The following is a 56,806-nucleotide window of genomic DNA, read 5'->3' on the forward strand; positions in this document are numbered from 1 at the left end:
AAGCGGTAAATGATTTTTTTGAGAGCCAATTAAAATGCGGTGAGCGTCTGTGCTATGCCGAGGAGCTGGCAGCATGAAAAAAGAAAGTAATTCAATGCTGGTTGAAAATGACGTTGCACAATATGTGCGCAAGGCGGTAGAGGATTATTTTAATGACCTTGATGGGGAAGATCCTTCGTGTGCGGTTTATGACATGGTGATGAATTGTGTTGAAAAACCTTTGATCGAGGCTGTCCTGAAACATGCATGCGGCAATCAGACGCGTGCAGCGGAACTATTGGGGCTGAACCGTAATACATTACGTAAAAAAATTCAGCAGCATCGTTTTCCGGGTACGGATTTAAAAATGCGGGTTCCTGCCAGAAGCGAGCGAAAAGTCTCGCAGAAGGTTAAATTTGTTAACACCAACGACGAAAAGAACATTTAATTATGGTAGTAGTGAAACAGGTTCTGATCAGTGTATCAGACAAATCCGGCATTCTGGAGTTTGCGACTGGGCTGCACCAGCTTGGGGTGAGTATCTTGTCCACCGGGGGCACGGCAAAAATGCTGACCGAACATGGTGTTCCGGTTACCGAAGTGTCTGAGTACACCGGTTTTCCTGAGATGCTGGATGGGCGCGTAAAGACATTGCAACCCAAAATCCATGCCGGCATCCTGGCGAGAAGGGATTTGCCGGAACATGTGGCTACGCTGGAAAAATACCATATTCCAACAATCGATCTGGTAGTGGTGAACCTGTACCCATTTGGCGCTACAGTTGCCAATCCTGATTGTACGATTGAAAACGCGATCGAGAATATTGATATAGGCGGCCCTACTATGGTGCGCGCTGCGGCAAAAAATTATCGGCATGTGGCGATCGTCACCGATGCGAATGATTATGGCAGCATCTTGACCGAGATGCGCGATAATGGCTGCACGATTTCTGGCGATACCTGCTTCGACCTGGCAAAAAAAGCTTTTTCACATACTGCAGCTTATGACAGCGCGATCAGTAATTATCTGACATCTATGAATACGGATGGGACGCGCAGCCAATATCCGGCACAGATTAATTTCAATTTCATTAAGGTGCAGGACATGCGCTACGGGGAGAATCCGCATCAAAATGCAGCTTTTTTCCGCGATTTGAATGCCGTTCCTGGCGGTATTGCCAGCTATACTCAGCTGCAAGGTAAGGAGTTGTCCTACAACAATATCGGGGATGCAGATACAGCCTGGGAATGCGTGAAGACGTTCGATCGTCCGGCCTGTGTGATCGTCAAGCATGCGAATCCTTGCGGGGTTGCGATTGCCGAGGAACCGCTCAGTGCCTACAAGCTGGCCTATGCAACCGACCCCACCTCAGCGTTTGGTGGAATCATTGCCTTTAATTGCGAGCTGGATGCCAATACGGCAGCTGCCATTACTTCCAATCAGTTTGTTGAGGTGATTGTTGCCCCTTCCGTGTCTGAAGATGCACGGCAAATTGTGGCTGCTAAACAGAATGTGCGGTTGCTTACCGTGCCATTGTTCAAATCCCATAATCAATATGATTTGAAACGGGTGAATGGTGGTTTGCTGGTGCAGTCGCCGGATATTCTGGATATACAGGCCGAGCAGTTGCGTGTGGTTACCAAGGCACAGCCAAGCGCCGGGCAATTGCAAGACCTGCTGTTCGCTTGGCGTGTGGCAAAGTATGTAAAATCAAATGCAATCGTGTTTTGTAAAGATGGGCGTACCTTGGGCGTGGGTGCAGGGCAGATGAGCAGGGTGGATAGCACTCGTATTGCCACAATCAAGGCACATAATGCGGCTTGTAACCTAGCTGACTCAGTTGTTGCATCCGATGCTTTTTTTCCGTTTCGTGACGGTTTAGATGTATTGAACGAAGCCGGTGCGAGAGCGGTAATTCAGCCGGGTGGCAGCGTTCGAGATGATGAGGTAATTGCGGCTGCGGATGAACACGGGCTGGTGATGGTATTTACGGGCTGCCGTCATTTCAGGCATTAAAATCTATGCAACAGTAACTTAAACCTCTTCTGTCCGTTTTGGGGGTTTTGTATCTGTCGCCTCCGATTAGGGATTGGGTATGAAAATTCTGGTTGTTGGGAGTGGCGGTCGGGAACATGCACTTGCATGGCGTCTTGCACAAACTGCTAATGTGCAGAAGGTTTACGTTGCTCCGGGGAATGCGGGTACGGCTCTTGAAAATAAAGTTGAAAATATTGCCCTCTCAGCCATTCCGGATCTCATTGCATTTGTTCAACATGAAAAAATTCGTCTGACTGTAGTGGGTCCGGAAGCGCCATTGGCGGATGGAATAGTGGATGCGTTCCGTGAAGCCGGACTGAAAATTTTTGGCCCTAGTAAAGCAGCGGCACAATTGGAAAGCTCCAAGGATTTCGCCAAGTGCTTCATGACACGCCATCAAATTCCCACTGCAGGTTACGAAACTTTCAGTAGCGTGGCAGATGCATGCGCTTACGTGAAAAAAACCGGGGCACCCATTGTAATCAAGGCGGATGGCCTGGCTGCGGGGAAGGGCGTGGTAGTGGCAAAAACCGTGCAGGAGGCATATCAAGCCATTACCATGATGTTGTCCGGGAATAAACTGGGGGATGTCGGTGCACGGGTAGTAATCGAAGAGTTCCTGGAAGGAGAAGAAGCAAGTTTTATTGTGATGGTCGATGGCAGGCATGTGTTGCCATTGGCAACCAGCCAAGATCACAAGCGCCTGCTGGACGGAGATCAAGGTCCTAATACCGGCGGCATGGGTGCGTATTCTCCTGCGCCGGCAGTAACCCCAGAGTTGCATGCACGCGTGCTGCGCGAAATCATCGCGCCTGTAGTGCAGGGTATGGAAAAGGAGGGAACCTCTTATACAGGCTTCCTGTACGCCGGATTGATGATAGACGCGCAGGGAAATGTCAGGGTGCTAGAATTTAATTGCCGCATGGGAGATCCCGAAACCCAGCCGATTATGATGCGGTTGAAGAGTGACTTGTTTGTCCTTCTGGAGCATGCGATCAATGGAACCCTGGACAGGGTGGAAGCCGAATGGGATAGCCGTGCAGCACTAGGGGTGGTAATGGCTGCAGCCAATTATCCGGATGCTCCTCGAAAAGGCGATGTGATTGCCGGCTTGCCAAACGCGATGGATGATGTGCATGTTTTTCATGCCGGCACAAGTATGCAGGATGGAAAGATCGTCACGAATGGTGGGCGTGTGCTGTGCGTTACTGCACTGGGCGACGATGTGAATACTGCGCAGCGTCGTGCCTATGAGGTTGCACGGGGGATCCGTTTCGAGGGCTGCCAGATGCGATCGGATATAGGAATCCGCGCCATCTTGCGTAACGGGTAATGGTGCTGCTAAATTTTCATTTTTAGAATCAGGTTAGTAAGGACAGATGCATGAATGCCGTCATGGGCCATGCATAAATTAATACGGAACCAATCGGAGGAAGCATGGATAGTGCCGCAGTCAAAAAATACTTGTTTGAATTACAGGATATGATTGTGACCCGTTTGGAAGAAGTTGACGGCAAGAAATTTCGGCGTGACAGCTGGGATCGCCCGGAAGGCGGGGGGGGGCGAAGCTGTATTCTGGAAGATGGAAATGTGTTGGAACGGGGTGGAGTTGCTTTTTCCCATGTCACGGGAGACAGAATGCCTCCGTCTGCTACCGCTCATCGTCCGGAACTTGCGGGGAGAAAATGGGAAGCTCTCGGAGTCTCATTGGTGTTGCACCCGCGCAACCCGTATGCACCTACTGTGCATATGAATGTGCGCATGTTCATGGCGAAAAATGATCAGGGTGAAATTGCATTTTGGTTTGGTGGCGGGATGGATTTGACCCCGTATTATGGGTTTGAGGAAGATGCAGTACACTTTCATCAGACTTGCCGGAATGCCTTGGCGCCTTTCGGTGATTCTTTTTTCCCGAAATACAAAAAATGGTGTGACGAATATTTTTTTCTAAAACATCGTAACGAACCACGTGGTATAGGCGGTATTTTTTTTGATGATTTGAATCAGCCGGATTTCCCTACTGCATTTGCACTTCAACAGAGCGTGGGCAATCATTTTCTGTCCGCTTATGTGCCGATCCTCGAACGGCGGAAAGATACGTCATATGGTGAACGAGAGCGTGATTTTCAACTTTATCGAAGAGGACGATACGTAGAATTCAATCTGGTGATTGACCGGGGCACAATTTTTGGCTTGCAAAGCAACGGGCGTATCGAATCCATCCTGCTATCCATGCCGCCGCTAGTAAAGTGGCGTTATGATTGGCATCCTGAAAAAGGTTCGCCCGAGGCGGAGCTGTATGAAAAATTCCTGGTGCCAAGGGATTGGATCTAGTAATGTGAATTGTTGGGTTGCAATTGGTTAATTTTGCACCGTCAGGAATTGTATAGTGGAAATTCCGTGATGGAATGGTATGACTAAAGGAAACATCCGCCACTGACACGCTCTATTCCTGCTAGGTCAACAGCTGAAAATACGTGGCTGAAACCGGTTTTCTGGAGCAGCTCGCGAACCTGCGCTGACTGGTTGTAGCCATGTTCAAGCAGTAACCACCCCTCTGATTCAAGATGACACGGCGCTTGGGCTGTAATATGGCGGATGTCACGAAGACCATCGCTCCCGGAAACCAGTGCAGAAATGGGTTCAAAGGAAATATCGCCCTGCAAAAGGTGCGGGTCGCCTGCCGCAATGTAGGGAGGATTGGAGACAATAACGCTGAATTTTTGCCTCCTGATTTCGCTAAACCAGTCACTGGGTATGAATGCAGCATTTGCGATGGATAGCCGTTTTTTATTTGTCTCGGCAACTGAGAGTGCGGCAGTGGAAATGTCGCAGCCTAATATTTGTGCATCCGGGCATGAATTAGCGATCGCGAGAGCAATTGCGCCACTGCCTGTCCCCAGATCCAGTATTCGGTGTGTCTCTTGGCGCGGAGAGATACGCTGCAAGGCCGTTTCGACCAGTAATTCCGTTTCGGGGCGTGGGATCAGGGTGGCATGATTTACTTCAAATATCAAACCAAAAAATTCGCGTTCACCTAGCAGGTATGCAACCGGCTCTCCATGAATGCGCCTAAGCAACAAATCACGATAACGGCTCTGTTCATATTCATTCGGGCTGTATTCGGGGTGAGCCAGCAACCAGGCACGTGTAACGCTCAGTACATGCTGCAGTAAACACTGTATCTCAATTCGTGCGCTGCCCGGAATTAATCCCTGCGCCTTGCGTAGAAGCGCTGCATCCTGAAGCAGGATTTCCTGAATAGTGTTCTGCAAGGTTCAGCTACTGCTTTCGTTCGCCAGCGCTGCCAGCTGTTCTGCCTGATATTCTGCCATTAATGCGTTGCACATTTCACTGATATCGCCATCCATGATTTGGTCCATTTTGTACAGGGTAAGGTTGATTCGATGGTCAGTGACACGACCTTGTGGAAAATTGTAGGTACGGATGCGCTCCGACCGGTCTCCGCTGCCTACCAGAGATTTGCGTTCGGCAGCCTGTTTGGCGTGAGCACTACGTTCTTCCTGGTCCTTAATACGAGCGGCAAGGACGGCGAGCGCCTGAGCTTTGTTTTTATGTTGCGAGCGCCCATCCTGGCATTCCACTACGGTGCCGGTAGGCAGGTGCGTTATGCGCACGGCCGAATCCGTTTTATTGATGTGCTGGCCGCCTGCGCCGGAAGCCCGGAAGGTGTCAATGCGTAAATCAGCAGGGTTCAATACAATGTCGCTGACTTCATCAGCTTCCGGCAGGACTGCCACGGTACAAGCCGAAGTGTGAATTCTACCTTGCGTTTCGGTGGTCGGCACGCGCTGTACCCTGTGCGCGCCAGACTCAAACTTGAGTATTGAATAGGCACCCTGGCCGACAATGCGTGCAATGATTTCTTTGTAGCCACCTTTTTCGCCGCAGCTTTCAGAAATGATTTCAACCTGCCAGTGATTGCGCTCGGCGAACCGGGCATACATGCGGAACAGGTCTCCGGAAAATAATGCCGCCTCATCTCCCCCGGTACCTGCGCGGATTTCCAGGAAGACATTGCGATCGTCATTCGGGTCTTTGGGCAACAGTTTTTTCTGCAAATCTGTTTCAATCTGTTCAAGCCGTTCACGACCCTGTTTGACTTCACCGATGGCGAATTCTCGCATTTCCGGGTCATTGGCCATTTCCAGTGCTGTCGCGATATCTTCAGTGCAGGCTTGATGGGCATGGTATAGATCCACCACCGGTTCAAGTTCAGCCCGCTCACGATTGAGTTTACGGTAGTTCTCCAGATCGCTAGTAACATTTTCACTGCTGAGGAGATGACTTACTTCATCCAGTCGTTCGCTCAACTGGTTAAGTTTGGTAACTATACTTGGTTTCATTCAGGGGGATGCATGTGAAAAATACGGTGTACCATTTCAAGAAGTGCTCCACGCTCCTCGGCTTGTGCCTGATTCAATGTATGGGTTGGCGCGTGTAAAAATTTGTTGGTGAGGGAGCTGCTCATAAATTCAAGCACCTTTTCTGGTTTTTCCCCCCTCGCCAAAAGCCGTAAGGCTTTTTCCATTTCGTGCCGGCGCTGGCGTTCGGTATGATCGCGCAATGCACGGATCGTAGGTACTACTTCCCGCGATTCCATCCAGTGGATGAAGTCAACGACACCGGAGTTGATAATCACTTCAGCTTCCTTGACTGCGCCTTGGCGCATGTCCATGCCATCTCGCACAACTTCGGACAGATCATCGACAGTGTACAGGAAGACGTCATCCAGTTCCGAGACTTCTGCCTCGACATCGCGTGGAACCGCGAGATCGACAATAAACAGAGGACGGTGTTTGCGCACCTTGAGTGTGCGTTCGACCATGCCTTTTCCAAGAATGGGTAAAGGGCTGGCGGTGCTGGTTACAATAATGTCGTGCTGCGCCAGTTGTTCGGGCAATTCACCTAGGGTGATGGCATGTCCGTTGACACGCCGTGCCAAAATCTGGGCGCGTTCCAGGGTGCGATTCGCTACGGTGATGCTGGCTGGTGATTTGGCTGCGAAATGGACTGCATTGAGTTCGATCATTTCGCCTGCGCCGATGAACAACACGTTCTGGCTGGCAATACTGGGAAAAATCCGTTCTGCCAATTTTACTGCTGCTGCTGCCATGGAAATTAAATTTGAGCCAATTTCGGTTTGGGTTCTTACGTCCTTGGCTACTGAAAAGGTGCGCTGGAACAGTTTGTGCAGCAGAAATCCCAGCGTACCAGCCTGCTCGGCATAACGTACAGCCTGTTTCATTTGGCCCAGTATTTGTGGCTCGCCCAGTACCATTGAGTCTAGTCCGCTGGCAACCCGAAACGCATGTTTTACCGCTTGTTCTTGCGGCAGGGTATAAACATAGGGTTCAATTTCATGCGGCTGCAATTCGTGATAATTGGCCAGCCAGTTAACGATCTGTGCAGGTTTGTGCGTGCTGCAGTACACTTCTGTCCGGTTGCAGGTTGAAAGGATGGTTGCTTCTTTGGCGGCGCCATGCCCGACAAGGTCACGTAGCGCGGGTTCCATAGCATCAACATTGAACGCAATCTGCTCACGCACGGAAAGCGGTGCGGTCTGATGGTTAATGCCGAGGGCGAATAATTGCATAGTCCAAGAAAGACCAAAATTAATCAGGAGTGTAATTATAGTTGCTAGGCATCATCAATGCCAGTTAGCTAAAATGTAAGTAAAATATTGAGCGGATGAAGCAATCATAATAGGGATAATCCTAATTAGAGTTGCATTTTTCATATTGATTCCATCCTACCTTCAGACTGGAAGGAAATTGCCTGCAAGTTGAGCGTCCCGTTATCCAAATTCTGGAAAATTCTCTTGAATCTGCTCTGAAATGATGGCCGAACACAGGCATCGTTGTCCTGCAACCGGCTTGCGTATTCGTTAGTATTTGTCTTAGTAGCTTCAGTTTTTTGCATATGCTCCCACCAGCGTGCAGCGGGTTCGCTTGGGCCATTCATGTCCTTGCATCTGTTTCATGCAAAATGAATGCAGAACTGCATGAAATCCTGGCTGCCCGGCTGATTTACATTGAGGCTTGAGCCCTGCGCCAGCGAGATATTGGATATAAAAAGCTGGAGTGACCATTCATATTGTTTTTGAAATTTGATTTTATTCAGCCTTGTCATGCTGAATAAAATGATGTGTAATACCATGATGGAAAAGAATGAACATTACCCAATCAAAATTGCCGTTGAGGTAAATTATTTACCCGAGCAATCTGACGAATCTGACAATCGATTCGTTTTCGCCTATACCATAACCATAACGAATGAAAGCAATGTTACTGTCAAGCTGGTCAGTCGCCATTGGATCATTACCGATGCCAACCAGTATGTGCAGGAAGTTCGTGGGCAGGGAGTGGTAGGAGAACAGCCTGTTCTTCATCCAGGCCAGAGTTTCGAATATACCAGTGGGACTGTCCTTGCGACACAGGTAGGTACGATGTCTGGAAGCTATCAGATGGTAGCAGAGGATGGCACCAAATTTGACGCTCCCATTCCTCAGTTTGTGCTCAGTGTCCCACGTGTGCTGCATTGAAGCAACTTTGATCAAGTTCGCCTGTTCGTTTGATTTCCTTTCTTAAGATTTTTTCCTTGAACAGAGTGCCCTTTCTTGTCGGGATTATCCAGAAGCATGTGCCATGGATCGCTTTCCCATGTGATGACTGATTGCGCGTGAGCGTGCAGCTTCTGTATTGATTGCAAGTACGAATGACAGAACTGAAAAAATATTACCTGTGAATTGTCAAAATGCCTGTCAGTCTTCATGGTGGCAGGGACCGGACTGTTATGATCGGTAAATAGACAGGTTTCTCGAAAAACTGAGTAAAATAACTGGGTAAATATGATGCGGCGATGAAAGAAATCATGCTTGCTTCTTCTCGCATACATTTGCGAACTTATCTTGCGGCAGGTTATGCGGCGTTTATAATTTATGCCAGTCTTTCGCCTTTTTCAGGCTGGCAGGAGCAGGGGCTGGAGTTTTTATCCGTGTTGTCCTTGCCATTATGGTCGCAATATACCTGGTTTGATGCGGTTGCCAATCTGCTCGTCTATTTTCCTTTTGGATTTTTTCTGGGGCTGACATTACGGATACGCTGTGGCATGGGTTGGAGCATATTGCTTGCAACTATGGGGGGCGCGATACTGTCATTCATGATGGAATACGCGCAAATGTATCTGCCAGCGCGGATCAGTTCCAATCTTGATCTGCTCACCAATATTTGCGGTACACTGGCAGGTGCGCTGCTTGCGGCCAGCATTGCGCCACGCATGTGGTTTGTCGTGTATCTGGCGTATTGGCGTACACGCTTGTTCCATAATGGAAAAGGGGTAGATTTTGGCGTGGCGCTGGTGGCGCTGTGGATGTTTGCCCAAATCAACCCCTCGCTGCCCATCCTGGGCAATGTATTTATAAGCGAAGTGGTGCGTGCCCCATTTGTCGTGGTTCAGCCTGAACCCTTCAACTGGATGGAAAGTCTGGCTGTATTGCTTAACATGCTGATGCTGGGGATGTTGTTGCTGACGTTGCTGCGAATTCGCCGCCACGCTGCAGGCATGCTGCTATTGGTAATGTTTCTGGTGATTGTGGCTAAATTTACTGCTGCAGCCATTCTGCTTAAGTCATGGGCATTGCTTCTATGGTTGAATGGTGAGGCAATGTTGGGCATTCTTTCCGGGTTATTGTTGCTGGTCGTAGCAAGCCGGTGTTCCCGGATGCAGCTCCTGAAGTGTGCGGCAGCGGTTACTTTTGGATACTGGGTGCTGGCTCACTGGATTCTGGATAGCGGAGAGCCAGCTGCTGCGATGCGTTTGTATCAATGGAAGTACGGTCACCTGCTTAATTACAATGGCCTGTCGCATACTGTCATTTTAATATTTCCGTTTCTCATGCTTTGCTATTTATGGCGTGCCAAGAGCATTTAGGGATGGGATGGATTGTAGATTCTGTTTAATTTCTGTGAGGTTTGGAATGGGTTATTATCAAAAGCATGTTTTTTTCTGCACGAACCAGCGCGAAGAAGGCGCGGACTGCTGTAATAATTTTCATGCTCGATGGATGCGTGATTATGTCAAGGATAAGGTTGCCATGCTTGGGTTGTCCAATGATGCCAATCGCATTCGCATCAACTCGGCCGGTTGCATGAATCGTTGTGATGATGGGCCGGTACTGGTGGTTTACCCGGAGGGAGTGTGGTACACGTATACCGATGAGAAGGATCTGGACGAAATCATCGTGGAACATCTGCAGCATGGGCGTGTGGTAGAACGCTTGAAGATTTAATGTCACAAATAGAAAAGAAAAGGATATCCGGCCCGGTCGGCGAACTTGAAATTGCAATGCACTTGCTGGACGCTTCTCCCCGTGCCATTGCAGTGATCGCCCATCCTTTGCCCACCATGGGCGGGACGATGGAAAACAAGATAGTAACCATGCTTGCCAAGTGTTTTATTGGGCTGGGATTTGCGGCATTGCGTTTTAATTTTCGTGGGGTAGGCGCCAGTAGTGGAGAGTTTGATCATGGCAATGGAGAAGTAGAAGATGCGATTGCCGTAACGCGATATGCATTGAGGGAATATGGTGAACTGCCGTTGATTCTGTCGGGTTTTTCCTTTGGGGGTCATATACAGGCGCGAGTGGCACAGCAGTTGCCACCACGCCAGCTGGTGCTGATAGCCCCAGCAGTCACACGATATGCAACGCCGCCCGTTCCATCCAATTCGTTGCTAGTGCATGGCGAACTGGATGAGATCATTCCCCTGCAGGATGTATTACGGTGGGCCCGTCCTCAACGTCTGCCGATGGTGGTAATACCCGGAGCGGAACATTTTTTTCACGGCCGGCTGCATCAGTTAAGGGAGGTTGTGCGCCACAACTTTTTAGGGCAGGTTCTGTAACCGGAATGGATGATGGATCGCATCTGCAAGAGATACTTGTGGCTAAGCCGTATTGGCTCCATGGAACAAGGCGATGGACAGTATCCAGCTTCCGGGAGGCCGGTGGAAAAATTTTGTTCCCTCTCCAACTGGAGAAATAAATGATGTTATGGATCAAATCACTGCATGTGATTTTCATGGTTACCTGGTTTGCGGGTTTGTTTTATTTGCCGCGTTTATTTGTCTATCATGCCATGAGCCAGGACAATATCAGTATTGAACGGTTTAAAATAATGGAACGTAAATTGTTCTATGGCATTATGACGCCGGGAGGGGTGCTGACGGTCATCTTCGGATTATGGATGTGGCTTGGTTATGGCATCACCGGCGGGTGGATGCATATCAAATTTGCTCTGGTCGTGGCTTTGATCGCCTATCACATTTATTGCGGTAAGCTGTTGAATAATTTCAAAAATGACAGGAATACGCGGAGCCATGTATTCTACCGCTGGTTTAATGAGTTTCCGGTGCTGCTCATGATAGCCATTATCATGCTTGTTATTGTCAAACCGGTATAAATAAATGTCGGAAAAATTTTTTTCGCCCTGTCCGCGCGGTCTGGAAACTTTACTCGCCAGCGAACTCGATTCCCTTGGCGCAGAAAATGTGCGCGCCATTGATGGAGGGGTACATTTCACGGGGTCTTTTTTGCTCAGCTATCGCATCAATTTGCACAGCCGGATTGCCAGTAGAGTGCTGTGGCAAGTGGCAATGGCAAATTATCGCAACGAGCAGAACATCTTTGATCTGGTGTATTCCTTGCCGTGGAACGACTGGTTTGATGTGTCCTGCACGATTCGTGTGAAAACAACAGCAATTAAAAGTCCTTTGAAAAGTCTGGATTTTGTTACCCTGAGAATTAAGGATGCGGTATGCGATAAATTCCGGGCGCTGGTCGGGAAACGACCCAGCGTGGATACCCGTTCTCCGGATATCCGTATTCATGCCTTCCTGGAATCTGGCTGCATAACGCTGTATATCGATACCTCTGGAGAGGCTCTGTTTAAGCGGGGAGTACGCCAGTATACCAATGTGGCGCCCCTGCGCGAAAATCTGGCGGCAGGCATTTTGCTGCTGGCGGGGTGGCGGCCCGGCATCCCCTTGCTTGATCCCATGTGCGGCAGTGGGACTTTTTTGATAGAGGCTGTGCTGATGTCATTGAATATTGCCCCCGGCATGAATCGCAGTTTTGCATTCGAAAAACTCAGGGGTTTTGATGGAGAGGCATGGGGTGACTTGCGCAGTAGTGCGCATATGGAACAAAAACCGGTTGGCCCGTTGCCAATTTTTGGCAGTGATTTATATGGCGATGAACTGAAAACTGCGCAACACAATCTTGAAAACCTGGGGTTGCTGACAGCGGTATCGCTTAAGCAGGCCAATGTGCTTGAGATTTCCGCTCCCGCTTCCAATGGCGTGCTGATCGCAAATTTGCCGTATGGCGAACGGATGGGAGATTTGACAGAACTACAAGAATTCTATCCGAAGCTGGGTGATGTGCTGAAGAAAAAATTTGGAGGTTGGACTGCCTATCTGTTTACTTCCGATTTACGCATGCCGAAGTTTATCCGTCTGTCTGTCACGCGCAGAATAGTGCTGTTTAACGGTGCGATAGAATGCCGTTTATTTGAATATAAGCTGGTGACGGGGAGCAATCGTTCCTGAAGAAACCGGCCGGTTTCCGGATCGCCGATGGCGTGGCTGTGGCGTGAAAGCCATAGCGTACAAGTATATTCCAGGCTGCTGCTGATGGGTAGCATCGAACCCAGCTATTCCTGTTGCGGAAGGACATGCTATGCAATAATTTTGCATACGGTTTGTATTGATTAGCCGCTGTTATAGCGGCCGGGAGAGGGTTTCCTTCCAGCTGGCCGAGAGAGCAGGGCATTGGGCCAAAGCATGTCTGGTATCCTGATTTTTTTTATCGCTGAACATGATATGGTTCGCGATTGCAATGGTCCATTCAGGATAAGGGCGTTCTATCAAAATGAATTCTGCCCCGGCTTGAACGTTTCCTTCCCGTAAAACCCGGAAATACCAGCCTGTCTTGCCGGTGTTCACGACCCGAAGAGCTAAATCCCGGATTCCCCAGCGGTGGGACAGCTTCCAGCAAGGTCGGCGAGGTTGAGAAATTTGGAGTAAAGCATCGCCGATCGCGAAAATATCGCCGATACAGGCATGGGTTTCAGTGATTCCGGATACTGTAAAGTTTTCGCCAAATGCCCCATTGGGCAATTCATCCAGGTTCAGGTCCGTGAGCCAAAATGCGTAATGCTCAAAAGGATAAGCATTAATTGCCTTGTCTCGCCCGCCGTGAACCCGAAGGTCGGCCTGGCCATCTCCGGTCAGGTTGGTTGTACCGGCCCAGACCGGGCCGGACACATTTTTCTTGAAAAATCCGGTTGTCCATTCATGATTCACTGGATCCGCGATATCAGGAGTAACCCGTGTTTCGGGCAGGCCGGTTTGTATTGAAAGAATCTGGATCCTTGTATGGTTCATGATAATTTTTTTGCAAGAAATGAATTTTGTCGTCCTAAATGTGGCACAGGATGTTTGGTGAATCCGGCTTGCCGAAACAGGAATGCAATGTGTTTGCGGGACGAAAGCGGGTATGGGCAAGGAGCAGGCACACTAAATAATGATTGGATATTCTTTGCCATATGTCAATGCTTGCGGCCCTGGTTTGGTCCTGGTTTAAAGATAAATGAACCTGGGTGGGCAGATCCGCACTGGAAATTGAACCGAGGAAATCTTCCTTAATTCGAAAAGGTAAACGGTGTGTGACAGGCTAACTAATTCAATAACCATTCTATTTGCCATTCAGCGGGTTGAGTCAATTTGACCGGGGTGGTAAATTCTGTTAAATTGAGCCTATGAAAAATGATGAATTTAAGCAATGGCTTGACCAGCAGGGCGCAACGTTCCAGCCAGGTCAGGGAACCCATTTGAAAGTATATTGCAATGGCCGGCAGTCAGTATTGCCGATGAATGGCGGCGGCCTGAAAGATCAGGCTGTGGAATGTATAAAAAAGCAGCTTGGGTTGAATCTGGAGGCTGGCGATGTTTGAATATCCGGTAGAACTGATCCCTGCCAGGGAAGGTGGTTTTGTCGTGACTTTTCCGGATGTTCCGGAGGTGATTACCCAAGGGGATGACCGGGATGAAGCATTGCAGAATGCCGCTGATGCCCTGGAAACCGGGCTGGAGTTTTATGTCGAGGAGGGGCGGCAGTTGCCATTGCCATCCGCGGCTTCTGGACGGCCTACGGTTTCGCCGGATGCCATTGTAATGGCAAAAATGATTTCAAGATGGCTGGCAAAGAAGAAATAATCAGAATATGATTGATACAATCAAAATCGATATTTTCTTCGGGTTTTTGGAAACAAAATCAAGCATTCCTCTATGATCTCCGATAGGGCGGCATTTTCAGCCCCCCTTATCCTGCCACCGTTTTTCTTTCTGTTTCATGCCGGTGTTTTCCGGTAGTCCCTGCATGACGACCATTCTGCTGGATCAGGAAATATTTTCGATTTTCTTCTTGGCGCGCGGATGGGCCTGGTCGTAAATTTTGCTGAGGTACTGGAAATCAAGGTGGGTGTATATCTGGGTTGTAGAAATGCTGGCATGCCCCAGCATTTCTTGTACTGCCCGTAGATCTCCGCTGGATTGGAGTACATGTGAGGCAAATGAATGCCTCAGCCGGTGAGGATGAACATTGCTGGTGATGCCTTGTTTGATTCCCCATGCCTTCATGCGCAGCTGAACTGCACGCGGACTTAAACGTCCCCCATTGCGGTTGATAAATAATGCAGCCTCATTGGGTTTTGCCAGTTGTTCCCGTGCTGCAAGCCAGGTTTGCAGTGCGCATATTGCATAACTGCCGAGCGGAACGATACGTGTTTTGGAGCCTTTTCCGGTAACGCGTACGGTTGAATCAGAAAAATCGAGTGACCCTGGATCCAGACTCGTCAATTCCGCTAGGCGTAGGCCTGAAGAATAACAAAGTTCATACATCGCCTTGTCGCGCACTGCCAGCAGGTCGCCGGCAGTGGGCAATTCCATCATGCGCACAGCTTCATCCGGGGATAGCGCATGAGGTAAGTTTCGAGGGGATTTGGGTGGACGGATATCGATGCACGGATTGTCCTTGAATTGAAAATTGCGCATCAGATAAGAATAGAAGCTGCGCCAGGCCGACAACATGCGCGCCAGGCTTTTTCCCCCGATCCCTTTGCTGTGCAATTGTGCGACGAAGCGACGAAGCTGAAGCGTGTTGAGTTCATCAAGGGGAGTAATATCAGCCAGTGTGAACAGTCGGCTGATATCCCGGGAATAATTTTCCGCTGTGAGGGTGGAGCAGCCTCTCTCGTTGCGAAGATAACCGAGATATCCGAGTAGTGCATTCCGGTTGAATGGTGTGGTTTGGGCAGGTTTTTTTGACATGATTTCAAAGAGAAGGGCGCAGTGCGTAGCTTGCTATCTCGGCAATCCGCTGTAAAAACAGCATGCCCATGTCCGGATGGAAGCGTTGTTTGTCTTCGCTGGCCAGTATCAGCAGGCCGATGGGTTGTTCGCCGGCATGCAGGGGTAAATATGCAAATGAATGCAGGTGAGAGGCACTTTCGCCAAACCACGAAGCAGTGTCCAGTTTTGCCTGATGAACACAGAAAGGTTGTAGATGCAGCTTGATGAAATCCTGTACTTCCGGGTTGGACGGTATTTCTTTCCATATTCTCATTGAGACATGGGGTACTGAAAAAATTTCACGTACATTCTGTGTGATGACATTTTTCAAATCTGCAAGGTGGATTACACCAAATAAAGACAGGGTGAATTGATGCAGTTTTTGTTGCAGGGCATCGTTTTCATGCGCGAATTGGATTATTTCCTGAATTTTTTTCTCCAAATGCTTGTTTTGTTCGCGCAGGGTCAGTAACTGCCGCTCATTCAACGAAATGGTACGGCCGCTGTATGGATGAGGGATGGTGATTTTCGCTAGCACAGCGGCGTAATCTTCAAAAAACTGAGGATTGTTTTGTAAATATTGTGCGACGTCTTCGGCGTTCATAATATCCTCTTGTATTTATAGATTGATTTCGCCTTCAAACACAGTAATTGCCGGCCCTGTCATCCATACCGGTTCGCTCGGCCCCTCCCAGATTATGCTCAGTACTCCGCCATGCGTGGCGACATTTACCCGGGTATCCAATAAACCCCGCCGGATGCCGGTTACCACTGCGGCGCAGGCACCTGTCCCGCAGGATAATGTTTCGCCGGCGCCTCGTTCATATACGCGTAATTTGATGTGTGTCCGGTCCATAATCTGCATGAAGCCTGCGTTTACCCGTTTGGGGAAGCGAGGGTGCTGTTCTATGAGTTTCCCCTCGATGGCAACCGGGGCATGCTCAATGTCTGTCACAATTTGAACCGCATGGGGATTTCCCATAGATAGTGCCGTGATCTGTATTTCTTTGCCATTCACTTCCAGCGTCTGAATGATTTCATCATCATTGCCAATGAATGGAATGCGTTCGGTGTCGAAAATCGGAGCCCCCATCATTACGGTAACCTGACCATTCTCCTCCAGGCGGGGGGTGATCAGACCGCTTTTCGTTTCCACAACGATTTCACGTTTGTTTGTCAGACCGTGGTTGTGTACAAATCGCACGAAACACCGCGCACCATTGCCGCATTGTTCCACCTCACCTCCATCCGCGTTATAGATACGGTATCGGAAATCTGCATCGGGATGTTGTGCGTCTTCCACGATCAGAATCTGATCGCATCCTACGCCAAAGTGACGGTCGGCCAGCAGGCGTAATTGTTCTGGTTCCAGCTGAAATTGCTGGCGCACGCCGTCGAGGACGATAAAATCATTTCCTGTTCCGTGCATTTTGGTGAATTTTAATATCATTTTTGTTATGGATTACAATAAAAAATGCTTTTTCGCAGGATGTACCGTGCCGGATAATAATCTTGTACCTGTCCTGGATGTGGCTATATTCATGACCTTTTTATCCTGGGGGCAGACCGGGAGTTTATGGGAGCCTGCCCGGATAGATGAATTATAGTAACAGATGGGCGGCCAGGACCAGCATGATTATTGCAAATAGCTTGCGTAGCAGGTTGACCTGGATGTGATGGGCAACTTTGGCGCCGAACGGTGCGCACAGAACACTGGCCAGAGCGATCCAGAATAATGAGGGAAGATGCACGAAGCCCAGGTTGGGAAACGGCAGCCCGGGGGTGTCAAGGCCGGTGGCAATGTAACCCATCGTTCCGCCAGCAGCGACCGGAAAACCGATTGCAGCCGAGGTGCCGATTGCGTTGCGAATTGGCACGTTACACCAGACCAGGAACGGAACCATGATTGCGCCGCCACCGATGGATACTAGACTGCTGATCCAGCCTGTCAATGTTCCGGTAATGGTCATGCCGGTCACACCGGGCAGCTGACGTGAAGCTTGCGGACGCAAATCAAGCAGGATTTGCATGGCAATGCAGCAGAGAAACAGGGCAAAAAAAACCTTTAGCCCATTCGTTGGCACAAATGTTGCGCATAGTGCGCCCAGACCCGTTCCCAGCAATATGCCAGGAGTAACGGTACGCACCACGGCCCAGTTCACTGCGCCATGCTGGTGGTGTTTGCGCATGCTGGCAAGAGAAGTAAACACAATGGTCGCCATGGATGTACCCAGCGCCAGGTGCATGATATGGGTGGCAGGAAACTGCTGTACTTCGAACAGAACCAGTAAGACGGGAACCAGAACGGTTCCTCCGCCAATGCCGAACATTCCGCTTAACAACCCGACCAGGCCACCCAGCGCGAGATAGGCAGACGCCCATTCCATACTAACTGCGTACCAGGTGATCCAGAATAAACTTCCACTCGACAGGATCAACCGGCGTGATGGATAAGCGGTTGCCACGCTGCAAAATCCGCATTCCCGCTAATTGTGGATGGCGGCGAAGTTCCGCCAGTGAAATGAGCTCAATCTTCTGTACCAGTTGAACATCCACATGGAACCAGCGCGGATTTTCCTGTGTGGCTTTGGGATCAAAATATTTACTTTTGCTGTCGAACTGGGTCGCGTCAGGATAGGCAGTGCTGCAAACACGTGCGATACCTGCGATACCCGGCACGGCACAACTGGAATGATAGAAAAATACACTGTCGTTGATCTGCATCTGGTCGCGCATGAAATTGCGCGCCTGATAGTTACGGACACCATACCATGCCACTGCCTGGTTGGGCAGGCTGGCGAGATCATCTATGCTGATGTCGCCTGGTTCCGATTTCATGAGCCAGTATCTCAAGTTTTACTCCAGATTTAATGCCGAATGGGTATTGTTTTATAAAAAATCAGGATGGGGTCTATGTTTGAATGTTCCTGATTTAAATCGTCCTCTAATTCCATAGTCATATCTGGTATAACCAAAAATCGGGACGTCATGTACAGTAATTAGGAATATATTTGTGGATTGCATCAAAGTTGGAGTGCAATTAGAACACTCAATACAGTTCCATAGCAGTACCCAGAAATTTAATGGGTTGATTCATGGTGTTAAGAAATAATTCTCTATGGGTGTTTCCGGGTCGCGGATTGATTTAACATCGTAACATACAATACTATTTTGATATTTGCCATGGATCATGATCAAACTAAAATTCCAGCACGTAGAATGATTGTAACGATTGGCTCTCTATATATGTTCTAGCGGCAGTTTATCTTAGTCCAGATCTTTTTTCTAAAAAACCTCTCCCAATTTATGTTCGTTTTCTTGCCGTACTTGTTGGTACTGCCTATTATTGGACTATTCATAGTAGCTATAGCACGATCACCTAAGAGCCCGCTATCTTTTTCTATCAGGCTTTTAAAATTCCGAGGGACTGGCAAATTATATGGGGCCGGATTATGGCGTTCACAGTCCGCTTAGGCTGGTATATTGATGGTAGCCTTGCTGGAGAAATGGTCTGTGTCGGTGACGTTTGAAAAACCATGCGGCGGCTGCCGCATGGTCTGAAAGGCCCCCCGCCTGTGCCGTTGACTCAATATCTTGAACCTAGGTTCAAGAGGGCCGGTTCCCGGTTACATCAGGTACATCCGCAGGGGATGCGCACAACAGTAACGTTAAGGGGCGCGACCTAAGCTGTGCTTATTGGTTCAAAGAATGATGAGCCTGACGAACACCGCAGGGGAAACTCAAAACAGCTTGTCCTGATCCATCAGTGAACTGTCGATGATCTTTTCCATGGAAAGGATTCTACGCTGATATTCATTTCTGTCAAAACCTTCGCCCGGAGGCACGGTGAGCAGTTCGTGAGCAATATTCAAGGCAGCCATGATTGCAATGCGCTCGGTTGTCACGACCTTTCCGATTTCGCGGATTTCGTGCATTTTTCTGTTAAGGTATGCAACTGCATCCAGTAGTACCGGACGTTCTTCTTCCGGGCAGGTGATCCGGAATTCCCGGTCAAAGATGGTGACATCAAGCGTTCCTGTACTCTCGCTTTTCATGTTTATTTTGGTTCTTCAGGTAATTTTTCCAGCAGTTGCTCCAAACGTAATTTGACACGGTCAATTTTTTCGCTGCACTGTTGACCTTGATCAAGTGCTTGAGCTAATTCCTGGCGGAGGTGATGATTTTCTTCGCGCAGACGCGTATTCAATTGAACCAATTGCGTGATCTTGTTTTCCAGCCTGTCCAATTCTGCTTGCATGGGGGAACTATAGTTTTAAAAAATCGACCCGTCAAATGACTCTGTCTTGTCTTCCCAATTCTAAACCATATTTTCGGAGGCTTTGAAAAAGTTTTCCGGTTTTATGGGTAATTGCGTCGGTTTGTAGTAATCAAAAAATTTTAATTGCAGGGATTACGGAAATAATGAAGCCGGCTATGGCTCGATATCTCAATTTCATATGTTTGATGTGCTTGCCCGGAACAATCGGTATTTACAGGGAAAAGCAGGAATCATTCAGGTGGACAGGCAGGCAAGCCAACGTGTCGTCCCGTGATCTAAAACATGGCCGGTTATTTTCCCCCCCATCTGGCAACCAGCGTGTGCGCCACACCTAGGTGATCCAGTATCTTTGCCACCACAAAGTCAACGATGTCCTGTATGCTTTCCGGATGATGATAAAAGCCAGGATTGGGCGGCAGTATGACGGCGCCAGCATGGCTCAGCTTCAGCATGTTTTCCAGATGAATGGCAGAAAATGGAGTTTCCCGGGGTACAAGGATTAAAGGGCGTTTTTCCTTGAGCATGACGTCCGCCGCACGGGTGATGAGATCTTCGCTTGTTCCCGCTGCCACTGCCGCCAGCGTACCCATTGTGCAAGGACAAATCACCATTGCGTCCCCCGGATTGGAGCCGGAGGCCATGGGTGCAAACCAGTCGTTGCGCCAGAAAACACGCAGCTCTCCATGGGCAGTGCCCAGTTTTTCCAACAGGATTTTTTCCGCATCTTGTGTGTGATTGGGCAAAACGAGATCCAATTCCTGCCGGACGACGATTTGTGCCGCTTGTGAGTAAATCAGGTGTACGCGTTGGCCGTTTTGCAGCAGCGATTCAAGAAGCCGCAGGGAGTAGGCCAGGCCAGATGCACCTGTCAGGGCGAGTACAATGGTTTTTTTCATTTGTTTTTTATCCGGCTGGCTTTGGCAGGTTCTTTCAGGTATGCGGTGCATGTAGGTAAGACGCCGCGCCTTGTTCTTTTTGATGGCGGGTGATCTGGTGATCCATTGTAGCGAGGGGAGGCCGCCGCATGATCGGTGATTTTCGGGTAGCGTGAATCGCTACGGTGGTTGCGATATTTCTTCTCATTTGAGTATACAGCCGCTTTTTTGTCAGAGTTGTCGTGGATTGCCAGGTTTGTCTGTTGTGCCGCGTGTAACGATTGCCTGATAAATCAGCCGGTGTTGTCTAGTTCGCGGTGGCGTACCAGCACTTGCTGCTGTAATTTGAAATGGCGCGCGATTTTTTCCACCAGATATACCGAACGATGTTGACCGCCTGTGCAGCCGAGGGCGACGGTAAGATAGCTACGGTTATCTGCAATGTAGGAAGGTAGCCATTTCTCCAGGAAAGAGCGAATGTCTCCGCATAGATCCTGGACGTTTTGATTGTGCTCAAGAAACTCGATGACGGCTGCATCGAGGCCGGTCAAGGGGCGCAATAACGGGTCGTAATGCGGATTAGGCAAACAGCGCACATCAAATACCAGATCAGCGTCTAATGGGATGCCATTCTTGAAGCCAAAAGACTGGAACAGCAGGGTAATGCGCGCACGATCTACCCCCTTGAAATCTTTGATCCAGGCGCGGAGTACATTTGCGGAAAGTTCGCTTGTGTCGATGCGGTGGCCGATGGTACCAATCTCCGCAAGGATTTCACGCTCGAGCGTTACGCATTCAGGAAGGGTAAGGCCTTCAGCGGGATCAGCCGGGGGCAATGTGTCACGTAGTGGATGACGGCGGCGTGTTTCGGAAAACCGTTTTACCAGCGTGTCCGTTTGCGCATCAAGAAACAGGAGGTGGGCATCGATTCCCTGCTGTTTGAGCTGTTCGATATATTGCGGGAGTTGTTTGACACTGTCTCCGCTCCGCACGTCTATGCTGACAGCGATGCGTGAATTTCCCGTCTGATGCAGGCTTTCCATGAGGACGGGGAGCAAAGCTACGGGTAAATTGTCCACGCAATAGTAGCCACTGTCCTCAAGAGCCTTGAGAGCCACACTTTTTCCTGAACCGGACAGGCCACTGATCAGAAACAGTTGCTGCATGATCTACGGGTCTTGCATTTGCAGTTCGTGACGGCTGATAAATTCCTGCATGCTGTCGATTCCGCGCTGCTGCAGCACAAAGTTGCGTGCTGCCGCCTCTACAAGTACGGCCAGGTTGCGTCCTGCCATGACCGGGATGCTCACCGTACTGATTTTTACCCCAAGAATTTCCTGATGGCCTGCCGTTAATGGTAGGCGTTCCAGATGGGAAAGGTCGCCGCGGAGAGGGCGGTGCAGGTGTACAACGAGTTTCAGGCTTTTTTTGCGCCGAACTGCAGTCTCGCCAAACATGGTGCGAATGTTCAGCACACCCAGTCCACGTACTTCAAGGAAATCGCGTAAAAGTTCCGGGCATCTTCCTTCCAGGGTTTCCGGGGAGATGCGGTATAACTCGGTAATATCGTCCGCTACCAGACCGTTTCCGCGAGTGATCAGTTCAAGCCCCAGTTCGCTTTTGCCAACACCACTGTCGCCAGTGATCAAAACTCCCACTCCCAGAACGTCCAGAAAAACCCCGTGGCGAGTGGTTGATTCGGCCAAGGCTTTGACAATGTAATGCCGTACCAGCCACATCAGGTGGACGCTGGGCAAAGGGGAGCGGAAAAGCGGCGTATGTGTAGTATTGGCGTAAGCAACAAGCTCTTGCGGGATATTTTCTGTTCCGGCCACTATCAGGCATAGCACCCCGCTGTTTTCAAGTTGCGTGAGTGTTTCGGTGAAGGATGCGGCGGGAAGTGACTGGAGGTGTCTGATTTCAGTTTCGCTTAAGACCTGTACCCAATTGGGGTGGATCAGATTGAGATGGCCGATCAGGCCTTTGTTGGACGAATTGACAATACTGCTGTCTAGGATTTTGGCTGCACCGTTTGCTCCTGCCACCCAGCTTAATGCCAGCTGTTCCCGTTTGTCTTCGAATAGCTGTTGGATGTTGACTTGTGCCATTACGTTTGTATCGTCCAGTTGGTAAATAGCTGATGGATTTTCTCAGCGTCATTGCAATTCTGCACCTGTTCGCGGAAAGCCTTGTCACTGAACATCTGGGCAAGTTCCCCAAGTAGTTGCAGGTGTATGTCAGTTGCCCGTTCCGGTACCAATAATACAAAAATCAGGTTCACCGGCTGGCCATCCGGTGAGTCGAACGGTATAAATGCCTTTGTTTTTACAAAAGCGCCTACGGCATCCCGAAGACTTTTGATGCGGCCATGAGGAATGGCTACGTGATGTCCCAAACCGGTCGAACCGAGCTTTTCGCGTGCAAACAGGCTGTCGAAAATTTGGCTGCGGGCGATACTATGGGTATTTTCAAATAATATCCCTACCCTTTCGAAAACCCTTTTTTTGCTTGTGGAGTCGGGATCCAAGATTACATTTTCAACCGGAAGGATTTTACTGATCAGGTTCATAAAATTAAGCATATCAAAAAATGAAAGGAACAGCCAAAAAACCGGTCCGTTGTCATTCTCCCATACTTGCAGGGCAAGTGTCCGGTTCAGAATTTAAATTTGCCGGAAAGGCGCATGCGAAACTGGATGAGAATTTCAAATGGATATCTGCAGATACAGGGGGGCATAATCTGCATTTATCGTCAGACCGATTTTCGGAGATTGGATGGGGGGATCTTCAGGAACTCCCGGTATTTTGCCACGGTTCTCCGGGCAACCGGGGTTCCCTGTTGTGTGAGAAGCTCGGCTATGCGAGTGTCGGTTAAGGGGCATTGTGCATCTTCCTTGCTGACAAGATCCTTTATGAGTGCACGAACCGCGGTGGAAGAACAGGCATCTCCATTTGGTGTCGAGACCCGGTTACAGAAAAAATATTTGAGTTCATAAACTCCGCGTGGAGTGAACATGAATTTTTGAGTGGTTACGCGCGAGACGGTGGATTCATGGAGATCAAGCTGTTCAGCGATTTCACGCAGCACCAGGGGGCGCATGGCAGATTCCCCATATTCGAAAAATTTGTGCTGATGATCAACAATTTTCTGTGAAACGCGCAATATGGTATCAAACCGCTGTTGTAAATTCTTAATAAACCAGCGCGCTTCCTGCAATTCGCTGGTTAGCTGTTGCAAGTTTTTTTCACTGCTGCGTTGCAGGATACCGGCATACAATTGATTGATGCGCAGGCGTGGCATAGCATTCTGATTGATACGCGCATGCCAGCTGCCTTGACGATGTTCTACAATCACGTCAGGTATTACATAGTCCGATGTTCGTGAATTGAATTCAGTGCCTGGTTTGGGCTGGAGGTGAGTGATGAGCGATTGGGCAGTACGCAATGTATCATCGTCGCAGCGGAGAATTTTTTTCAGCTTGGTAAATTCGTGGGCTCCGAGCTGGCTCAGGTGCTGGGATACGATCCGTATTGCCAGATCAAGACAAGGTGTATTTTTTGGCAGGGCTTTCAGTTGCAGCGTTAAACATTCGCTCAGATTACGTGCGGCGATGCCAGGCTGGTCCAGGTGTTGCAATTGCACCAATGCTGTTTCTAGATCATCCAGTGTGATATTGAGTTGTGCAGGGAGCATTGCATGGATTTCTTCCAGAGATTGTTCCAGATAACCGTTTTCATCCAGGGCGTCGATTAACAGGCCGATAATTTTCTGGTCGCGTGTATTGTGCTGACTCATGCATAACTGTGAGATGAGATGCTCCCGTAGGGTTGGGGTGCCAGCTGCAATTTCAACGCAGCCCTCTGAATCATAAGCGGGCTCTCCGGCGAAAGTAAAAGAGGGTTCTTCCCTGTTTTCCTGTATCCATTGCTCATTTTCAGTTTGCTGTATTTCATCCTCAGTTCTGGAAAGGTCTACAGGAGTGTAAATGCTTTTGTCCGAGGGTTGCAGGTTAAATTCTTCTTCTGCACGTTCGAGCAATGGGTTTGTATTTAGTAAGCGTTCTACTTCCTGATTGATTTCCAGGGTGGAAAGCTGCAACAAGCGGATGGATTGCTGTAATTGCGGCGTGAGCGATAGATGCTGGGATTGTCTGAGTGATAATGTGGATTTCATTACACAATTACTGGTAAGGGCTGTGTATTGTGCGGGTTTTAAAGTTTGAAGTGCTCGCCCAGATATACTTTTCTGACGCTTTCATTATAGATGATTTCATCCGGGGTGCCTTCCGCCATGACGGATCCGGAGTTGATGATATAGGCGCGGTCGCAGATCCCCAATGTTTCGCGGACATTATGGTCTGTGATGAGTACACCGATGTCTCTTTCTTTAAGGAAGTGGATGATTTTTTGAATGTCCAGAACGGCGATCGGATCCACCCCGGCGAATGGTTCGTCCAGCAGGATGAAACGGGGATTGGTGGCCAGTGCGCGTGCGATTTCGACACGTCTTCTCTCTCCTCCAGACAGGCTGATAGCCGGATTGTTCCGGATATGAGTGATGTGCAGATCCTGCATGAGCTCATCCTGCCGTGATTGAATTTTCTCCTTGCTGTAGTCCTGCAGTTCCAGCACGGCCTGAATATTTTGTGCGACTGTCAGACGGCGAAAGATCGAAGCTTCCTGGGGAAGATACCCCAGTCCCAAGCGTGCACGGCGATGGATGGGGAAATGGGTAATATTCTGATCGTTAATGAATATCCCGCCCCCATCGGCAGCCACCAGACCTACAATCATGTAAAAACAAGTGGTTTTGCCAGCGCCATTGGGGCCAAGCAAACCTACCACCTCGCCACTGTGTACGGACAGAGAAACATCATGCACTACTGTGCGGGAACGGTAGCGTTTTTTTAGTGAAACCGCCCTAAGTTCACTCATTGGCGCGTATCAGGCCGGGTTAATGTCGTTGACGGCTTGATTGGCAGTGGGGCACCAACGGGTGAGGATTTGCTTTTCGGCTGGATAACGGCACGTACTCTGCCTGAGCTGGGTGTTCCATTGACCTGAAATATTTCCGTCGTGGAATTGTAAGTAATATGGTCGCCACGGACTTCATCTCCATCCTGTTTGATGCGTGCTTGAACGTATAGGTCTATTGTGGTGGTTTTGCTATCATATTCAACGCGCAGGGCATAGCCTTCCACATACCCATCCGCATTGTCACGCTTTTGGCGAAAATTGGCGGGCTGTCCTGTTGCGGTTCCGTGCTTGTTTCCTTCCTTGTCCTCTACTACTACAATTTTGTCAGCGTTAATGGTTGTCGTGCCCTGGGTAAGTCGAACCTTTCCTTCAAAGATACTGATTTTTTTTGCATCGTCAATCGTGAGTTTGTCTGCTTCCAGATGCATCGGCTTGTCACGGTCGGCGCGTTCAGCATGGCTGACAGGCATGTGACAGATCAGTGCGATGCAGAGCAGGGCGGTCTGCTTAAGGATTTTTCGGCACATGTTGGCTTCTAACTTGGGCGAGCAGTTTCACTATATGCGCTTTACTATCAAATTTCATACCGATTGCCCGAACAATATTGCGTTCATCAACCAACATTACTGGCTGATCTGTTTCGGCCAAACCAAGATCAGGAATAACGTGTAAATATGAGGTGGTAAATGTCATTTCGCTTTGGTCGGTACTTGCAGCACGCACGATTTTTACATTCTCATGCAGGAAAATTTCATCCCCCTTGCCGGACATCATTCCCTTGTCTGCATAGATGTGTAACGGAGGTTTGTCCGGTTCAAAGCTGGACAGCGCGGGAGCTTCCACATGGGTGCTGTTGTCATCCGGATAATGGATCAGTTTCTTTGCGGACATTACATATTGCGGCTTTCCCTGGACATTGAGCGTGGTGGCGGTAAATTGGTTGATCATGAAATCGGGATCATGGCGCATGCTGTTATCCGGTTTGACCGGCAGGGGTTCTACTTGCTGGCTCAGCCAATATATTGCTCCCAGTAGCAATAGTAATGGTATTAAGACGAACCAGGAGCGTAAACGGTCCATGACAATGGATGGATTCATGCGAGATAGGACGCAATTTGCGCATTCAGAGTTCCTTGTGCTGACATCAGAAAATCACATGCTTCGCGAACCGCACCGTGCCCGCCACTCCGTTCGGTGATGTAATGTGCCCGTTCCCGGACTATCTGCGGGGCCTGTGGCACGCTGATAGACAATCCGACGCGAAGCATCACCGGCAGATCCATAACGTCATCTCCCATGAAAGCCACGGCATCAAGGGGTAACTGGAGTTTTGCAAGCATTTTTTGCAAACAGGCCAGCTTGTCGTGCACGCCCTGATATACATTGGTGATGCCAAGGTGATGGGCACGAAGTTCTACGCAACGGGAAGTCCGGCCAGTAATGATGGCCAGATCCACGCCTGATTCCTTAAGCATTTTCAAGCCTTGGCCATCCAGCGAATTGAAGCGTTTAAATTCCTCGCCAGAATCTGTCAGATAGAGACCGCCATCCGTCATGACTCCATCAACATCAAAAGCGATCAGGCGGATGTGTTGCGCATTTTGTAACATCAGATTACTTTCGCGCGTAAAAGATCATGCATATTCAGGGCGCCTACCAGTTTATTGCCTGAATCGACTGCCAGCAATTGACTGATGTTGTATTCTTCCATGATCTGCACCGCTTCGACTGCCAGAGCGTCAGGCAGGATGCTGTGTGGGTTTCGGGACATGACGGAACTGACCAGGACAGAGTTGAAATCGGATTGCTTTGCCAAAGTCCTGCGCAGGTCTCCATCCGTATAAATGCCCAGTACCTGTTGAGCATCGTCCACAATGGCGGTCATGCCCAATCCTTTGCGAGATATTTCAAGCACTGCCTCGGCCAGGGTTGCATTTTGACTGACAGCAGGAACCTGATTCCCGGAATGCATGACATCACGCACATGGGTCAGTAAACGGCGCCCCAGGCTTCCTCCGGGGTGAGAGCGAGCAAAGTCTTCCTTCCTGAACCCTTTTGCATCGAGTAAAGCCACAGCCAGTGCATCCCCTAATGCCAAAGCGGCTGTGGTGCTTGCTGTTGGTGCAAGGCCAAGCGGACAAGCCTCCTTGTCCACTGTAGCATTGAGGTGCACGTCGGCCGATTCCGCCATGCTGGATTTTGGGTTGCCTGTCATGCTGATCAGTTGTGCACCCTGACGTTTGATGACGGGCACGATCGTAAGCAATTCCTGGCTTTCACCGGAGTATGACAGCGCAATAAATACATCGTTTGCCGTAATCATACCCAAATCACCGTGGCTGGCCTCGGCAGGATGTACAAAGTACGCCGGTGTACCCGTACTGGAGAGAGTTGCAGCAATCTTGCGCGCAATATGACCAGATTTGCCTATCCCGCTTACGATTACTCTGCCTTTGCAGGATAGAACAATATTCAATGCTCGCAAAAAGGAATCATCAATACGCTTTGTCAGGGCCAGGACTGCTTCAGCTTCAATGCTTAATACTTCGCGAGCCAGATCCAGCGCGCGTGAAGTGACGATGGTAGTATTGTTCATGGTTTTGAATTATAACAGCGCCGCCCTGGTGTGGCGCATATTTCAGAAAACCATCAGGGGTCGGGGCTGGGTAAATTATAGTAAGGAATTCAATGGCTCAGTTGTGTATCCCCGGGTAACCGTTTGCCGGTTTCTGTAATTCGTGACTTGAAGTTTTCGGATAATTGCTTCATTCCCCTGTGGAGGCTTCGGTTCTTTAATGAACCAATTTTCTGAATATTTTTTGCCGGCGTTGTCAATGATTCAGGTTTGTGCATAATTAACTGAATGATCTTAAAAATATTTTTTCTGCATCTTGTCTGGATTTTTTGGGGTGCGTTTTTCAAAAACTGGAATGACGAAAAAGCGCAGCAAGTGCCTATGCGATGTAAGGCGGTTTTTTGCCTACTATGAATCTTTGAATAAAAATTATCCGGAAAAAATTCAAATTCAATCGGTTGCAAGATTGAATTTGAATAATTCGTATTTGCAACATTTTATTCCGGCGCAGAATCAGCCAGATAGAGGTATAATTTAATTTTGGACAGTTAGAATTCATGAGTCATTCTCTTTCCTTCACTGGCGAGCGTTTTTTACCCGAGTGTAGTGGCGAAATTTGGTATGAGCACTGGCATCGCTATGCTCTGGCGCGCCAGTTATGCCGGGATTGCTCGGTATTGGATGTAGCCTGCGGGGAAGGTTACGGTGCTGCCATGGTGGCAGATGTTGCCCGTAAAGTAGTGGGTGTGGATATTTCAGTTGAGGCAATTCAACATGCTAAAAACCAGTACGGTCAACTCTCTAACCTGGAATTTATCATTGCATCATGTGAATCGTTGCCATTTCCGGATGCCAGTTTTGATTTTGCAATTTCATTTGAAACTATTGAGCACATAGAAAAACAGAAAGAATTTATTTCTGAGCTTGCTCGTGTTCTGCGCCCGGACGGAATGCTGGTTCTGTCTTCCCCAAATAAACGAATTTATTCCGATGCACATGATTATCATAATGAATTTCATGTGCGCGAGTTGTATCGAAATGAGCTGGAAGAGTTGTTGCATGAGCCTTTTCCTTATATTTTCTGGCTTGGACAAAAACTACTGTTCCACTCTGCCATTTGGCCAGAAAATCAGTCTTGTTCCTCTGCAGAATATTGGGTGAGTGAGGGCAGGAAAATTACGCTGGCAAGCCAGCTTTCTGTTGAGCCGATGTATTACATTGCAGTGTGCAGCCGTAATGTATCGGCGCTGCCCGATAGGTATGACAAACTGTCGCTGTTCAGCGACGATGCCGAAATGGTTTATCAGGACTATGTCAGGCAAACCCGACGTGTAATTCAGCTGGATCAGCTGCTGAAACACCGTGATAGCTTTCTTTTGCTGCGCACACAGCAAATGGAAGAGCGTGAAAAATTGATTGCCGAACGTGATGCGCTTTTGGATCTACGCACTAAACAATTGAATGAATGTTCCGATGAAATAAATAGGCTCAATACGCTTCTGGAGCTGCGTAATGAACAAGTTGCCAGGCACGAGTCCTTGAATGATGCGCTCAACCAGCAAAATGATGCGCTCAACCAGCAAAATGATGCGCTCAACCAGCAAAATGATGCGCTTAACCAGCAGCTTGTTTATCGTGCCAGTCTGACCTGGTGGCTAAAATCCCCGCTTCGCTTTATTGTGCATGCGATTAAAGGGAATTCTTGAATTACCATGCGATTCCCTGCCATTGACATTATCATCCCGGTTTATAATGCATATGAGGACTTGCAGCGCTGTCTCGACAGCGTGCTTCGTACCACTATGCCTCAGCACCGCATTGTCATGATAGACGATTGTTCAACGGATAGCCGTATCGCCGATTATTTTGAGATGCTGAAAAATCGGGCGGATCCACGTTTGTATTTGTTCCGGAATGATATAAATCTGGGTTTCGTCGGTACAGTGAATCGGGGTATGGCCCTTGGTCAAAGTGATGTGGTGCTGCTGAATTCCGATACTGTCGTTACCTCTGGCTGGATTGAAAAACTTTGCAGCTGCGCAGCTTCAGATCTACATATCGGGACAATCACCCCGTTTTCCAACAATGCCGAAATTTGCTCATTCCCGAATTTTTGCCAGGATAATTCCCTGCCACAGGGAATGAGCGCAGAAGACGTCAATCGTGCAATCGAAGCAGCCGCGGTTCCTGTTTATCCCGATATTCCAACCGGGGTTGGATTTTGCATGTTTATCCGGCGTCAACTGCTGAATAAAATTGGAATGTTCGATGCGGATACTTTTCGTCTTGGTTATGGCGAGGAAAATGATTTCTGCATGCGTGCGCTCGCGGCTGGCTGGCGTAATGTGCTGTGTGATGATACTTTTATACAGCATGTCGGCAAACGTTCCTTCAGCGAGAAAAAAGATGAGCTGGTTGAGCAGAATATGCAACGCTTGCTGGCCAAGCATCCAGATTATATGCAGCGGGTCATGGCTTTCATTGTAGCTGACCCGATCAAGCCGATTCGGCAACTGGCACAGTCATTTCTGTCACTTACTTCTGCCGATGGTGATAAACCCGGTATCCTTCATATCATACATGGCCGTAGTGGGGGTACCGAGCAGCACACTCTTGATTTAATAAACAGCAAAAACGGGGGCTGCCGTCATTATTTAATGGTAGCTACGGATGATGTATGGCAATTTAAAGATGCCAATAGCGGTGAACTGGTGACATATCAATTTACTAGACAACCTGACCAGTTGTGGACGGATTATCTTGCTACCCTGTGTGCAAGTTTTCGGATACATTTGTGTCATGTGCATCATTTGGCCGGCTGTCGGCAAGGCTTGCTGGAGGCTTTGCCCAACCTTGAAATCCCGTTTGGTTTTAGCGTGCATGATTTTTTTCTGGCTTGCCCCACCATAAATTTGCTGGACGCATCAGGAATGTATTGCGGCAGTGAAACGGATATATCGCGCTGTCAGGGGTGTCTGAATGCCCAGTCTGATTTTCGCGGCATTGATATTGCTGCCTGGCGTGCAATGCATGCAAATTTCATTGAACGGGCAGCTTTTGTGATCGCGCCAAGCAATATGGCAGCCGAGATGTTCAGTCGTTATTTTTTGCGAAACGATATTCGCATTATTCGGCATGGGGCCGATTTTACCGCCACTCACATCAATGCCCCAACGTCTGCCCTGCTATTGCCCAGGGATGCATATCATAATATTGGAATATTGGGTGCCATTGGTCCGGTTAAGGGTGCCCGTCAGCTAGAACGTTTGGTGGCACGCAGCCGTGAACGTAAGTTGCCGTTTCGATGGGTGGTTGTCGGTTATATGGATCGTCAGTTTCAGCCATATCAATCGGCAGATACTTTGCTGGTAGTTCATGGCCAATATATTCCTGAGCAAATGGAAGCTTTGCTTGATCATTATCGAATTAACCTGGTAGTGTTTCCATCAGCTGGCCCCGAAACCTTCTGTTATACGCTCACTGAAGCCTGGATGGCGGGACGTCCGGTATTGGTTCCTCCGATCGGTGCGCTGTATGAGCGTGTGCAAGAGACCGGGGCGGGTTGGGTTATGGAAGACTGGCGCGATATAGACGTCATTTTAGATGATGTTTGCAGGATTCTGCAGCCAGAAAACAGTGCTGATTTTATTCAAAAGCAGAAAAAGGCACGTGCTGTGCCAATTACATCGGTTCATGATATGGCTGTAGAGACCGAAGCAGTTTATCGTGAAATTTTGCAGCATAGTGATGTCAAGTTTGCCGGACCATTGCCGAAAACCACCCTTTATTCCGCCTTGCAGGCTGCACTCGGGGTCGAAGCCGCTGAAAGGCGCCGTTCTCTTTCAATAGGAGAACGCGGGCTGTTGTGGCTTGCGCATCTTGGATTACGTCTGCGCTATACAGCAATTGGGCGCTGGTTATATCGCATTGTTCCAGTTCGATGGCAGCAGATCCTGAAGCAGAGGTTGCTGGCGTAGATGTTGTGCAAGCGTTTCTTTCCCGGCGCATAATGTACAAGCGTTGCTGATCCTATATTGCTCCTGGGAGTGTCACTTTTTGGGTTGTACTTTAGCTTTATTTGATTTCAGAGTTGATGAGGATATCAACGGCTTTCTGACCAGGCTGCACTGGTTTTGAAATCCCTTCCAAATCATTTGGGCTGGCAGTTGCGCTCCCAGTTTTTGAGATGCGGGCTCCGACAATGAAGCTGGTTGCTGAAGACAAGTTCAATCCGGGTACCATTGCCATGCTGTCATCCAGTGTGAAAGCCAATGGCAGGTCCTTTACCTGCTTGCGCAAGATTGCCAGAGGCGGTTTGCGCCCACCATCTGCGGACCGTGCAAAAATATAAACGGTATCCGTAGCGGCGATTTTTGCCTGCAAGGCAGGATCCAGTCGCACTGTGCCACTGACCGTCCCATTTTTAGTTTGTTTGTCGGGTGCAGGTCGGTCATTGGTTGGTGCAGAGGTCGTCTGGGGGAGTCCGAGCAATCCGCGAGCTTCATTAATGCTTGCGCTGACTGATTTTGCATCAGGGGAGTCTGCTGGCATCAGTATTAGGAGTTTTTGCCACCAATGAATCGCATTCTGGTAATCCCTGCGTTCGAATGCGGCAGCACCTGCGAGGGACAAAGCTTTAAGATTGTCTGGGTCAACTTTCAGTGCTTGCAGGGTTATTTTTTCCGGCTCGCCTTGCAGGGTTTGCTTCACCATGGCCAGCATATCAGCCTGATCGGCCAGAACGGTGGCATTGTTGGGTTCCAAAGCAGCTGCGCGCGAATAGGCTGTACTGGCATCCTGATAGCGATTTAATAACGCATAGGAACGGGCAAGCATGATCCAGCCTTCGGCATTGTCTGGTTCTGCCTCAAGCCGTTCCGCCAGTTGCTTTACCATTGCTTCAAATTGTTCAGGAGTGGGCGGGTGCGCTTCGTCAAAGGCTGCTGTCGGAGCTTGTGGTTCTAAGCTGCCCGGTGTACCCAGCATGAAATACAGCGTGATAGCCAGAGCAGGTACGAATATCACCAGCACTGCAATCGAGATTTGCCTCCAGCGGTTTGCAGATACTGGGGAAATAGTAGCTTCACTGTTGCCAGATTCTTCCAGAACACGACGTTCGAGATCACTTTTGGCGTTGTGATATTGCACCTCATCTAAAGTGCCAGCAGCCAGGTCTGCATCCAGTTCACGCAACTGATCACGGTAAATCGAAAGATTTACGTCCGAAGCCGTATTGGGTTTCGTCTGATTGTTTCGTTTCAGCAAGGGTGGCACCAGGATAAATAAAGTCACGGCAACCAGAATGCCTGCTATAAGCCAGAACGTTGTCATGAATGCGCCTCGTCATTCCCAGATAGCAGAGATGCTGCACGGGTGTGTTCTTCTGCACTCAGGACGGGTGCATGCTGCATCAGTTTGCGGCGTTTGCGCAGATTGAAGATGAGTATGCCCAGTCCCAGTATCAGAAGTAAAAGTGGACCGAACCAGAGCAGCCAGGTCGTTGATTTTACCAGTGGGTTGAACAAAACAAATTCGCCATAGCGTTTTACCATGTAATCCAGTATTTCCTGGTCCGATTGCCCTTGTTGCATTTTTTCACGCACCTGGTTTCTCAGGTCGATGGCGAGTTCGGCATTGGAATCCGCTATGGTTTGATTCTGGCACACCAGACAACGGAGGTGAGATGATAAATCCATCACGCGTTTTTCCAGCTCCGGATTATTTTGGGTGACCGCTTTTTGTGTGGTCTCTACTGTATCAGCGAGAGCACAGGGTACAGAAAGGAAAAGGAAAAGAGCAAAGATCAATTTTCTATGCACCATTCAACTCCTTGACAAGAGGGATTAGTTTGTTCTGTATGAGTTCCGGGGTTAGCGCTCCGATAAATTTGTGGCGGATGAGTCCAGACTTGTCGATGACGAAAGTTTCCGGAACGCCGTATACCCCCCAATCAATCCCAACTTTACCATCATGGTCGTAAGCAGAGAGGATGTATGGATCGCCTGATTCGCGTAACAAAGCCAAGCCTTCCTCGCGCTGGTCTTTGTAGTTAAGCCCATAAATTGGAACGATATTTTTTTTTGCCAATTCTACCAGCAGTGGATGTTCTTCGCGACAGGTAACGCACCATGATGCCCAAATATTGAGCAGCCAAACTTTGCCGTGTAAATCTTCCGGACGGATAGTTTTATTGGGTTCGTGCAGTTGAGGCAGCTCAAATGCTGGTGCGGTCTTATTAATCAAGGGGGACGGAATTTCCCTGGGGTTAAGCGAAAGTCCTATCCACAAAAAAACGACCAGGACAATAAAAATTCCAAGTGGTATAAGGAAGCGGTTCATTTACTTTCCTGTCAGCGTTGTGTTAATGGCAGACGATAGCGGCGATCGCTGACTGCCAGCAAACCGCCAAGGGCCATGATGATGCAGCCACCCCAAATCCAGTTGACCATCGGTTTATGCTGGACGCGTACAATCCATTCATCCTGGCTGACCTGCTCTCCAAGTGCAGCATAAAGATGGCGGAATGGGCTTGAGTAAATTGCTCCTTCTGTCATGGCCGAGTCCTGTCTGGTATAAATGCGTTTTTCTGGATAAAGCGTATCTATTTTTGTACCATTCAATGTCACTTCCAGAGTGGCCCGGATTCCGCTGTAATTGGGTCCTTTCACGTTTTCCAGGGCAAGAAAGTGGAAGGAATAGTCGTCCAGCATGGTTGCATCCCCTACGCGCAGACGCATTTCGCTGCTGGTTTCGTAACCTTTGACCAGGGTTACGCCGAGAATAAATATGCCAATCCCGGCATGGGCAAGAAGCATGCCGTAAGTGGAACGGGATGTGCTGCGGAGCGTTGCCCAAGCGCTCGTTCCGGCAGATTGGCGGATACGCGTGGCCAAATATGCTGCACTTGTGAGTAATGCCCACATTCCCAGCGAAGTTCCGGCAACGACTGGCGCAGTCCAGCGGCCAAACCAGGATGGCACGAGCAAGCCTAATGCTATGCTAACAATGAACCACGGGGCCAAATGCTTGATTACGCTTGTCAGGCTGGCCTGTTTCCATGATGCGCGTGGGCCAACACCCATCAAGAAAACAGTGATTGCCATGATTGGTGTAAACACCGCTTCAAAATACGGGGGACCGACAGAAATTTTACCAAGATTTAATGCGTCTAAAAACAAAGGGTAAAGTGTGCCCAGGAATACTGAACCGGCAGCAGCCACCAGGAGTACATTGTTTAAAAGCAGTATGGACTCGCGTGAAACCAATCCGAATCCGCTGCCAAGTCCTACTTTCGGTGCACGCCAGGCAAACAGCACCAGAGAACAGCCAACCACTAAGCTAAGGAATGCCAGGATAAAAAGACCGCGCGATGGGTCTGCAGCGAAAGAATGAACGGAGGTGAGTACTCCTGAACGAACAAGGAATGTTCCGAGCAGGCTTAAGGAAAACGCCATGATAGCCAGCAGTACGGTCCAATTTTTGAATGCTCCACGTTTTTCTGTTACTGCCAGAGAATGGATTAAAGCAGTACCTACTAGCCAGGGCATGAAGGAGGCATTTTCGACCGGATCCCAGAACCACCATCCGCCCCAGCCAAGTTCATAATAAGCCCACCAGCTGCCGAGCATGATACCCAGTGTGAGGAACATCCAGGCTACTGTTGTCCATGGTCGTGACCAGCGGGCCCAGGTGGCATCCAGCTTGCCACCGATCAAGGCCGCAATGGCAAAGGAAAAGGCTACAGAAAAGCCGACATACCCCATATACAACAAGGGCGGGTGAAAAATCATGCCTGGGTCTTGCAGTAATGGATTCAGGTCGCGGCCATCCATTGCAGCCGGGAGCAAACGTTCAAAAGGGTTGGAGGTAAATAAGGTGAAGGAGAGAAATCCGACGCTAATCAGCCCCATTACACCGAGTACCCGGGCCAGCATTTCCTGAGGCAGACGCTTGCTGAACAGCGTCACCGCCAGCATCCATCCTCCCAGCATCAGCATCCATAATAGTAATGATCCTTCATGTCCTCCCCATACCGCTGCGATGCGATACTGGACGGGGAGCAATGAGTTTGAGTGAAGAGCGACATATTTAACGGAAAAGTCGTTATTGACAAAAGAGTATACAAGGCATCCAAAAGCAATTGCTATGAATGCAAGTTGCGTGCGAGCGGCCGGGCGGGCAAAAGCCATCAACTGCTGATTTCCGCGCATGCTGCCTGCTATGGGCAGTATGCCGAGCAGGAGCGCCACTGCAAGAGCAAGCATGAGGGAAAAGTTACCGATTTCTGGTATCATTTCTTACCTCTTGGTGTATGGTAAAAGTGGCACATAGTTATCTGTGTATTTAATTGGGTTTTGCCCGGAATTGGCAGTCTGTTCATCGGTTTTGTCATCTTGAAAGTATTTCAGCTTGTTCTTCAGTTCCAGTATCGTGCCCGACCCCGATTCGGGGTTGATTCTAGTAAATTTTGGTTAAAAGCATATTTACTCTGCTGATATTTCAGTAATTGAAATATGGGGATGTTTTAAACAGGGCCGATGGAAGAATGAAAGCATAATTTTTCATTTTAACATGCGAATACAGTTTTTTATAAAACAAACTAGGGTAAAGATGCTGGTCATGTCTCCAGAGTAGTTGATCCGGGTTTAGCGGTTTGGTCCGACGTTCCGGATACATCAAGACTGAAATCGTAATCTATTGTCAGGGGTGCATGGTCGCTAAAGCGTTGATCCATGAAGATGCTGGTGGACCGGGCGGTATGAGCGATACCTGGGGTGGCAATGTGGTAGTCGATGCGCCATCCGATATTTTTTTCCCAGGCACGCCCTCGATTGGACCACCAAGTGTAGGCTTCTAGTTCAGGATGTAGCTGACGGAATACATCTATGAACCCGACCGTGCTAAATAGTTCAGTGAGCCAAGCTCGTTCTTCTGGGAGGAAACCGGAGTTTTTCCGGTTTCCTCGCCAGTTCTTTAAATCCTTTTCAGTGTGGGCAATGTTCCAGTCACCACATAACAATATCTCGCGTCCGCTTGCATACAGTTCGCGCATATGTGGCATAAATGCAGCCATGAATTTGAATTTGATCATTTGGCGTTCCTCACCGCTGGAGCCGGAAGGTAGGTAAAGCGATACGACACTCAGGTTGCCGAATCGTGCTTCAATATACCTTCCTTCACAGTCAAATTCAGGCATGTTCAACCCTGCCAAAATCGATTCTGGAGTATGCCTGCAATAAATGCCGACGCCACTATAGCCTTTTTTTTCGGCATAGTGGAAGTAACCGTGATAGCCGGAAGGGGCAAGCATGTCTGATGTCAGGTCTGAAGCCTGGGCTTTGAGTTCCTGCAGACAGATAATGTCGGCGTTTTGTTTCGCTAGCCAATCAAAAAAACCCTTGTTGCAGGCAGAACGGATTCCATTGAGGTTAACACTGATTACGCGCACTAAAATTCTCCGTATGTATGACATGGAATTATAATGGCGGCACGTTTAAATTATCGATCTATTGCCATGTCCCATTTTCGCCAGGAGTTTATCCGGTTCGCTATCGAGCGCGAGGTTTTGTGTTTTGGCGAGTTTAAAACAAAAGCCGGGCGTTTATCGCCATATTTTTTTAACGCGGGCCTGTTTAATGATGGGGAGTCGCTGAAGCAGTTGACGCAGTTTTATGCGCAGGCCATTCTGTTTTCCAATATCCCCTTTGATATGCTGTACGGGCCTGCGTACAAGGGTATTCCGCTAGTTGCAGGTACGGCCATCGCTTTGGCAGAAATGGAGAGGAACGTACCTTATTGCTTTAATCGTAAGGAAACTAAAGATCATGGTGAAGGTGGGGCAACTGTTGGGGCAAAATTACAGGGGCGGGTATTGATAATTGATGATGTGATTACTGCAGGTACATCGGTCCGGGAATCCATAGCTTTGATACGTGCTGCAGGTGCTACACCTTGTGGGGTAGTGATCGCCCTAGACCGGATGGAAATAGGGCAGCAAACCGGACGCGACAGCGATGGGCTTTCTGCAGCGCAGGAAGTACAGCAAAACTATGGGATTCCGGTGGCTGCAATTGCTTCTCTGGATGATTTGCTTTTTTATTTGCGGGGCAATGCAGCGATGATGCAAAATCTGCAGGCAGTGCAAGCTTACCGGGATCGGTATGGCATAGGAAAAGATTAGGGCAAATCTGAGCCAGATTTTCTGAGGTGCATGTTAGGGATTTAAAGTATTTGTTTGCTGTTTCGGTTTCGGATTAAGAGACGGTTGTGCATACGGTTCCCCCTCCCGGGGATCGGGACGGGGTTGCGAGTTTATCTGATTGTATCTTGTCAGCGTTGTGTTAATGCGTCTATTGCAGCTTGATAGTCAGGTTCGTGAGTGATCTCATTTACCAGTTCTGCATGCAATACTTGATTGTTTTCGTCCAGTACAATTACAGCGCGTGCCGTTAAACCGCGTAATGCTGAATCAGAGATTTCTACACCAAATTTATTCATGAAATCGCGTCCCCGCATCAAGGATAATACGGTGACGTTATTTAATCCTTCAGCTACGCAAAAGCGATTCATTGCAAACGGCAGGTCGGCAGAAATTACCAGTACTACGGTGTTTGCCAGTTTGCTTGCTGCCTCATTGAATTTACGTGCGGAGGTGGCGCATACAGCAGTATCCAGGCTGGGAACAATGTTGAGCACCTTGCGTTTGCCCGAGAAGTCCTTTAATGCTACATCCTTCAGGTCTTTGTCCACCAGAGTAAATTCAGGGGCGGTTTGGCCAATGGACGGAAATATGCCGGATAGTGTAACAGGGGTTCCATTCAAGGTAACAGTGGAAGTGCCAGATGTTTTTTCAGTCATGTTTTTAATCCTGATCAGGGAATGTTAGAGTGTATCTTCCGCGTATGCTTGCAGGGGCGGGCAGGAACAAACCAGGTTTTTATCTCCAAGGACATTGTCCACCCTGGCAACGCTGGGCCAGAATTTGTTATCTTTCAGCCATTTAAGCGGATATGCCGCTTTTTCGCGTGAATAACCGTGATTCCAGTTACTTGTAATAACTGATTTGGCAGTGTGAGGCGCATTCTTGATTACGTTATCTTCTTTATCTGCTTCGCCTGAAATGATTTCATCAATTTCCCTGCGTATCGAGATCATTGCAGAGCAAAAGCGATCCAGTTCATCTTTGGATTCGCTTTCGGTCGGTTCAACCATCAAGGTATCTGAAACCGGGAATGAAACGGTAGGAGCATGATATCCATAATCCATCAAGCGTTTTGCAATATCTCCGACTTCTATCCCGGCTTCCCGCTTAAATGTACCACAAGCTAAAATCATTTCGTGCGCACAGCGCCCATTTGCACCGCTGTATAACGTTGGAAAGTGGTTTTTCAATGATTCTTTAATGTAATTGGCGTTTAGTATTGCTATGCGTGTGGCTTCGGTAACGCCAGTTCCTCCTAGCATCTTTATATAACCATAAGAAATCAGCAATATGAGGGCGCTGCCGTATGGCGCAGCGGACACTGCATGTATACCGGTTTCCCCTCCTGTTTTCACCAATGGATGTGAAGGAAGAAAAGGAGCCAGGTGTTTTGCTACGCCAATTGGCCCCATTCCCGGTCCGCCTCCACCGTGGGGAATTGCGAAGGTTTTATGCAGGTTCAGGTGACAGACATCTGCGCCGATATTGCCTGGACTGGTTAGTCCTACCTGGGCATTCATGTTTGCTCCATCCATGTAAACCTGTCCGCCATTTTCATGGATGATGTCTGTAATTTCTATAATGCTTTCTTCATAAACGCCATGTGTACTTGGATAGGTAATCATTAAGCATGCCAGATTATTTTTATGCTGGACTGCTTTTTCACGCAAGTCGCTGACATCGACATTCCCAGTCTTGTCACATTTTACCAGGACGATTTTCAATCCACACATGGCTGCGCTTGCAGGGTTGGTTCCATGCGCCGATGTGGGTATTAATGCGATGTTCCGGTGAGCGTCTCCACGTGATCGATGATATGCCTGGATGACCAGCAACCCGGCATACTCGCCTTGGGCGCCGCTGTTTGGCTGGAAACTCATTTTCTCAAATCCGGTGATCTCACTTAATGATTTATCCAGTTCATCAATTATTTCGCGATAGCCAACTACTTGATTTTCAGGGACAAAAGGATGAATATGTGCAAATTCTGGCCAGGTAATCGGAATCAATTCGGCTGCTGCATTTAACTTCATAGTGCAGGATCCTAATGAGATCATTGAATGTGTTAAGGATAAGTCCTTGTTTTCCAGTCTTTTGATGTAACGCATCATTTCAGATTCGGAATGATAAATGTTAAACACAGGGTGCTGGAGGATTAGGGATTTGCGCTCATTGATTAAGGAATGCTGGCTAGCAATCTGCTCGTTCGTGATTTGTTTTGGAGTTTTATTTGCCGCTTGTCCGAAAATTTCAGTAATTGCGTTCAGGTCATCCACACTGGTTGTCTGGTCAACTGAAATTGTGATGGCATCATCCAGATAACGGAAGTTTATTTTTGCTGCTTCCGCCAAAGGTTTAATTCCGGCAGGGTTTGCAATATTTACTTTGATCGTGTCAAAAAATATTCCATCTTCAACAGAATAACCGATATTTTTTAATGCGTTTGCCAAGGCTATTGCATTATAGTGTACCTGTTGAGCAATACCCTTGAGACCTTCCGGTCCGTGGTATACCGCATACATGCTTGCCATGATCGCCAGTAGCGCCTGGGCTGTACAAATGTTGGAGGTTGCCTTGTCTCTGCGGATATGCTGTTCGCGTGTTTGTAGTGCCATACGCAATGCCTGGTTTCCTTCGGCATCCAACGAAACTCCTATGATGCGGCCAGGCATGGTGCGCTTGTATTCTTCTCGGCATGCAAAATATGCAGCGTGAGGTCCTCCGTAACCCATAGGGACACCAAAGCGTTGTGTTGATCCAACAACGACGTCTGCCCCCCACTCTCCGGGCGGGTTTAGCAATACCAGGCTTAGTACGTCGGCGGCTACTGCGATGGATGCCCCATTTGCCTTTGCTCTGGTTACAAAGTCAGCATAATCATGTACTTTTCCATCAGCGGTTGGATATTGGATCAACGCCCCGTAGATACTGCGATCCAGTGTTACAGTTCTAAAGTTTCCAATTACCAGTTCAATTCCCATTGGCGCTGAACGTGTTCTTAATAGTTCAATCGTTTGTGGATAACACTCGTCGGATACAAAAAACCTGTTCGCTCCATTTTCAACAGCTTGACGCGTGCGATTATTGAATAACATTGCCATCGCTTCGGCGGCTGCGGTTGCTTCATCCAGAAGGGATGCATTTGCAATCTCCATCCCGGTTAAATTCATAATCATGGTCTGGAAATTCAATAATGCTTCCAGTCGGCCTTGGGAGATTTCAGCCTGATATGGGGTGTATGCAGTATACCAGCCTGGATTTTCCAAAATATTTCGCTGGATAACAGGAGGAACAATGGTGTTGTAATAACCCAGGCCAATATAGGTTTTAAAAATCTGATTTTTCCCAGCAACACCACGTAAGTATCCATGATATTGATATTCGGTCATTCCGGGGGGGAGGTTCAATGGCTTTTTCAAGCGGATTACCTCAGGAATGGTCTGGTCAATTAATTCGTCCAGAGTGCTTGCGCCAATTACATCAAGCATCGCCTTGATTTCATTTTCACGGGGGCCATTATGGCGGTTCACAAATTTATCGGTTGTAATCATTGCTGGCTTTAAATTTTTAAGGAATAAAAAATATTGGCTGGGATATACAAGTCATCTGCTGCAAAACTAATGTGCTTCACTATCAATATGAGATTGATACGAAGCAGCATCCATTAATGCATCTACATCGCTGGCGTTTTCTGGCTTCATTCTAAATAGCCAAGCGGAATACGGATCTTCATTGATTTGTTCCGGTGCATCGCTGAGCGCGGTATTGATTTCTACCACCACGCCATTAACAGGAGCATAAATATCGGCTGCTGCCTTTACTGACTCTGCTACTGCGCATTCTTCTTTTGCTTGCAGTTGGCGGCCAACCGCCGGGCTTTCCACGAATACCATATCGCCCAGCAATTCCTGTGCATGCTGGGTAATGCCTACCGTAATCGTGCCATCGTTCTCTTTTCTGACCCACTCGTGGGATGGAGTGTATTTCAGATTGTCAGGTATGTTTGCTGTGCTCATGGTTATATCCTTAATATTTGAAGAGTGAAAATTAGATTAAGCCTTTGCCATTGCGTACAAATGGGTATTTCACCACTTTGGCTGTCAGCATTTTATCGCGAACTGCCACTTGTACCAGATCGCCTATCTCTACTGCGGCCGGGACACGCGCCAAGGCGATGGACTGATTCAGTGTGGGTGAGAAACTACCGCTGGTAATTTCACCGTCACCATGGCTGCTATGCACTGCCTGGTGATCACGCAGCACCCCGCGGGTCTGTAAAACCAGACCAACCAGCTTGCGGCTTCTGGGTTGGCCGAGGAGCGCAGTTTTACCAATAAAATCGCGTTCGCTTGCCAGGTCTATGGTCCAGGCCAGTCCTGATTCTATCGGGTTGGTGGTTTCGTCCATGTCATGCCCATACAGGTTCATGCCGGCTTCCAAACGTAATGTGTCACGTGCACCTAATCCGATCGGTTTTACGCCTGCGTCATGCAAGGCTTGCCATAAAGCAGAGGCTGCCGTAGAGGGGAGTATGATCTCGAATCCATCTTCGCCGGTATATCCAGTTCGTGCGATAAAGAATGCATCCAATTCTGCAGCGTTGAAAGGTTTAAGTCCTTCTGATATTTTTTGTGATCCAGGCAATGCCGCCCACAGTTTTGTGGCAGCGTTCGGTCCTTGTACTGCGATCATTGCCAGATCATTGCGTGGTGTAATCTGCAATTGCGGGGCATGTGCGGAAGCCTGTTCTTTCATCCAGGCGATATCTTTGTCGGCGGTTCCTGCGTTGACTACGATGCGGAACCAGGATTCGTTCATGAAATAAACGATCAAATCGTCGATGATGCCCCCATCCTGACGCAACAGGCAGGAATATAGTGCTTTTCCGGGAGATTGAAGCTTGTCCACGTTGTTCGCCAGCAGGTAACGCAAAAAATCGCGCACATCTGCTCCTTTCAGGTCAACCACGCGCATATGCGAGACATCGAACATGCCGGCATCGTTGCGAACCTGATGGTGCTCGTCCAGTTGCGAGCCATAGTGTAATGGCATGTCCCAGCCACCGAAATCGACCATTTTTGCGCCCATTGCACGATGGTCTGCATTAAGAGGAGTTTGCTTGAGTGTCATAGGTAATCTTTCAAAAAATAAAAAAGCGAGACAGGAATATCTGTCTCGCCCCATCTGTCCTCTTTACCTGAGAGATTACGAAAATATCGTGTGCCCCTTCGGTGGCTGTGTATATACAGCACTCTCCAGATTTGCCTGTGCCAATAGTTCTTGAGCCTGAGCGGTTACGGGTGTTGCGCCTTCGGCAATGCGTCACGCTGTATGTCATTACATGAGGTCTGCCAGACGCAATGTAAAGCAATTGCCGAATTACATTGAGTTATATCAATCCGGCAATCAGAATCTTGCGTAGCGGCCAAACCCGGAGTCCCTGAATACAGTCAGTCGGGCAGCATGTTCTTCCATTGGTTTAAACGGCAGGCTGCACTATACCGTAATATGAAGCAAAACGGCAAACAGTGCATTTTTAAAGTTGCATCAGCGGCTCATTTCACGGATAATTTATAATTTTCTACATGCATTAGTGCATGCTGTCTGAGGAAGTTTTTTCAATTGCATGTTTTAAGGAAGCTAAAATGAAAACCGATATTCATCCACAATACGATGAAATTGCAGTTACCTGTAGTTGTGGCAATACATTTAAAACCAGGTCCACACTGGGTAAGGCGCTGCATGTTGAAGTCTGCTCAGACTGCCATCCATTTTATACAGGCACGCAGAAGATAGTGGATACAGCGGGCCGAGTGGAGAAATTCCGTCAAAAATACGGGAAAGCTGGTGTAAAGTCCTTGTCATAATGGCCTGTCTTCGAGATAGGAAGATTCAAAGGCAGCAGACGCTGCCTTTTTTGTTTGTTTTATTCTAAAGCAGGGGCACGGCAGAATTTTCCGTTATTCGCAAATCTGATCTAGCGTCCTGATATTCGTTACAGTTCATGTTTTCTTATATCCCGAAACAAGAACACTCTCCAACTACTGCCAAAGTGTGGCTGCTGGCGCTGCTGTGTACCGTTTGGTTAGGTACAGGGCTGACAGGGCACGACCCATGGCAGCCGGATGACGCTTACAGTTTTGGGTTGATCTATCACATTTTGCAAAGTGGTGATTGGCTGATTCCCACTTTGGCTGGTGAACGTCATCTAGAGCACCCCCCCTTGTTTTACATGACAGCGGCATTTTTCGCCAGATTATTTTCCCCGCTGCTTGATCTGCATGATGGTGCAAGGCTTGCAAGTGGTTTTTATACTGCGTTTACTTTGCTGTTTACAGGTTTGGCCGGGCGAGAACTGTTCGGAAGTGGGCGGGGTTGGACTGCCGTGATTATTTTGATCGGGTGTCTGGGTATGTTGGTCCGTTCCCACGAACTCATTACCGACCTTGCACTACTCACCGGCTGTGCCATGATGCTATACGGCTATGCGCTGGGCAGGCGCCATAAATTTCTGTCGGGCGTTTTTATTGGAAGCGGTGTCGGTATCGGCTTCATGTCAAAAGGTCTGATCGCGCCGGTGCTGTTTGTTCTGATTAGTGTTGTCCTGCTATTGTTCCATACATGGCGTTCACGTTCTTTTTTCACCAGCCTGGCTGTTGCCCTGCTGCTTGCTTTACCGTGGCTAATCGTCTGGCCTGTCCTGTTATATCAACATTCTCCTGAACTGTTTATGGAGTGGTTCTGGACGCACAATGTCGGTCGTTGGCTTGATTATATTCAGACCGGACATTTTGCAAGGCCATTTTATTATCTAAAAATGTTGCCATGGTTTGCCTGGCCTGCCTTGCCGCTGGCCGCTTGGAAAGTGTGGGAGGAACGGAAAAGAGCATTGCATGAAGCGGAGTTTCAGTTGCTGTTGGTGAGTTTTTTCGTGATGTTGCTAGCATTGAGTGCAGTGCCCAGTGCAAGGGATGTATATGCGTTACCCATGCTGCTCCCGCTGGTTTTGCTTGCTACGGCGGCTCTTCCTACCCTGCGCCGGGGGGCTGCCAACGCTCTGGATTGGTTCGGCATCATGACATTTGGCTTATTTGCTATTTTGATGTGGTGGGGTTGGGCCGGACTGCTGCAGGATAATCATGCCAAGATTACGCGTTGGTTGAAAAGTTATCAGCCTGGGTTTGAGCCGGTGTTTCATGCTACATCATTTTGGATCGCGTTTGCTTTTACCGTGTTGTGGTTGTTTCTGGTGTGGCGAGTGGGGCGATCCATGCGTCGTGCTGTGTTGAACTGGGCTGGAGGTATCACATTAGTGTGGGTGCTGGCCATGACAATCTGGTTGCCATGGTTGAATAATGCGAAAAGCTATCGCACTATGGTGGCCTCGTTGAGGCAGTCTCTTCCCATGGATTATGGGTGTATCGCAAGTTTGCATGTGGGCGGCACACAGCGTGCCATGATGCAATACATGGGAAATATTTTTACATATGCACATATGCAGCCAGATTGTGATTTGCTGCTGGTGCAGGGGGAAAACGCCAGAAAATTGGTTGAAGCTGAAAAAACCTGGGTTAAAGTTTGGGAGGGAACCCGCAGAGGTTCTAAATCGGAACAATTCTGCTTATATCAGCGTGCCGGATTTGTTCCGCCAAGACGTGGGCCATATTCATAATTTATGGCCAGGCATTCATTTTTTCCTGTAATTAAATGTGACAGAGCGGAATATAAAATCAACTGTTCTGAAAAATTTTGCCGAAGGTAAAATCGGGACGGGTTTTGTTGGGAAGCAGCATGTTGATATAGATTTCAGTGAAATAGCCGTTGGAGTTTTGGCCAAATAGCTGAATTTTCTGGTTCCCTGTTGTTTCATCAATCAATGTTGTAAGGCAGCGCCAGGAAATGGTTTTTTCTCATGGAAAAATCGTGATGCATTCATGCAGATCGTTTATGCAATGTATCCTTACGGATGCAAAGCGATATCCTGTTTGATATAAGCAGTCAAGAAAAAATGTTAACAGGCTCAATTACATATGTTAACAGGTGATGAGATAAGTAACCGTTGCCAAGGGTATGTTTAAGCATGTTATGGCGAACTGAACCTAAGTATAATGTTGACCGGAGCCATGATATACCTGTGGACCAGAGGTTTTTGCTATTCATCATATTAATGTTTTCTGACAGGATGCGGCATACTTGTGCCGTTCGTTATTAAAGTTATGCCACATAGCCCAGTGCCTTCTGCTGAATTTGTTGCCTGGTTTCGTTCGGTAGCACCTTACATCCATGCTTTCCGTGGCCGCACTTTTGTGGTTGCATTTGGTGGTGAGGTGGTTGCAGATGGCAAGTTTATCGAGTTGACGCATGATCTGAATCTGCTTTCCAGTTTGGGGGTACGCCTGGTATTAGTACATGGAGCCCGTCCTCAGATAGAACGTCATTTAATACGCAACAATCTGGATGGACATTATCATCATGGCATTCGCCTGACTGATTCTGAAACCATGCAATGTGTAAAGGAAGCGGTTGGTCGTGTACGGGTAGAAATTGAGGCTTTGCTGTCGATGGGCCTGGCTAATTCTCCTATGGCTAACGCAGATATCCGGGTTGCCGGGGGAAATTTCATCACCGCGCAGCCGATGGGCGTAATTCATGGTGTAGACTTACTTTATACTGGCAGCGTTCGAAAAGTAGATGTGGTTGCGATCAAAGACCGGCTTGACCGCAACGAGGTGGTATTGCTTTCTCCGCTTGGCTATTCCCCAACAGGAGAAGTTTTCAATCTTACTCTTGAAGAGGTGGCCACACGTACTGCCATTGCGCTTGATGCAGATAAGCTGATTTTTCTGATGGAAATGGAAGGCGTCCAGGATGCGCAAGGTAATTTATTGCGCGAATTAACAGTGGCAGATGCGAGAACGATCCTGTCAGAAAAAGACAGGTTGTCAGAAGATGTTGCGCTGTTTCTGCCATGCGCTGTTCTTGCCTGTGAAGCAGGGGTGGCACGCACGCACCTGGTTAGCCGTCATGTTGATGGCTCCATTCTGCAGGAATTATTCAGCGATATCGGCATTGGCAGTATGGTGGTGGAAAGCCCCTTGAACACATTGCGTGATGCCACCATTGATGACGTTGGGGGTATTTTGCAGCTGCTGCAACCACTGGAGGTTGAAGGGATTCTGGTTCGACGAGGTCGTGAACGGCTTGAACGTGAGATAGAACGTTTTGTTGTGCTGGAGCACGATCACCGAATTATTGGTTGCGCTGCACTGTATCCATTTTTCGAGGAGCAGGCTGCCGAGCTTGCTTGTCTAGCTGTGCAAATTAATTACCGTAAGCAGGGATACGGTGATCTGCTGCTGAAGCACATGATTGCAAAAGCACAGGAAAAAGGTTTAAACAGGCTTTTTGTTTTGACTACACGTACTGCCCATTGGTTTATTGAGCGGGGATTTAAGGAGATGGATATTAACGAGTTGCCATCACAGAAAAAAATGCTCTACAACTTCCAGCGGCGTTCCAAGGTATTTGTGAGAAAGTTTTAGGAGTGGATCGTAATTTCTGAATCATTAAGTGGAATGGTGAAGGTTTTGCGTGAGTACTTGTATAGAAGCAATCAATGTAAAATTTATAATCGAATCAGTCGGAGAAATAAATGGTAAGAATGGTGCATTGTATCAAGTTGGGTCATGAGGCAGAAGGCTTGGATCGGCCTCCCTATCCAGGGGCTCTGGGGCAGCGCATTTTTGAGCAGGTTTCAAAGGAGGCATGGGCCGCCTGGTTAAGGCATCAGACTATGCTGGTCAATGAAAATCGTTTGAATCTTGCAGAGAGTCATGCCCGTAAATATCTGGCCCAACAGATGGAAAACCATTTTTTTGGCGATGGGGCAGAAATGCCTTCTGGCTATGTTCCACCGAACAATCCATAAATCTGCCTGGAAGACAGTATGACTGCACCGGGTATGAAATGAATTTTTGTGAGAGTGATCGTGGTTTGGTCAGAAAAACTTTTATCGGGGTGGGTATTGATTGCCATTCTGGATTTTATCCACGGGACGTTGTTAAACAGGGGATATCCGGCAATTCAGAGATTGAATAATTCTGTAAGAGACGTATTCCGGCCAGTTTTTAATTTTCTGGTTAGCGGATGGAGTGGTAATTTTTGGCCGGATCAGGAATTATAAATCAATGGCATAGCCAAAATATTGCTTGAACCGTGCGGCTAGTTCGTCACAGGTTGGTTTGTGGTTTTGCCCTCCTCTGCTGCCGATTTTCAGAGAGCCCAACAAGGATGCAATGCGACCCGTGGTATCCCAGTCCCATCCTTGCTGGATTCCATGTAGCAAGCCAGCCCGGTATGCGTCACCGCAGCCAGTTGGATCAATCAATGTTTCGGCTGGGGGGGTAGGAATGGATATTTCCTTGTTATTTGTGAAAACGATAGATCCTTGCGCACCGAGCGTAATGATGAAGGCACGGGTCAATTGGCTGAGTTCTTCTATCGTTTTTCCTGTCTTGTTTTCCAATAGCTTGGCTTCATAGTCATTGACCGTTACATAATCAGCCTGTTCTACGAAGGTCAATAACTCAATACCGCTATATAAAGGCATGCTTTGGCCGGGGTCAAAAATGAAGGGGATGCCTGCTTCATGGAATTCCTGGGCGTGTTGCAACATGCCTGCGCGCCCGGCTGGCGATACGATACCCAGGGTGACATTTTTTGCGTCATGGACATGATTCTGCTCTGAGAAATTCATTGCGCCCGGATGAAAGGCAGTAATTTGGTTGTCGTCCTGATCGGTGGTGATAAAAGCCTGGCCGGTGAAGCTGCCAGGTACATGCAGAATATGCTGCTGAGATAATCCCAGCTTTTCCAGATGCGAGGCATAAGGACCGAAGTCATCTCCAACGGTTGCCATGATCAGAGAGTTTCCGCCGAGTATATGCAGATTATAGGCAATATTGCCTGCGCAGCCACCAAATTCCCGGCGCATTTCCGGTACCATGAATGACACATTCAGGATATGGATCTGTTCAGGCAGAATATGGTTTTTGAACCGGTCGTGAAATACCATGATGTTGTCGTAGGCAAGCGAGCCACAGATTAAGGTATGCATATTGAACGGATCAAATGATTACAGAAAGAATCCGAATTATAACAGTCTGCACGAAGCCGGATTGGATCCGGCTTTTGCTGGTTTCGATTACCCGGGGATTGTTTTTGTCGCTCATTAATCGGGGCGAAAAGCAGGGGTGGTTTTATGAAATTGTAACCCAATGTTTTTCCATTGGAATAAAGCATAAGGCAAGGGGGTTTGTTGAAGGAAAGGCAGATTAAAGAATTCTTGCCTAGGCTTTAAGGAGGCTGTCAGGTGTTTGGCCTGGTGTGGGAGGCGCCATGGGAATTGCAAAGGTTTTAATGTTTTTGGTGAATCCAGTCGATCAATATATTTTGCGCTTGTCTTCCAGCTGCTGCATTGGGGTGATTGATCAGAAAAACCAGTATCCATTGTTTATTCTTGATGGAGTGAACATATCCCGCAATGGCCTGTACGCCTTGTAGTGAGCCGGTCTTAAGGTGGGCATGATTGGCAGTCTTGCTGTCCGAGAGGCGGTTTTTTAGTGTTCCATCCACCCCGACAATGGGTAAGGATGCTTCGAATTCTGCCGAGAGCGAACTGCGCTGTGCACTTTGTAACAACAATGCCAGGCTTCGGGGGCTGATTCTTTCCCGGCGTGAAAGCCCAGCCCCGTTTTCAATTATTAGCTCCGGGAAGTGCAATTTTTTCTGCAACAGCCAATTGCGTAGGGTTTGTTCGCTTTGATCAAGGTCGGTGCGACTTGCGCTATTTCTTCCCAAACTCAGGAATAGCTGGCGAGTCATTACGTTGTTGCTAAATTTATTGATGTCGCGAATCAGTTCTGCCAATGGTGCAGATCGGTGGGTGGAAAATAAAATTGCGTCATCCGGCACGATCCCTTCCTGCAGGGAGCCCTGCAGAGATCCGCCCATTTCTTCCCACAAGGGGCGGAATGCAGCGTACAGATAGTCTGGGTGGGGTAGCAGGCGTACATTCTGTACGCGCTCCCCGCACGTGATCGGGTAAACCCCCTGTATCAGCAGGGTATCTCTATTGAATTCAAAAGAAATCCGGTCATCCCATTCAGTGCAATCGGTCGGTGCCTGGGATGCTGTGACGTGGTTCTCTATCTTGATCCCGGCAAGCTCAGGTGTGCTGATAATTCTGATTTGCTCTTCTTCAGGGGTAAACAGCAGGTGTATCGAGTTGAAGTTAAGCAATAGTGCATCTGGTCCGGCGTTATATGGGCGCATCGGCTGATGATCAAATTCTGCCGGATCATACGGGGGTAGCTGGAAAACGCTCCTGTCCAGAACCAGGTTGCCGTGAATCTCGCGCAAGCCGCGGCCTTGTAATTCATGCAGCCACAGCCAGAAATTTTCCAGTGTTAATTTAGGGTTGCCATAACCTTTCAAAATCAGGTCACCATACAGTATGCCTTGTTCCAGTTTGCCGGCCAGATAGGCCTCTGTTTTCCAGCTATAGGCTGCGCCCAGTAGCTCCAGACCGGCATAGGTAGTGAGAAGCTTCATGGTCGATGCCGGGTTCATCGGTTTTTTTGCGTTCAGGCTAATGAGAGGTTTGTTTGAATGTACCTCGCGTACCTCTATGCCAATACTGTCTAATGGAATGTTCGCCTGTTGCAGGGCCTTCAGGACTGGTGGTGGCAAAGGGGCGGAGAAAGCGCAGGGAAGCAGGCAGAACAAGGCTGCCAGAATATAAAGCAGTTTCATGAATACTGGCTTTTTTGCTGGTTCATCAGGGGATTACATGGGATACACGTAATAACCGCGCAGTCATGAGATGGATCAGCTGATTGCATCCATGATTGCAATGGTGTGTGTGACCAGAATCTCCATTTCGGGTTCGGTAATGACATAGGGAGGCATAAAATAGACCGTATTGCCGATTGGGCGCAGCAGCAGTCCATGTTGTAAAGCAAGGCTGAAGCAGCGCTGGGCAAACTGGTCTGTCGCGCATTCTACTTCAAATGCCCATATCATTCCGGTGTTGCGGAAATTTTTTACCCGGGGGTGATCGCGCAGGGGTTGAGCAATCCGGTTCAGGTAAATTGTTTTTTGGCGGTTGCTTGAAAGTACGTCATTGTGCTCAAACAGTTCCAGGGTAGCCAATGCTGCCCGACAGGCCAAGGGATTTCCTGTATAGGAATGGGAGTGTAAAAAACCTTGAGAAAGCCGGTCGGCATAGAATGCCTGATAGATTGCATCTGTGGCCAGCACTACGGAAAGTGGCAGGTAACCACCGCTAAGTCCTTTGGATAAGCAAAGAAAGTCGGGGGAAATGTTTTCGCCAGTTTCGGAAACGAAAAATTTCTGAGCCTGTTCGCTGGCAAACATCGTTCCGGTTCGTCCCATGCCGACAGCAATTTCATCGGCAATGAAATGGACGTGGTACTGATTGCACAATGCGCGTGCACGAGCCAGATAGGCCGGATGGTACATCACCATACCGGCTGCTCCCTGAACCAGAGGCTCGACAATGAAGGCGGCAATATGGTGGTGGTTTTGTTGCAGATGTGCCTCAAGTTGCTCTGCACAGCGCAGGGCATAATCCTGAGCGCTCTCGCCTGGCTCAGCATTGCGCCAGTCAGGGCTGGGTACCGTGGCATTCTGTTTGATCAGCGCACGGTAGGCATCTTTAAAAAGTGCCATATCCGTTACGGACAATGCCCCCAAGGTTTCACCGTGATAACTCCCTTGCAGGCTGATGAAACTGGTTTTTTGGGATTGGTTGTTATTGCGCCAATAATGAACACTTATTTTTAGTGCAATTTCGATTGCAGACGCACCATCCGAGGCGTAGAAACAATGGCCAAGGCCCTTGGGAGCCAGTTGCGCCAGTCGTTCGGAGAGTTGCACCACTGGTTCGTGGGTAAATCCGGCCAGCATTACATGTTCCAGCTGTTCCAGTTGCAGGGTTATGGCACGGTTAATGTATGGATTGCAGTGCCCAAACAAATTCACCCACCATGAGCTGACTGCATCCAGGTAACATGCCCCGTTGAAATCGTATAGCCATACCCCTTGTCCGCGCTGGATTGGAATCAGCGGCAAGGTCTCATGGTGTTTCATCTGCGTACACGGATGCCATACGGCTGACATGGAACGGGCAAGAAAGCTATGGTTAGACATGGTTGGAAGTTGGAGATAATGTCAGGGTGTATATGCGCTTTCCATGCGAACGACCGGCAGTCGCTCAAAGTGAATTTCTGGCGTCGCTGAAACGGGATTCCGGTTATGAGTCGAAATGTATTGTATCGGACTATTCCGGTTGCGATATAGTGTTGACGCCGGCTGAATTTTGACCAGGTAATCCGCGTATTCTGCTGGATTATCAAGCAGGATCAAATAGGAGTGATTATTATGGTTATTTACGCAAAAATTCGACCTACGGTGTAAAGAACGCGATGCTGGCCCCAGGTTACCGATCGTCAGATTCACAAAACCTTATGGGCAAGGCCGACAAATGCGTTGCGCCAATACAGAACAACCGACTTTGACTGGATCCTCTACATGCCATTAACCCTGCCACAGCTGGAACGCCATCTTTTCAAAGCCGCCGACATTTTGCGCGGCAAGATGGATGCCTCCGAGTTTAAGGAATATATCTTTGGGATGCTGTTCCTTAAGCGCTGCTCCGACGTATTCGAACAACGCCGTGCCGAGGTGATCCAGCTCGAAATCGATGCAGGCAAGACGCCCGCTGAAGCTGAAATCTCGGCCGAGAACAAGCGATGGTACAAGAAGGATGGCTACTTCTGGGTGCCGAAAGAGTCGCGCTACAGCTACCTTGTCGACAACTCGCGGCAGGCCAACGTCGGCAGTCTGCTGAGCAAGGCGCTCGCTGGGATTGAGGGCGAAAATGTCAGTCTCTACGACGTTCTGGAGCACATCGACTTTACCCGCAAGATCGGCTATCGTCGGTGTCGTTCCAGATGGTTTGGGCGAGGCGTACATCAACCAGCACATTGCACTGGTACGCCCAGACCCTGATGCTGTTAATTCGCGATTCGTTGGCCATTACCTGGCCGGGCCAATTGCACAAACCTACATCAGCAGGCTGAACGATGCGGGCGCAAAAGCGGGTCTGAACCTGCCAACGATCCGGGGTTTGGTGACGGCAAAGCCGCTTCGTACCGAACAGGATCTGATTGCCGCGCGCTTGGATGAAATCGATAACCGCACAAACAACGCCACGGCCGAGTCCGCCAAGCTGCGAGAGCTCAAGGCCGCCTGCACGAGCCACACCACACTCCTGCTTTCTGGCTGCGCGTTGAGCGCGCAATGCCCGACTATGCGCAGCGAAGGGCCTGGCTGGCCGAACACGGCATTGATGTTGAGGGGACATAAAGCAACATGGCGGAATATTTCATCAGTGACCGTCAGAGATCGCCAAAACCGAACGCAAGATCGAGCAGTTGCTCGACCGCATCGTGGATGCCGAATTCAAGGACGTGGTGAAAGCCTGTGAGAAACGTTTCGGCCAGCCCCAGCGCGATCAGAATGTTATGAAGGAAATAATTGCAAAATGCGTGCGTCCGCTGAAAGACTTTGATGAAAGTTTTCGAACCGCAATGGGCTTCCTTTCAAACCCGCACCAGCTCCGGGCTACAGGCCGTATGGAAGACCGCCATGCAGTGATGAAACTCACTTTTGCAGACAGATTGGCGTATGTGCGTGGAGAAAGATCTCGAACCCCAGAAACCATCTTGCCCTTCAAGGCGTGCAGTGGTTCTTCAGGGGGGGAAAACAAGATGGCGCGCCCGGCGGGAGTCGAACCCACGACCCTTGGCTTCGGAAACCAATACTCTATCCATCTGAGCTACGGGCGCATTCATTGATTGTGCACAGTATAACGTACCCGTATCTCTCATGCACGTTCCTGCTTAGGAATTAAAATTTCCTGTATCCAGGCAGGGGCACAAGCAATTTCCTGGATTAGTGGTTTGATACGGTCAGAATGGATCCGGGAGACGGTGTAAGAATGGGGTGGAAGCTGCGCATCGAATTCGACCATATTGTAAAGAGGGATCGTTCTCCGGTGCAGTCAAAAAGACTTGCGTAACATAATTTAGCAATGATAAACTTGGCCAGTTTAAAAATGACCACAAGCGCAATAAGTTTTTTAACCAGGCATATGAATTAGGAGAAAAAAGTTATGTTTGAAAATGTGACTACCGGCCAAGTTCTTTTGATGTACTTGTGTATTTTTGGGTTTATTTTTGGATTGGCTGCAATCCTGTATAAAAAGAATTCTTAAAAAACAAGGCTTGAGTAACAGGGATATTGCTATAGAATGTCTTCCTAGGCTGAATACCGCTGTTGGTGCTATCCGCATGAAAATGCGAATCGCGCGAAAAGTAATCAGCTGGAGATACAATTGAAGAATTTCAGGAAATAAGGGGGGGAAATGCGCAAGTCTACATATATGGTATCGTCATTGCTAAAAATAATCGCTGCCACCGTACTGTTGTCAGGGACAGCGGTTGCGGGGGCGGGTAAGGTAACTGCGAATCCGGCAAATGGCAAAACAATCTTTACTCAGGGAAAAGGGGATGTACCAGCTTGTGCAAGCTGTCATGGAGAAAACGCCTTGGGCAATGATGCCATGGGTGCTCCTCGCCTGGCAAATATTGGTTATGTATATATTGTAAAGCAGCTTACTGACCTGGCTGCAGACAAGCGCACACCTTCCGGAATGGGTGCGGTGATGAATGGGTTTGCCAAGGCATTGAGTGAACAGGATCGCCGCGACGTGGCCTCATATGTGGATACTCTGCCCAGAAAGAACGAGCCGTCTGATTTGAAAGCCTTGAAGGCAGAAGGGCAGCCAGTCGGGCAGACTCACCTGGGTAAAGTTCTGGCCCACAGCGGCGTGAATGGCAAGGTTGCCTCCTGCTATTCCTGTCATGGCTTTAATGGCCGCGGAGCTGATCCAATGTTCCCGATGATTGGCGGTCAGAAATATGTATATCTGGTGAATCAGTTGAAAAGCTGGCGCGACGGTTCCAGGAGCAATGACCCGGTAGTGGGTGGTAATCCGATCATGCAGACGGTTGCGAGAACGCTTACCGATGATGACATTTATAACGTGGCTGCCTACTTGACTTCTGCGCCGCCTGTGAATGTCCGGGACGGACTTCTTATTGATAACCAGACCGTGCTGAAAGAGGTTATGGGTCATCATTAAGGGCTTGTAGATTTTGAATTAATCGTAACATATACAATATAATCCCCGCGTCGAGTCATCTCGGCTGCGGGGATTTTCTTTGCAGGAAAATATCGTACGCGGGTCGTTATAGGAACAATACAGCATGGCAATTGGCAATATGAAATTTGGTGAAAAATTGCTATTCGGCGGATTTGCGCTTATAGGTATTTTGGCATTGATCAGCTTCCTGATAATGGAGGTGGTCCGGTCACGTATGGAAAAGCCGATGTTTCCAGTGCTTCAGTATGATTTTTCTGCGGAGGGTCTGCGTGGGTCGGAATTGTTCCGTACTTCAGGTTGCACGATCTGTCACCGTGCCATGCGTAACGGGACTAACATGGGCCTGGTTCTGGATGGTATTGGTTCCAGGCGTACCCTGGAGTATCTTGAAAATTTTTTAAAGAACCCTGAGGCGACCTACGCTGGCGCAACGATGGATCACGGTCCATCCAAAGGAGCTGCTTTCGTGGCAAAAATGCCGGCAGCGGATTTGCATGCCATTGCGGTTTTTCTTTCAGAGTTGCGGGCAAAACCTGGGTCCAATGCGTCAAGGCTTCCTCCTGGGGGCGGAGAGTCCGGTTTTATTGACAGCATGGTCAGGATGTGGGCGCCGGACAGTTGGAAATCTGAATATAAGGATTTGCGCGAAGAAATGAAATCAAATGCAAAAGGGGACAGGAATGATTCAGGAGCTGAATGAGCCTTGGGCTCAGGACAGGGAATATACCAAATATACTCTGTGGTTTATCTATGCCTGCATTATATATAGCATCATTGGTTTTTCCTGGGGAGCGCTGATGGGGGGGGTTCCTACTTTTCGTCATTTTGTGAATAGTGGGGTTCCCGGTCACAGGCTTGTTTTAGGGCATACGCATATCAATCTGCTTGGATGGGTGGAAATGGCGATTTTTGGTGCAGTATATTTTGTCATTCCGCGGTTGGTCCGGCGCTCCATTTATAGTTTACGTCTGGTTAAGGTGCATTTCTGGATGCATAATTTCGGTTTGCTTGGCGTGGTGGTATTTTTCTGCGCCGCGGGTTTGATCGGGGTCTTTATTGATGACGAGGGGGAACTGGTGGCTTCTCGCTTCATGTCCCTGGCAGGCATGTTTGGCAGTGTGGTTTTGCTGGCAAATATAATA

General features: G+C 48.6%; 58 protein-coding genes, 1 tRNA gene, 1 other RNA gene and 1 riboswitch (2 of these 61 cut by a window edge). Of the genes, 25 read left to right on the forward strand and 35 right to left on the reverse strand.

The genetic code is table 11. The features are described from left to right. The 5 genes from dusB to hemF all read left to right on the forward strand — a co-directional run. Positions 1 to 77, forward strand: the 3' end of a protein-coding gene (gene dusB, locus KJA68_RS01460) for a tRNA dihydrouridine synthase DusB (RefSeq protein WP_213035142.1). 931 nt of this gene lie to the left of the window's left edge; 77 of the gene's 1,008 nt are visible here — the last part of the coding sequence; its start codon lies beyond the left edge, outside the window; the stop codon is at positions 75 to 77. After that, complete coding sequence (locus KJA68_RS01465; RefSeq protein ID WP_420887619.1) at positions 74 to 427, forward strand: helix-turn-helix domain-containing protein; 354 nt, start codon at positions 74 to 76, stop codon at positions 425 to 427. The genes dusB and KJA68_RS01465 overlap by 4 nt, the downstream gene beginning before the upstream one ends. A 2-nt stretch (positions 428 to 429) precedes the next feature. Beyond that, complete coding sequence (gene purH, locus KJA68_RS01470) at positions 430 to 1,995, forward strand: bifunctional phosphoribosylaminoimidazolecarboxamide formyltransferase/IMP cyclohydrolase (RefSeq protein ID WP_213035143.1); 1,566 nt, start codon at positions 430 to 432, stop codon at positions 1,993 to 1,995. A gap of 79 nt (positions 1,996 to 2,074) precedes the next feature. Beyond that, positions 2,075 to 3,349: a phosphoribosylamine--glycine ligase gene (gene purD, locus KJA68_RS01475; protein ID WP_213035144.1), complete on the forward strand. Its 1,275-nt coding sequence runs from the start codon at positions 2,075 to 2,077 to the stop codon at positions 3,347 to 3,349. Between the two features lie 104 nt (positions 3,350 to 3,453). Beyond that, positions 3,454 to 4,350, forward strand: coding sequence for an oxygen-dependent coproporphyrinogen oxidase (hemF, locus tag KJA68_RS01480; RefSeq protein ID WP_213035145.1), 897 nt, complete (start codon positions 3,454 to 3,456; stop codon positions 4,348 to 4,350). Positions 4,351 to 4,433: 83 nt separating this feature from the next. Here the strand turns inward: hemF and prmC are convergent, their stop codons facing one another. Genes prmC through hemA form a run of 3 tightly spaced genes read right to left on the reverse strand, consistent with a single transcriptional unit; the run spans position 4,434 to position 7,633 of the window. After that, positions 4,434 to 5,291 carry a peptide chain release factor N(5)-glutamine methyltransferase gene (gene prmC / locus KJA68_RS01485; RefSeq protein WP_246487015.1) on the reverse strand — a complete coding sequence of 286 codons (858 nt, stop codon included), beginning with the start codon at positions 5,289 to 5,291 and terminating at the stop codon, positions 4,434 to 4,436. Positions 5,292 to 5,294: 3 nt separating this feature from the next. Beyond that, a complete protein-coding gene (prfA, locus tag KJA68_RS01490) occupies positions 5,295 to 6,383 on the reverse strand; it encodes a peptide chain release factor 1 (protein WP_213035146.1) in 1,089 nt (362 codons plus the stop codon). Next, positions 6,380 to 7,633: a glutamyl-tRNA reductase gene (gene hemA / locus KJA68_RS01495; RefSeq protein WP_213035147.1), complete on the reverse strand. Its 1,254-nt coding sequence runs from the start codon at positions 7,631 to 7,633 to the stop codon at positions 6,380 to 6,382. Before hemA ends, prfA begins: the two co-directional genes overlap by 4 nt. 564 nt (positions 7,634 to 8,197) lie before the next feature. Here hemA and apaG point away from each other — a divergent pair. From apaG to KJA68_RS01525, 6 genes are all read left to right on the forward strand, one after another. Further along, positions 8,198 to 8,581, forward strand: coding sequence for a Co2+/Mg2+ efflux protein ApaG (gene apaG, locus KJA68_RS01500; protein WP_213035261.1), 384 nt, complete (start codon positions 8,198 to 8,200; stop codon positions 8,579 to 8,581). Between the two features lie 317 nt (positions 8,582 to 8,898). Beyond that, positions 8,899 to 9,969 (forward strand): VanZ family protein, encoded by a 1,071-nt coding sequence (locus KJA68_RS01505; protein ID WP_213035148.1) that lies wholly within the window; start codon positions 8,899 to 8,901, stop codon positions 9,967 to 9,969. Positions 9,970 to 10,015: 46 nt separating this feature from the next. Then, the gene (locus tag KJA68_RS01510) at positions 10,016 to 10,327 is read left to right on the forward strand and encodes a (2Fe-2S) ferredoxin domain-containing protein (RefSeq protein ID WP_213035149.1); all 312 of its coding nucleotides are present in this window, start codon (positions 10,016 to 10,018) and stop codon (positions 10,325 to 10,327) included. Then, entirely contained in the window at positions 10,327 to 10,941 is a 615-nt protein-coding gene (locus KJA68_RS01515) for an alpha/beta hydrolase (protein WP_213035150.1), read from the forward strand. Before KJA68_RS01510 ends, KJA68_RS01515 begins: the two co-directional genes overlap by 1 nt. 143 nt (positions 10,942 to 11,084) lie before the next feature. After that, positions 11,085 to 11,498, forward strand: a complete 414-nt coding sequence (hemJ, locus tag KJA68_RS01520) for a protoporphyrinogen oxidase HemJ (protein ID WP_213035262.1) — start codon at positions 11,085 to 11,087, stop codon at positions 11,496 to 11,498. A gap of 4 nt (positions 11,499 to 11,502) precedes the next feature. Beyond that, positions 11,503 to 12,645 carry a THUMP domain-containing class I SAM-dependent RNA methyltransferase gene (locus KJA68_RS01525; protein ID WP_213035151.1) on the forward strand — a complete coding sequence of 381 codons (1,143 nt, stop codon included), beginning with the start codon at positions 11,503 to 11,505 and terminating at the stop codon, positions 12,643 to 12,645. Between the two features lie 171 nt (positions 12,646 to 12,816). Here KJA68_RS01525 and KJA68_RS01530 read toward each other — a convergent pair whose 3' ends face one another. Beyond that, positions 12,817 to 13,482: an MOSC domain-containing protein gene (locus KJA68_RS01530; RefSeq protein ID WP_213035152.1), complete on the reverse strand. Its 666-nt coding sequence runs from the start codon at positions 13,480 to 13,482 to the stop codon at positions 12,817 to 12,819. A 374-nt stretch (positions 13,483 to 13,856) separates the two neighbouring features. Between KJA68_RS01530 and KJA68_RS01535 the strand changes: the two genes are divergently transcribed. Together KJA68_RS01535 and KJA68_RS01540 are read left to right on the forward strand one after the other, a co-directional pair. Beyond that, positions 13,857 to 14,051, forward strand: a complete 195-nt coding sequence (locus KJA68_RS01535) for a hypothetical protein (protein WP_213035153.1) — start codon at positions 13,857 to 13,859, stop codon at positions 14,049 to 14,051. Next, positions 14,044 to 14,313 carry a type II toxin-antitoxin system HicB family antitoxin gene (locus KJA68_RS01540; protein ID WP_213035154.1) on the forward strand — a complete coding sequence of 90 codons (270 nt, stop codon included), beginning with the start codon at positions 14,044 to 14,046 and terminating at the stop codon, positions 14,311 to 14,313. The genes KJA68_RS01535 and KJA68_RS01540 overlap by 8 nt, the downstream gene beginning before the upstream one ends. A gap of 183 nt (positions 14,314 to 14,496) precedes the next feature. Here KJA68_RS01540 and xerC read toward each other — a convergent pair whose 3' ends face one another. The 18 genes from xerC to KJA68_RS01630 all read right to left on the reverse strand — a co-directional run bounded on the left by xerC (position 14,497) and on the right by KJA68_RS01630 (position 28,173). Next, positions 14,497 to 15,426 (reverse strand): tyrosine recombinase XerC, encoded by a 930-nt coding sequence (gene xerC / locus KJA68_RS01545; RefSeq protein WP_213035155.1) that lies wholly within the window; start codon positions 15,424 to 15,426, stop codon positions 14,497 to 14,499. Positions 15,427 to 15,430: 4 nt separating this feature from the next. Further along, on the reverse strand, positions 15,431 to 16,051 hold the full coding sequence (locus tag KJA68_RS01550; RefSeq protein WP_213035156.1) for a DUF484 family protein: 621 nt from the start codon (positions 16,049 to 16,051) through the stop codon (positions 15,431 to 15,433). 15 nt (positions 16,052 to 16,066) lie between these two features. Continuing rightward, positions 16,067 to 16,897, reverse strand: a complete 831-nt coding sequence (dapF, locus tag KJA68_RS01555; RefSeq protein ID WP_213035157.1) for a diaminopimelate epimerase — start codon at positions 16,895 to 16,897, stop codon at positions 16,067 to 16,069. Positions 16,898 to 17,048: 151 nt separating this feature from the next. Further along, on the reverse strand, positions 17,049 to 17,834 hold the full coding sequence (locus KJA68_RS01560) for a sulfite exporter TauE/SafE family protein (RefSeq protein ID WP_213035158.1): 786 nt from the start codon (positions 17,832 to 17,834) through the stop codon (positions 17,049 to 17,051). 1 nt (position 17,835) lies between these two features. Further along, entirely contained in the window at positions 17,836 to 18,300 is a 465-nt protein-coding gene (locus tag KJA68_RS01565) for an EVE domain-containing protein (RefSeq protein ID WP_213035159.1), read from the reverse strand. Positions 18,301 to 19,009: 709 nt separating this feature from the next. After that, a non-coding RNA gene (ssrS, locus tag KJA68_RS01570) (6S RNA) lies at positions 19,010 to 19,186 on the reverse strand. Position 19,187: 1 nt separating this feature from the next. Continuing rightward, entirely contained in the window at positions 19,188 to 19,502 is a 315-nt protein-coding gene (locus KJA68_RS01575; RefSeq protein ID WP_213035160.1) for a cell division protein ZapA, read from the reverse strand. 2 nt (positions 19,503 to 19,504) lie between these two features. Then, positions 19,505 to 19,705: a hypothetical protein gene (locus KJA68_RS01580; RefSeq protein WP_213035161.1), complete on the reverse strand. Its 201-nt coding sequence runs from the start codon at positions 19,703 to 19,705 to the stop codon at positions 19,505 to 19,507. Between the two features lie 311 nt (positions 19,706 to 20,016). Continuing rightward, entirely contained in the window at positions 20,017 to 20,622 is a 606-nt protein-coding gene (locus tag KJA68_RS01585) for a flavin prenyltransferase UbiX (protein ID WP_213035162.1), read from the reverse strand. Positions 20,623 to 20,894: 272 nt separating this feature from the next. Next, complete coding sequence (gene rapZ, locus KJA68_RS01590; RefSeq protein WP_213035163.1) at positions 20,895 to 21,767, reverse strand: RNase adapter RapZ; 873 nt, start codon at positions 21,765 to 21,767, stop codon at positions 20,895 to 20,897. Positions 21,768 to 21,770: 3 nt separating this feature from the next. Further along, positions 21,771 to 22,709: an HPr(Ser) kinase/phosphatase gene (gene hprK, locus KJA68_RS01595; RefSeq protein ID WP_213035164.1), complete on the reverse strand. Its 939-nt coding sequence runs from the start codon at positions 22,707 to 22,709 to the stop codon at positions 21,771 to 21,773. After that, entirely contained in the window at positions 22,709 to 23,170 is a 462-nt protein-coding gene (locus tag KJA68_RS01600; protein WP_213035165.1) for a PTS sugar transporter subunit IIA, read from the reverse strand. Before KJA68_RS01600 ends, hprK begins: the two co-directional genes overlap by 1 nt. Positions 23,171 to 23,352: 182 nt before the next feature. After that, on the reverse strand, positions 23,353 to 24,774 hold the full coding sequence (locus KJA68_RS01605; RefSeq protein WP_213035166.1) for an RNA polymerase factor sigma-54: 1,422 nt from the start codon (positions 24,772 to 24,774) through the stop codon (positions 23,353 to 23,355). Between the two features lie 38 nt (positions 24,775 to 24,812). Further along, complete coding sequence (gene lptB, locus KJA68_RS01610; RefSeq protein ID WP_213035167.1) at positions 24,813 to 25,535, reverse strand: LPS export ABC transporter ATP-binding protein; 723 nt, start codon at positions 25,533 to 25,535, stop codon at positions 24,813 to 24,815. Then, entirely contained in the window at positions 25,532 to 26,104 is a 573-nt protein-coding gene (gene lptA / locus KJA68_RS01615) for a lipopolysaccharide transport periplasmic protein LptA (protein ID WP_213035168.1), read from the reverse strand. Before lptA ends, lptB begins: the two co-directional genes overlap by 4 nt. Then, complete coding sequence (lptC, locus tag KJA68_RS01620; RefSeq protein WP_213035169.1) at positions 26,085 to 26,675, reverse strand: LPS export ABC transporter periplasmic protein LptC; 591 nt, start codon at positions 26,673 to 26,675, stop codon at positions 26,085 to 26,087. The genes lptA and lptC overlap by 20 nt, the downstream gene beginning before the upstream one ends. Further along, on the reverse strand, positions 26,672 to 27,187 hold the full coding sequence (locus KJA68_RS01625; RefSeq protein ID WP_213035170.1) for a KdsC family phosphatase: 516 nt from the start codon (positions 27,185 to 27,187) through the stop codon (positions 26,672 to 26,674). The genes lptC and KJA68_RS01625 overlap by 4 nt, the downstream gene beginning before the upstream one ends. Further along, positions 27,187 to 28,173 carry a KpsF/GutQ family sugar-phosphate isomerase gene (locus KJA68_RS01630; RefSeq protein WP_213035171.1) on the reverse strand — a complete coding sequence of 329 codons (987 nt, stop codon included), beginning with the start codon at positions 28,171 to 28,173 and terminating at the stop codon, positions 27,187 to 27,189. The genes KJA68_RS01625 and KJA68_RS01630 overlap by 1 nt, the downstream gene beginning before the upstream one ends. A 536-nt stretch (positions 28,174 to 28,709) precedes the next feature. Here KJA68_RS01630 and KJA68_RS01635 point away from each other — a divergent pair. Then, entirely contained in the window at positions 28,710 to 29,858 is a 1,149-nt protein-coding gene (locus tag KJA68_RS01635; RefSeq protein WP_213035172.1) for a methyltransferase domain-containing protein, read from the forward strand. 6 nt (positions 29,859 to 29,864) lie between these two features. Beyond that, the gene (locus KJA68_RS01640) at positions 29,865 to 32,129 is read left to right on the forward strand and encodes a glycosyltransferase (RefSeq protein WP_213035173.1); all 2,265 of its coding nucleotides are present in this window, start codon (positions 29,865 to 29,867) and stop codon (positions 32,127 to 32,129) included. Between the two features lie 97 nt (positions 32,130 to 32,226). Here KJA68_RS01640 and ccmI read toward each other — a convergent pair whose 3' ends face one another. The 5 genes from ccmI to KJA68_RS01665 form a co-directional block, all read right to left on the reverse strand. Next, a complete protein-coding gene (gene ccmI / locus KJA68_RS01645; protein WP_213035174.1) occupies positions 32,227 to 33,483 on the reverse strand; it encodes a c-type cytochrome biogenesis protein CcmI in 1,257 nt (418 codons plus the stop codon). Continuing rightward, positions 33,480 to 33,974, reverse strand: coding sequence for a cytochrome c-type biogenesis protein (locus KJA68_RS01650; protein WP_246487016.1), 495 nt, complete (start codon positions 33,972 to 33,974; stop codon positions 33,480 to 33,482). Before KJA68_RS01650 ends, ccmI begins: the two co-directional genes overlap by 4 nt. After that, on the reverse strand, positions 33,964 to 34,491 hold the full coding sequence (locus tag KJA68_RS01655) for a DsbE family thiol:disulfide interchange protein (protein WP_213035175.1): 528 nt from the start codon (positions 34,489 to 34,491) through the stop codon (positions 33,964 to 33,966). Before KJA68_RS01655 ends, KJA68_RS01650 begins: the two co-directional genes overlap by 11 nt. Before the next feature lie 11 nt (positions 34,492 to 34,502). After that, a complete protein-coding gene (locus tag KJA68_RS01660; RefSeq protein WP_213035176.1) occupies positions 34,503 to 36,446 on the reverse strand; it encodes a heme lyase CcmF/NrfE family subunit in 1,944 nt (647 codons plus the stop codon). Positions 36,447 to 36,769: 323 nt separating this feature from the next. After that, complete coding sequence (locus KJA68_RS01665) at positions 36,770 to 37,600, reverse strand: exodeoxyribonuclease III (RefSeq protein ID WP_213035177.1); 831 nt, start codon at positions 37,598 to 37,600, stop codon at positions 36,770 to 36,772. A gap of 66 nt (positions 37,601 to 37,666) precedes the next feature. Between KJA68_RS01665 and pyrE the strand changes: the two genes are divergently transcribed. Further along, positions 37,667 to 38,332, forward strand: coding sequence for an orotate phosphoribosyltransferase (gene pyrE, locus KJA68_RS01670; protein ID WP_213035264.1), 666 nt, complete (start codon positions 37,667 to 37,669; stop codon positions 38,330 to 38,332). A 149-nt stretch (positions 38,333 to 38,481) separates the two neighbouring features. Here the strand turns inward: pyrE and tpx are convergent, their stop codons facing one another. The 4 genes from tpx to gcvT form a co-directional block, all read right to left on the reverse strand. Continuing rightward, a complete protein-coding gene (tpx, locus tag KJA68_RS01675; protein WP_213035178.1) occupies positions 38,482 to 39,009 on the reverse strand; it encodes a thiol peroxidase in 528 nt (175 codons plus the stop codon). Positions 39,010 to 39,033: 24 nt separating this feature from the next. Beyond that, a complete protein-coding gene (gene gcvP / locus KJA68_RS01680) occupies positions 39,034 to 41,904 on the reverse strand; it encodes an aminomethyl-transferring glycine dehydrogenase (RefSeq protein ID WP_213035179.1) in 2,871 nt (956 codons plus the stop codon). Positions 41,905 to 41,970: 66 nt separating this feature from the next. Beyond that, positions 41,971 to 42,369, reverse strand: coding sequence for a glycine cleavage system protein GcvH (gene gcvH, locus KJA68_RS01685; protein WP_213035180.1), 399 nt, complete (start codon positions 42,367 to 42,369; stop codon positions 41,971 to 41,973). Between the two features lie 31 nt (positions 42,370 to 42,400). After that, the gene (gcvT, locus tag KJA68_RS01690; RefSeq protein WP_213035181.1) at positions 42,401 to 43,483 is read right to left on the reverse strand and encodes a glycine cleavage system aminomethyltransferase GcvT; all 1,083 of its coding nucleotides are present in this window, start codon (positions 43,481 to 43,483) and stop codon (positions 42,401 to 42,403) included. Positions 43,484 to 43,527: 44 nt separating this feature from the next. Next, a riboswitch (glycine riboswitch) is annotated at positions 43,528 to 43,617 on the reverse strand. 381 nt (positions 43,618 to 43,998) lie between these two features. Between gcvT and rpmE the strand changes: the two genes are divergently transcribed. The 4 genes from rpmE (at position 43,999) to KJA68_RS01710 (ending at position 48,281) form a co-directional block, all read left to right on the forward strand. Next, positions 43,999 to 44,220: a 50S ribosomal protein L31 gene (gene rpmE / locus KJA68_RS01695; RefSeq protein WP_213035182.1), complete on the forward strand. Its 222-nt coding sequence runs from the start codon at positions 43,999 to 44,001 to the stop codon at positions 44,218 to 44,220. A gap of 137 nt (positions 44,221 to 44,357) precedes the next feature. Beyond that, positions 44,358 to 46,025, forward strand: coding sequence for an ArnT family glycosyltransferase (locus KJA68_RS01700; protein ID WP_213035183.1), 1,668 nt, complete (start codon positions 44,358 to 44,360; stop codon positions 46,023 to 46,025). 544 nt (positions 46,026 to 46,569) lie between these two features. Next, positions 46,570 to 47,895 (forward strand): amino-acid N-acetyltransferase, encoded by a 1,326-nt coding sequence (gene argA / locus KJA68_RS01705; RefSeq protein WP_213035265.1) that lies wholly within the window; start codon positions 46,570 to 46,572, stop codon positions 47,893 to 47,895. A 110-nt stretch (positions 47,896 to 48,005) separates the two neighbouring features. Then, complete coding sequence (locus KJA68_RS01710; protein WP_213035184.1) at positions 48,006 to 48,281, forward strand: oxidative damage protection protein; 276 nt, start codon at positions 48,006 to 48,008, stop codon at positions 48,279 to 48,281. A gap of 249 nt (positions 48,282 to 48,530) precedes the next feature. Here the strand turns inward: KJA68_RS01710 and KJA68_RS01715 are convergent, their stop codons facing one another. The 3 genes from KJA68_RS01715 to bioA all read right to left on the reverse strand — a co-directional run bounded on the left by KJA68_RS01715 (position 48,531) and on the right by bioA (position 52,585). Beyond that, on the reverse strand, positions 48,531 to 49,469 hold the full coding sequence (locus tag KJA68_RS01715) for a carbohydrate kinase family protein (RefSeq protein ID WP_213035185.1): 939 nt from the start codon (positions 49,467 to 49,469) through the stop codon (positions 48,531 to 48,533). 299 nt (positions 49,470 to 49,768) lie between these two features. Then, on the reverse strand, positions 49,769 to 51,166 hold the full coding sequence (gene dacB / locus KJA68_RS01720) for a D-alanyl-D-alanine carboxypeptidase/D-alanyl-D-alanine endopeptidase (RefSeq protein WP_213035186.1): 1,398 nt from the start codon (positions 51,164 to 51,166) through the stop codon (positions 49,769 to 49,771). 75 nt (positions 51,167 to 51,241) lie between these two features. Further along, on the reverse strand, positions 51,242 to 52,585 hold the full coding sequence (bioA, locus tag KJA68_RS01725; RefSeq protein WP_213035187.1) for an adenosylmethionine--8-amino-7-oxononanoate transaminase: 1,344 nt from the start codon (positions 52,583 to 52,585) through the stop codon (positions 51,242 to 51,244). A 381-nt stretch (positions 52,586 to 52,966) separates the two neighbouring features. On the opposite strand from bioA, the gene KJA68_RS01730 reads away from it, so the two are divergent. Both KJA68_RS01730 and KJA68_RS11080 read left to right on the forward strand, forming a co-directional pair. Continuing rightward, positions 52,967 to 53,446, forward strand: a complete 480-nt coding sequence (locus KJA68_RS01730; RefSeq protein ID WP_213035188.1) for a type I restriction-modification system subunit M N-terminal domain-containing protein — start codon at positions 52,967 to 52,969, stop codon at positions 53,444 to 53,446. Positions 53,447 to 53,686: 240 nt separating this feature from the next. After that, a complete protein-coding gene (locus tag KJA68_RS11080; protein ID WP_213035266.1) occupies positions 53,687 to 53,803 on the forward strand; it encodes a YgjP-like metallopeptidase domain-containing protein in 117 nt (38 codons plus the stop codon). Between the two features lie 405 nt (positions 53,804 to 54,208). Here KJA68_RS11080 and KJA68_RS01740 read toward each other — a convergent pair. Then, positions 54,209 to 54,285: transfer RNA gene (locus KJA68_RS01740), tRNA-Arg, on the reverse strand. 578 nt (positions 54,286 to 54,863) lie between these two features. Here KJA68_RS01740 and KJA68_RS01745 point away from each other — a divergent pair. The 3 genes from KJA68_RS01745 to KJA68_RS01755 all read left to right on the forward strand — a co-directional run. Continuing rightward, positions 54,864 to 55,643 (forward strand): c-type cytochrome, encoded by a 780-nt coding sequence (locus KJA68_RS01745; RefSeq protein WP_213035189.1) that lies wholly within the window; start codon positions 54,864 to 54,866, stop codon positions 55,641 to 55,643. 124 nt (positions 55,644 to 55,767) lie between these two features. Further along, complete coding sequence (locus tag KJA68_RS01750; RefSeq protein ID WP_213035190.1) at positions 55,768 to 56,364, forward strand: c-type cytochrome; 597 nt, start codon at positions 55,768 to 55,770, stop codon at positions 56,362 to 56,364. Then, positions 56,345 to 56,806: the 5' portion of a cbb3-type cytochrome c oxidase subunit I gene (locus KJA68_RS01755; RefSeq protein WP_213035191.1), read on the forward strand. 51 nt of this gene lie beyond the right edge of the window; 462 of the gene's 513 nt are visible here — the first part of the coding sequence; the start codon lies at positions 56,345 to 56,347; the stop codon falls past the right edge of the window. Before KJA68_RS01750 ends, KJA68_RS01755 begins: the two co-directional genes overlap by 20 nt.

Origin of the sequence: Candidatus Nitrotoga fabula (assembly GCF_905221025.1) — a bacterium.
Taxonomy (GTDB): Bacteria; Pseudomonadota; Gammaproteobacteria; order Burkholderiales; family Gallionellaceae; genus Nitrotoga; species Nitrotoga fabula.

Coding starts and splice junctions, on each gene's coding strand:
- KJA68_RS01465 (WP_420887619.1), top strand. CDS start 74: ATGAAAAAAGAAAGTAATTCAATGCTGGTTGAAAATGACGTTGCACAA.
- purH (WP_213035143.1), top strand. CDS start 430: ATGGTAGTAGTGAAACAGGTTCTGATCAGTGTATCAGACAAATCCGGC.
- purD (WP_213035144.1), top strand. CDS start 2,075: ATGAAAATTCTGGTTGTTGGGAGTGGCGGTCGGGAACATGCACTTGCA.
- hemF (WP_213035145.1), top strand. CDS start 3,454: ATGGATAGTGCCGCAGTCAAAAAATACTTGTTTGAATTACAGGATATG.
- prfA (WP_213035146.1), bottom strand. CDS start 6,383: ATGAAACCAAGTATAGTTACCAAACTTAACCAGTTGAGCGAACGACTG.
- hemA (WP_213035147.1), bottom strand. CDS start 7,633: ATGCAATTATTCGCCCTCGGCATTAACCATCAGACCGCACCGCTTTCC.
- apaG (WP_213035261.1), top strand. CDS start 8,198: ATGGAAAAGAATGAACATTACCCAATCAAAATTGCCGTTGAGGTAAAT.
- KJA68_RS01505 (WP_213035148.1), top strand. CDS start 8,899: ATGAAAGAAATCATGCTTGCTTCTTCTCGCATACATTTGCGAACTTAT.
- KJA68_RS01510 (WP_213035149.1), top strand. CDS start 10,016: ATGGGTTATTATCAAAAGCATGTTTTTTTCTGCACGAACCAGCGCGAA.
- KJA68_RS01515 (WP_213035150.1), top strand. CDS start 10,327: ATGTCACAAATAGAAAAGAAAAGGATATCCGGCCCGGTCGGCGAACTT.
- hemJ (WP_213035262.1), top strand. CDS start 11,085: ATGTTATGGATCAAATCACTGCATGTGATTTTCATGGTTACCTGGTTT.
- KJA68_RS01525 (WP_213035151.1), top strand. CDS start 11,503: ATGTCGGAAAAATTTTTTTCGCCCTGTCCGCGCGGTCTGGAAACTTTA.
- KJA68_RS01530 (WP_213035152.1), bottom strand. CDS start 13,482: ATGAACCATACAAGGATCCAGATTCTTTCAATACAAACCGGCCTGCCC.
- KJA68_RS01535 (WP_213035153.1), top strand. CDS start 13,857: ATGAAAAATGATGAATTTAAGCAATGGCTTGACCAGCAGGGCGCAACG.
- KJA68_RS01540 (WP_213035154.1), top strand. CDS start 14,044: ATGTTTGAATATCCGGTAGAACTGATCCCTGCCAGGGAAGGTGGTTTT.
- xerC (WP_213035155.1), bottom strand. CDS start 15,426: ATGTCAAAAAAACCTGCCCAAACCACACCATTCAACCGGAATGCACTA.
- KJA68_RS01550 (WP_213035156.1), bottom strand. CDS start 16,051: ATGAACGCCGAAGACGTCGCACAATATTTACAAAACAATCCTCAGTTT.
- dapF (WP_213035157.1), bottom strand. CDS start 16,897: ATGATATTAAAATTCACCAAAATGCACGGAACAGGAAATGATTTTATC.
- KJA68_RS01560 (WP_213035158.1), bottom strand. CDS start 17,834: ATGGAATGGGCGTCTGCCTATCTCGCGCTGGGTGGCCTGGTCGGGTTG.
- KJA68_RS01575 (WP_213035160.1), bottom strand. CDS start 19,502: ATGAAAAGCGAGAGTACAGGAACGCTTGATGTCACCATCTTTGACCGG.
- KJA68_RS01580 (WP_213035161.1), bottom strand. CDS start 19,705: ATGCAAGCAGAATTGGACAGGCTGGAAAACAAGATCACGCAATTGGTT.
- KJA68_RS01585 (WP_213035162.1), bottom strand. CDS start 20,622: ATGAAAAAAACCATTGTACTCGCCCTGACAGGTGCATCTGGCCTGGCC.
- rapZ (WP_213035163.1), bottom strand. CDS start 21,767: ATGCAGCAACTGTTTCTGATCAGTGGCCTGTCCGGTTCAGGAAAAAGT.
- hprK (WP_213035164.1), bottom strand. CDS start 22,709: ATGGCACAAGTCAACATCCAACAGCTATTCGAAGACAAACGGGAACAG.
- KJA68_RS01600 (WP_213035165.1), bottom strand. CDS start 23,170: ATGAACCTGATCAGTAAAATCCTTCCGGTTGAAAATGTAATCTTGGAT.
- KJA68_RS01605 (WP_213035166.1), bottom strand. CDS start 24,774: ATGAAATCCACATTATCACTCAGACAATCCCAGCATCTATCGCTCACG.
- lptB (WP_213035167.1), bottom strand. CDS start 25,535: ATGAGTGAACTTAGGGCGGTTTCACTAAAAAAACGCTACCGTTCCCGC.
- lptA (WP_213035168.1), bottom strand. CDS start 26,104: ATGTGCCGAAAAATCCTTAAGCAGACCGCCCTGCTCTGCATCGCACTG.
- lptC (WP_213035169.1), bottom strand. CDS start 26,675: ATGAATCCATCCATTGTCATGGACCGTTTACGCTCCTGGTTCGTCTTA.
- KJA68_RS01625 (WP_213035170.1), bottom strand. CDS start 27,187: ATGTTACAAAATGCGCAACACATCCGCCTGATCGCTTTTGATGTTGAT.
- KJA68_RS01630 (WP_213035171.1), bottom strand. CDS start 28,173: ATGAACAATACTACCATCGTCACTTCACGCGCGCTGGATCTGGCTCGC.
- KJA68_RS01635 (WP_213035172.1), top strand. CDS start 28,710: ATGAGTCATTCTCTTTCCTTCACTGGCGAGCGTTTTTTACCCGAGTGT.
- KJA68_RS01640 (WP_213035173.1), top strand. CDS start 29,865: ATGCGATTCCCTGCCATTGACATTATCATCCCGGTTTATAATGCATAT.
- ccmI (WP_213035174.1), bottom strand. CDS start 33,483: ATGACAACGTTCTGGCTTATAGCAGGCATTCTGGTTGCCGTGACTTTA.
- KJA68_RS01650 (WP_246487016.1), bottom strand. CDS start 33,974: ATGGTGCATAGAAAATTGATCTTTGCTCTTTTCCTTTTCCTTTCTGTA.
- KJA68_RS01655 (WP_213035175.1), bottom strand. CDS start 34,491: ATGAACCGCTTCCTTATACCACTTGGAATTTTTATTGTCCTGGTCGTT.
- KJA68_RS01660 (WP_213035176.1), bottom strand. CDS start 36,446: ATGATACCAGAAATCGGTAACTTTTCCCTCATGCTTGCTCTTGCAGTG.
- pyrE (WP_213035264.1), top strand. CDS start 37,667: ATGTCCCATTTTCGCCAGGAGTTTATCCGGTTCGCTATCGAGCGCGAG.
- tpx (WP_213035178.1), bottom strand. CDS start 39,009: ATGACTGAAAAAACATCTGGCACTTCCACTGTTACCTTGAATGGAACC.
- gcvP (WP_213035179.1), bottom strand. CDS start 41,904: ATGATTACAACCGATAAATTTGTGAACCGCCATAATGGCCCCCGTGAA.
- gcvH (WP_213035180.1), bottom strand. CDS start 42,369: ATGAGCACAGCAAACATACCTGACAATCTGAAATACACTCCATCCCAC.
- gcvT (WP_213035181.1), bottom strand. CDS start 43,483: ATGACACTCAAGCAAACTCCTCTTAATGCAGACCATCGTGCAATGGGC.
- rpmE (WP_213035182.1), top strand. CDS start 43,999: ATGAAAACCGATATTCATCCACAATACGATGAAATTGCAGTTACCTGT.
- KJA68_RS01700 (WP_213035183.1), top strand. CDS start 44,358: ATGTTTTCTTATATCCCGAAACAAGAACACTCTCCAACTACTGCCAAA.
- argA (WP_213035265.1), top strand. CDS start 46,570: ATGCCACATAGCCCAGTGCCTTCTGCTGAATTTGTTGCCTGGTTTCGT.
- KJA68_RS01710 (WP_213035184.1), top strand. CDS start 48,006: ATGGTAAGAATGGTGCATTGTATCAAGTTGGGTCATGAGGCAGAAGGC.
- KJA68_RS01715 (WP_213035185.1), bottom strand. CDS start 49,469: ATGCATACCTTAATCTGTGGCTCGCTTGCCTACGACAACATCATGGTA.
- dacB (WP_213035186.1), bottom strand. CDS start 51,166: ATGAAACTGCTTTATATTCTGGCAGCCTTGTTCTGCCTGCTTCCCTGC.
- bioA (WP_213035187.1), bottom strand. CDS start 52,585: ATGTCTAACCATAGCTTTCTTGCCCGTTCCATGTCAGCCGTATGGCAT.
- KJA68_RS01730 (WP_213035188.1), top strand. CDS start 52,967: ATGCCATTAACCCTGCCACAGCTGGAACGCCATCTTTTCAAAGCCGCC.
- KJA68_RS01745 (WP_213035189.1), top strand. CDS start 54,864: ATGCGCAAGTCTACATATATGGTATCGTCATTGCTAAAAATAATCGCT.
- KJA68_RS01750 (WP_213035190.1), top strand. CDS start 55,768: ATGGCAATTGGCAATATGAAATTTGGTGAAAAATTGCTATTCGGCGGA.